The organism is Streptomyces sp. NPDC003635 (assembly GCF_053587635.1).
On the sequence record NZ_JBSFOK010000012.1, the window covers coordinates 1 to 57,030 of the forward strand.

A 57,030-nucleotide genomic window follows, 5' to 3' on the forward strand; every position below is an offset into this window, starting at 1 on the left:
CGGTAACGTGTGGAGTTGACCGGTACTAATAGGCCGAGGGCTTGTCCTCAGTTGCTCGCGTCCACTGTGTTGGTTCTGAAACCACGAACAGCCCCACGTTGCCACAACGTGGTGCGGCTGACAGTTTCATAGTGTTTCGGTGGTCATAGCGTGAGGGAAACGCCCGGTTACATTCCGAACCCGGAAGCTAAGCCTTACAGCGCCGATGGTACTGCAGGGGGGACCCTGTGGGAGAGTAGGACGCCGCCGAACAATTATTGAAAGGGTTGGATCCTGAACTTCGGTTCGGGGTCCAACCCTTTTTTGCTGTGCGTCACTTGAAGTTCACGTTGCGGAACCAACATCCCCCGCATGGGTACTGCTGCAATGCTCAGGGCCGCCGGGGTCGGAGTCGGTGACGAGGTCGTCGTGCCGGCCTTCGGGAACGCCGAGGTCGCCGAGGCCGTGGTCCTGGCCGGGGCGCTTCCGGTGTTCGCCGACATAGATCCGGTGACGTACTGCCTGGACGCCTCCCACGTCGAGGCTGTCGTCACCGCACGGACGGCGGCTGTCGTCGTCGTACATCGCTTCGGTCGGTTCGCCGATGTCGCGCGTTTGCACGGTGTCGGGCAGCGGCACGGGTTGCTCGTGCTGGAGCAGGGTGAGTCCGAGGCGCCGTACGACGAGATCGCTCAGCGGCGGCAGCGGGCCGGCTTTCTCGACGCGAAATTGAAGGGCGTGCGGACGCCCGACGGGGGTGACGGGCACACCTACCAGCAGTACGTCGTGCGCGTGCCCGGCAATGGGCGGCCTGACCGGGACGCCTTCGCCCGTGCCGTGCGGGCCCGCGGTGTCGACTGCAGGGTGCCGGTGAAGACGCCCGTGCACCGGCTGCCGGAGTTCCGTCGGTGTGTGTCCCTGCCGGAGACCGAGCGGGCCGCCGACGAGACGCTCACGCTGCCCGTGGACGCCGGGCTGACCAAGCGGGACATGCAGAGAATCGTCTCCGCGTGCAACGCCCTGGGTGGGCTGCTCCAGCCGGCCGGCTAGCGGTGGTTCGAACCACGCGCGAATTCAGGGTATGATCTACCTCGTTGCCGCGCGGGAAACCCCGCAGGGAACAGGCCCCTATAGCTCAGTCGGTAGAGCGTCTCCATGGTAAGGAGAAGGTCAACGGTTCGATTCCGTTTGGGGGCTCCACAGCACAAAGGCCCTCGCCCTTACGGGCGGGGGCCTTTCGCATGTGCTCGCTCAGTGCATGTGCTCGCTCAGTCCTTGTGGAGGCCGGGCACGCGCATCGCGAGGATCGCCATGTCGTCGGACGGAGCGTCCGAGGCGAAGCGCTCCACGGCACGCATGATGCGGGCGGCGACCGCGCCGGCCGTGAGGCCCGTACAGGTCGTCAGGACGTCGGTGAGGCCGTCGTCGCCCAGCATGCGGGTGCCCTCGCGGCGCTCGGTGACGCCGTCCGTGACGCACAGCAGGACGTCGCCGGGGTCGAGTGTCACCGTCTCCTCGTAGAGCTCCAGATCGTCCATCACGCCGAGCAGCGGCTGGGGTTCGGCGGCCGGTTCGACGGTGCCGTCCTGGCGCAGGCGGAGCGGGAGGGGGTGGCCCGCGCAGACCACCTTCAACTCGGCACTGCCGTCCTCCTGCGGGCGCAGCTCGCCGTAGAGGAGGGTCAGGAAGCGGCTGCGGGCGCCCTCGTCGAGGATCGCGGAGTTGAGGCGCTCGAGGACGGCCGGACCACTGAGGCCCTCGCGGGCGAGCAGGCGCAGGGCGTGCCGGGCGAGGCCTGTGACCGCCGCCGCGTTCGGGCCCGTACCGCAGACGTCGCCGATGGCGAAGCCGTAGGCGCCGTCGCTGATCGGGAACACGTCGTAGAAGTCGCCGCCGACTTCGTTGCCCTCGCCGGCCGCGCGGTAGATGACCTCGACCTCGACGCCGTCGATCTCGGGGAGTTCGGGCGGCAGCAGGCTGCGCTGGAGGGACTGGCTGATGGCCGTGCGCTCGGAGTAGAGGCGGGCGTTGTCGAGGGCGAGAGCGGCCCTTCGGGAGAGGTCCTCCGCCAACTCCAGGATCTCCTGGCGGAAGTGTTCGTCCGTGGGCTTGCCGAGGGTCAGCATGCCGATGACGCGGTTGCGGGCTACCAGGGGCAGTACGACCGTCTCGCCGCCCACCGCCGACGCGGTGGCCAGGGTCGGGCCGATGCCGGAGCTGACCCGGGGGAGCGGCTCGCCGAGGCCCAGGCTGCGCATGGAAGTGCGCAGCGCCGCCTGGTGGGCCGCCTCGGCGGGGGCCGACCAGATGCGGGCGCCCGGGGTGGGGACCGGGTCGGGCGGAGCGATCTTCGAGAGCAACGACTTGAGGCCGTCGATGAGTTCCTCGTCCTCGTGCAGGACGTACGACAGGTAGGGCTCGGAGGCCTGGTCCGCGATCGTGTAGACGGCGCACCAGGTGGCGAGGGTCGGGACCGTCATCTGGGCCATCAGGGCCAGGGTTTGATCGCGGTCCAGGGTGCCGGCGAGCAGGTCGGAGGCCTCGACCAGGAAGCTCAGCGAGCCGCGGCGCAGCCGCTCCAGTTCGCCGAGGCGGGCGGACTCCACGGCCAGCGCGATGCGGTCGGCGGCGAACTGCAGGCGCAGGGCCTCTTCGTTGGAGTATCTGTTCGGGGCCTCGGCGGCCACGCCGAGCGAGCCGGTGAGTCGGCCCTCGACCTTCAGGGGAACCGTGACGACCGAGCGCATGCCCGTGCCGCTCAGCAGCGGTACGGCGCCGGGGACCATGGTCAGGTCCTCGTGGACCGCCGGCATGCGGGCGGAGCCGTAGCGGCCGGGGCCGGCCTCGACGGGCACGCGCGCGAAGCGCTGGCGGGCGGAGGGTAGGCCGGTGGAGGCGCGGACCTCCAACTCGGTCTCGTCGTCGGTCGCGAGGAGCAGGAAGGCGGAGTCGCCGTCGAGCATGTCGCGGGCGCGCTCCACCGTGCGCTGGAGGAGGCCGTCCAGGTCGTCCGGGGCCGGGGAGCCGATGAACACCTCGAAGGGGTCGGTGCTCTGGCCCTCGCCGGAACCGCCGGCGTCGGAGGCCGGCATGCGCATCGGCGTCTGCAGGACCGCGCGCTCGTGGTCCCGGACGAGCAGGCAGACCGTGGACGGTTCGCCGTCGGTGTCACGGACGCGGAGGTGGGAGGCGTACACCGGGGTCACCCGGCCGCTGGCGCCGCGGATGCCGTAGCTGCCCTCCCAGCGGGAGAGCTGGAGGGCCTCCGCGATGCCGGTGCTGGTGCCGGGGGTGTGCGGCCAGGCGGCGAGGTCGGTGAGGGGCTTGCCGGTGACCTGCTCGGCGGGGTAGCCGAAGAGTTCCTCGGCGTCCTCGTTCCACGCCGAGATGGAGCCCGTACGGTCGATCTGGACCACGGCGACGCGGACCCGGCTGTCGGCGAGCGGGAGGAGGTCGGCGGGGAGGGGCGGGCCGGCGGCGCGGGTGCCCACCGGGCGCTCGGGGAGGTCGAGTTGGAACCAGACCTGCTTGTGCGTGGGCGTGTAGTCCACGCCCCAGTGGCCGGCCAGGGCCGCGCACAGCTGGAGGCCGCGGCCGCCTTCGCGGTCGGGGCTGCCCATGTTGACGGCCGTGCCCTGGAGCGGGATCTCGCGCTCCGGATAGCGGTCGGCGACCTCGATCCGTACGCCTTCCTCGGAGCGCAGGCACAGGACGTCGGCGGAGGTGCCGGCGTGGACCACGGCGTTGGTCACCAGCTCGCTGGTGAGGACCACGGCGTCGTCGACGATGTCGGCGAAGCCCCAGCCCTGGAGGGTGTCGCGGACGAAGGAGCGGGCGCTCGCGACCGATCGCCCGACGGGCTCGAAGCTGGCGGCCGCGCGCGCGGTGATCACAGAACTCCTCGACCGGTTGTCGGCGTGCTGGGCTCCCCGGCTGACCGGCTCCTGCCGCTGGTGCGGCAGGCCGTCCGTCGGCCGGGGGTCCGAGGGCTGCTCCCCCGGGATCAGTCCGGTGGTCATGTTGCGGCCGCCCCTCCGATGCCCGCTCGTATCCGTGCCACCGCCCTAGCCGGACGGACCGGTGCGGCTGGACAGCCGCATGCAAGGTTACTTACCTTCGCCGTCCACGAGGATGCCGGTCTGCAGTGTTTCCGCCCGGAGGGTGTGCGGACCGTGTGCGAAGCTGCCGAACTGTTATGGCCGGGTTCAGCCGGGGTGAAACACTGGGCAAGCTTCTTGTGAAGGTGTGGGCAGGCCGAGTGCCCGCCGCTGAGGGCGGGCAGCAGCACCTGATGCGGCCTGTTGCATCCGGCAGAAATACTCGGTGGTAACCGGTACGCCGTTGAGGAGTGCCGGGAGCACGGCAGTGACGGTCGACCCCTGCGGGAGGGACACAGTGGAGTCTGGCGCAGCGACGCGGGGCACGAAGACGCGCGCGAAAGGCGGACAGTCCCTGATGAACCAACGCAAACCGCGTGGCGGGACCACCGCGGTGGACACGGCCGCGCTGAACCGGCTCCTGGCGGCCCTCGTCTCCATGCGGGACGGGAACTTCCGCAAGCGGCTCACGGTCTCCGGCGACGGCGTGATGTCCGAGATCGCGGCCGTGTTCAACGAGGTGGCCGACCGCAATCTGCATCTGACCGGTGAGCTGTCGCGGGTACGGCGCATGGTGGGCCGTGAGGGCAAGCTCACGGAACGGCTGGAAACAGGCGCCTGCGAGGGCTCCTGGGCGGCCGCCGTCGACAACTCCAACGCCCTGGTCGACGACCTCGTACGGCCGGTCTCCGAGGTCGGCCGGGTGCTCTCGGCGGTGGCGGAGGGTGATCTGTCGCCGCGCATGGAGTTGCGGACGCAGGCGCCGGACGGGACCGGGCATCCGCTGCGCGGGGAGTTCCTGAAGGTCGGCCGTACCGTCAACAATCTGGTGGACCAGCTGTCCACCTTCACCGACGAGGTCACGCGCGTGGCCAGCGAGGTGGGTACCGAGGGCAAGCTGGGCGGGCAGGCACGCGTGCGTGGCATGTCGGGTTCGTGGAAGGACCTCACGGACTCCGTCAACACGATGGCGTACCGGCTGACCGCGCAGGTGCGGGACATCGCGCTGGTGACCACGGCGGTCGCCAAGGGGGATCTGTCCCGGAAGGTCACGGTTCATGTGGCCGGCGAGATGCTGGAGCTGAAGAACACCGTCAACACGATGGTGGACCAGCTGTCGTCGTTCTCCTCCGAGGTGACCCGGGTCGCCCGCGAGGTGGGCACCGAGGGAGAGCTGGGCGGTCAGGCGCAGGTGCCCGGTGTGGCGGGTGTGTGGAAGGACCTCACCGATTCGGTGAACCTGATGGCCGGCAACCTCACGGCCCAGGTGCGCGGGATCTCGCAGGTCACCACCGCGGTCGCCAACGGTGATCTGTCGCAGAAGGTGACCGTGTCGGCACGCGGCGAGGTCGCGCAGCTCGCGGACACCATCAACCAGATGACCGAGACGCTGCGGATCTTCGCGGACGAGGTCACGCGCGTGGCCAACGAGGTCGGTGCCGAGGGCCGGCTCGGCGGCCAGGCCAATGTGCCGGGCGCCGCGGGCACGTGGAAGGACCTGACGGACTCCGTCAACACGGTGTTCCGGAATCTGACGATCCAGGTGCGGGACATCGCCGCGGTGACGACTGCGGTGGCCAACGGCGACCTCTCGCAGAAGGTCACCGTCGACGTGGCCGGCGAGATGCTGGAGCTGAAGAACACCGTCAACGGCATGGTGGACCAGTTGTCGTCCTTCGGTTCCGAGGTCACCCGGGTGGCCCGGGAGGTCGGTGTCGAGGGTGAGCTGGGCGGGCAGGCGCAGGTGCCCGGGGCCGCGGGGACCTGGAAGGACCTGACGGACTCCGTCAACACCGCGTTCCGCAACCTCACCGGGCAGGTGCGCAACATCGCCCAGGTGACGACTGCGGTGGCCAACGGTGACCTCTCGCAGAAGGTCACGGTGGACGTCTCCGGCGAGATGCTCCAGCTGAAGAACACCGTGAACACGATGGTCGACCAGCTCTCGGCCTTCGCCGACCAGGTGACCCGGATGGCCCGGGACGTGGGCACGGAGGGCCGCCTCGGCGGGCAGGCGGTCGTCCCGGGGGTGTCGGGGACCTGGAAGGAGCTCACCGACTCCGTCAACTTCATGGCCGGCAACCTGACCTCGCAGGTGCGGCAGATCGCCCAGGTGACCACGGCGGTGGCCCGGGGTGACCTCTCGCAGAAGATCGACGTCGACGCGCGCGGCGAGATCCTGGAGCTGAAGAACACCATCAACACGATGGTCGACCAGCTGTCCGGGTTCGCCGAGCAGGTGACCCGGGTGGCCCGGGAGGTGGGCACCGAGGGGCGCCTCGGCGGGCAGGCGCAGGTGCCCGGCGTGGCCGGTGTGTGGCGCGACCTGACCGACTCCGTGAACGGCATGGCCGGCAACCTCACCGCCCAGGTGCGCAACATCGCGCAGGTCGCCACGGCCGTGGCCCGCGGTGACCTGTCCCAGAAGATCACCGTGGACGCGCGCGGCGAGATCCTGGAGCTGAAGAACACGCTGAACACGATGGTCGACCAGCTCTCCTCCTTCGCGGAGGAGGTCACGAGGGTCGCCCGTGAGGTGGGTACCGAGGGCCAGCTGGGCGGTCAGGCCGAGGTGCAGGGGGTCTCCGGCACCTGGAAGGACCTCACCCAGTCCGTGAACTTCATGGCCAACAACCTGACCATCCAGGTGCGCAACATCGCCGAGGTCACGACCGCGGTGGCCAAGGGTGACCTGTCCAAGAAGATCACCGTCGACGCCAAGGGCGAGATCCTCGAGCTGGTCACCACCGTGAACACGATGGTCGACCAGCTGTCGTCCTTCGCCGAACAGGTGACCCGCGTGGCCCGTGAGGTGGGCACCGAGGGCATCCTGGGCGGCCAGGCACACGTGCCGGGTGTCACCGGCATCTGGAAGGACCTCAGCGACAACGTCAACCTGATGGCCAAGAACCTGACCGTGCAGGTGCGGAACATCTCCCAGGTCGCGGCGGCCGTCGCCAACGGCGACCTGACCCGGACGGTGACGATCGAGGCGCGCGGCGAGGTCGCGCAGCTCGCGGACACCTTCAACACCATGGTGAAGACGCTGAGTTCGTTCGCCGACCAGGTCACCAAGGTGGCCCGTGAGGTGGGCACGGACGGCATCCTGGGCGGCCAGGCGCGGGTGCCGGGCGTGGCCGGTACGTGGAAGGACCTCACCGAGTCGGTGAACCAGATGGCGTCCAACCTGACCGGTCAGGTGCGGAACATCGCCATGGTCACCACCGCCATCGCCAAGGGCGACCTGACCAAGAAGATCGACATCGACGCGCGGGGCGAGATCCTCGAACTGAAGACAACCATCAACACGATGGTCGACCAGCTCTCCTCCTTCGCCGAGGAGGTCACCCGGGTCGCCCGCGAGGTGGGCACCGAGGGCCAGCTCGGCGGCCAGGCACGCGTGCGTGACGTCGACGGCACCTGGCGGGACCTGACCGAGTCCGTGAACGAGATGGCCGGGAACCTCACCCGGCAGGTGCGTGCCATCGCGCGCGTGGCGACCGCGGTGACCCGCGGTGACCTGAACCTGAAGATCGACGTCGACGCGTCCGGCGAGATCTCGGAACTCCAGGACTACATCAACAAGATGATCGCCAACCTGCGCGACACCACGATCGCCAACAAGGAGCAGGACTGGCTCAAGGGCAACCTCGCCCGGATCTCCGCGCTGATGCAGGGCCGCCGGGACCTGCAGGACGTCGCCTCGCTGATCATGAGCGAGCTGACCCCGGTGGTCTCCGCGCAGCACGGCGCGTTCTTCCTGGCGATGCCCGACGCGAGCCATGGCGGCGAGGACCAGTACGAGCTGCGGATGCTGGGCAGTTACGGCTACTCGATGGGCTCCATGCCGACGTCGTTCCGGCCGGGTGAGGCGCTCGTCGGTACGGCCGCGCAGGAGAAGCGCACGATCCTGGTGGAGAACGCGCCCAGCGGCTATCTGAAGATCTCCTCCGGGCTGGGCGAGGCCCCGCCCGCGCAGGTCATCGTGTTGCCGGTGCTCTTCGAGGGCAAGGTGCTCGGCGTGATCGAGCTGGCCTCCTTCACGCCGTTCACGCAGATCCAGAAGGACTTCCTCAACCAGATCGCGGAGATGATCGCGACCAGCGTCAACACCATCTCCGTCAACACCAAGACCGAGGTGCTGCTCAAGCAGTCGCAGGAGCTGACCGAGCAACTCCAGGAGCGTTCGGCCGAGTTGGAGAACCGGCAGAAGGCCCTCCAGGCGTCCAACGCCGAGCTGGAGGAGAAGGCCGAGCTGCTGGCCCAGCAGAACCGCGACATCGAGGTGAAGAACACCGAGATCGAGGAGGCGCGGCAGGTCCTGGAGGAGCGCGCCGAGCAGCTCGCGGTGTCGATGCGCTACAAGAGCGAGTTCCTGGCCAACATGTCGCACGAGCTGCGCACGCCGCTCAACTCGCTGCTGATCCTGGCCAAGTTGCTCGCCGACAACGCCGAGGGCAACCTCTCCCCGAAGCAGGTCGAGTTCGCCGAGACCATCCACGGCGCCGGTTCCGACCTGCTCCAGCTGATCAACGACATCCTCGACCTGTCCAAGGTCGAGGCGGGCAAGATGGACGTCTCCCCGACGCGTATCGCCCTCGTGCAGCTCGTGGACTACGTGGAGGCCACCTTCCGGCCGCTGACCGCGGAGAAGGGCCTGGACCTGTCGGTGCGGGTCTCGCCGGAGCTGCCCGCCACGCTGCACACCGACGAGCAGCGCCTGCTCCAGGTGCTGCGCAACCTGCTGTCCAACGCGGTGAAGTTCACCGACTCCGGCTCGGTGGAGCTGGTGATCCGGCCGGCCGGGGCGGACGTTCCGGTGGCGATCCGGGAGCAGCTGCTGGAGACCGGCTCGCTGCGGGACGCGGACGCCGATCTCATCGCGTTCTCGGTGACCGACACCGGCATCGGCATCGCCGCGAGCAAGATGCGGGTGATCTTCGAGGCGTTCAAACAGGCCGACGGCACGACCAGCCGCAAGTACGGCGGTACGGGACTGGGGTTGTCGATCTCCCGGGAGATCGCGCAGCTGCTGGGCGGCGAGATCCACGCGCAGAGCGAGCCGGGACGCGGCTCGACCTTCACGCTGTATCTGCCGCTGCACCCGAGCGAGCTGCCGCCGCAGGGCTACCACCAGCAGCCCATGCCCGCCCTGGAGGCCGGTGACCTGGTGGCGTCGGCCGTGGAGCTGTCCGAGCTGTCGGACGTGGAGATCGAGACACCGGCCGAGGTGAAGTCGTACCAGGAGACCCAGAACGGTGCCGCCGCGCTCTTCCGGCGCCGCCGCAGGCCCGCGGCCGAGCTGGAGCAGCGGTCGGCGCAGGTGGAGCAGTGGCCGACGGTGGAGCGGGAGCCGGCGCCGCAGGGGCGCCGGGGCATCCGCTTCGGGGGCGAGAAGGTGCTGATCGTCGACGACGACATCCGCAACGTCTTCGCGCTCACCAGCGTCCTGGAGCAGCACGGCCTGTCGGTGCTGTACGCCGAGAACGGGCGTGAGGGCATCGAGGTGCTGGAGCAGCACGACGACGTGGCGGTCGTGCTGATGGACATCATGATGCCCGAGATGGACGGGTACGCGACGACCACGGCGATCCGCCGGATGCCGCAGTTCGCCGGGCTGCCGATCATCGCGCTGACCGCCAAGGCGATGAAGGGCGACCGGGAGAAGGCGATCGAGTCGGGTGCCTCCGACTACGTGACCAAGCCGGTCGACCCCGACCATCTGCTGTCGGTGATGGACCAGTGGATGCGGGAGGAGTGACGGGACCGGCCGGGCGCCGCCCGGCCCCCGTGTGCGGGCTTCGTACGGGGTTCGTACGAGCCTCGTGACCAGGCCCGTACGGGGCCCTGAGGGCACCTACGGTGTTCACGCGGAGTTGCTGACTCAGTGTGCGCGACGCCGTGTAGAAGTACGGGATTCGGGGAACCTTCTGGTCTCCCGCTACGTTTCTGCTACGTGCACAGTGACATCGCGGTGACAGGGTGTGGCGACAGGCGGGGTGCGGCTACCATGACCGGCACGAGGACGGGCGGCGCAAGGGAGTCGTCCCCTGGGGCGGCGCCCGTCGGTGCTTTCCCAAGTCCTGCGGACAGGGGAGGCCCCATGCCGGGGCGAGGAGGGCGGGCCATGGTGCAGAAGGCCAAGATCCTCCTGGTCGATGACCGGCCGGAGAATCTGCTCGCGCTGGAGGCGATCCTCTCTGCGCTCGATCAGACCCTGGTGCGGGCATCGTCCGGGGAGGAAGCGCTCAAAGCGCTGCTCACGGACGACTTCGCGGTCATCCTGCTGGACGTCCAGATGCCGGGCATGGACGGATTCGAAACCGCCGCCCACATCAAGCGGCGGGAGCGGACCCGGGACATCCCGATCATCTTCCTCACCGCGATCAACCACGGTCCGCACCACACCTTCCGCGGGTATGCCGCGGGGGCGGTGGACTACATCTCCAAGCCCTTCGACCCGTGGGTGCTGCGGGCGAAGGTCTCGGTCTTCGTCGAGCTGTACATGAAGAACTGCCAGCTCCGGGAGCAGGCGGCGCTGCTGCGGCTGCAGTTGGAGGGCGGCGGCAAGAGCGCGGGCGCCGAGACGAAGGAACCGGCGGGACTGCTGGCCGAACTCTCCGCGCGGCTCGCGGCGGTCGAGGAGCAGGCCGAGGCGCTGTCCAAGCAGCTCGACGACGAGTCGGCGGACGCGGCGGCGGTCGCCACGGCGGCTCATCTGGAGCGCAAACTCACCGGACTGCGGCGTGCGCTGGACGCGTTGGAGCCGGGCGCCGGCAACCAGTCCTCGGTGTCCTCGCCGAACTGACTCCCGTGTGAGGCGCGTTGGAGATGACCTTTTTGTGAACGCGCGTCAGTTCAGCGCCGCCGTAACGGCGACACGAACGGGTGAAGCGGTGGGCGCGCGTGTCCCCCGTGGCCTCCACCGGTAATCTCACACCCATGGCCTCACGTCCCTCCGCAGCCAAGAAGCAGCCCGCGAAGAAGGCGGCCGCTCCCGCGAAGGGTCCGGTGAAGAAGGCCGCTGCCAAAAAGGCTCCCGCGAAGAAGGCTCCCGCCAGGAAGGCCGTGGCGAAGAAGCCCGCGCCCAAGCCGGCCCCGAGCCCCACCGGGGGTGTCTACCGGCTGGTGCGTGCCGTCTGGCTCGGCCTCGCGCACGCCGTCGGCGCCGTGTTCCGAGGGATAGGGCAGGGCGCCAAGAACCTCGATCCGGCCCACCGCAAGGACGGCATCGCGCTGCTGCTCCTCGGGCTCGGTCTGATCGTCGCCGCGGGCACCTGGTCCAATCTGCGCGGTCCCGTCGGCGATCTGGTCGAGATCATCGTCACCGGCGCCTTCGGGCGGCTCGATCTGCTGGTGCCGATCCTGCTCGGGGTGATCGCGGCCCGGTTCATCCGGCACCCGGAGAAACCGGAAGCCAACGGCCGTATCGTGATCGGCCTGTCCGCGCTCGTCATCGGCGTCCTCGGCCAGGTGCACATCGCCTGCGGCTCGCCCGCCCGCAGCGACGGCATGCAGGCGATAAGGGACGCCGGCGGCCTCATCGGCTGGAGCGCGGCGACGCCTCTGACGTACGCGATGGGCGAGGTTCTCGCCGTACCGATGCTGGTCCTGCTCACGATCTTCGGGCTCCTGGTCGTCACGGCCACCCCGGTCAACGCCATCCCGCAGCGGCTGCGGCTGCTCGGGGTGCGGCTCGGGGTGCTGCACGATCCCGCGGTGGACGAGTTCGCCGAGTTCGGCGACGACGACGAGCGCTACGACGAACAGTGGCGTGAGGCGCTGCCCGCGCGTGGTCGTCGGCGTCGGCCCGAGCCCGAGTCCTACGACCCCGACGGCGCCGAGCAGGAGGCGCTCTCGCGGCGTCGGGGGCGGCCCCGGCGCTCCGCCGTGCCCCAGCCCGACATGAGCCGTCCCATGGACGCCGTGGACGTCGCCGCCGCGGCCGCCGCAGCCCTCGACGGCGCGGTGCTGCACGGCATGCCGCCCTCGCCGATCGTCGCCGACCTCACCCAGGGCGTGAGCGTCGGGGACCGCGAGGAGACCACGCCCACACCGACTCCGACGCCCGTACCGGCCGCGCGGCCGGCTCGGCAGGAGAAGCTGAAGGCCGAGGTCGCCGACCTCACCAAGCCCGCCCCCGAGGCCCCCACGGACCTGCCGCCGCGCGCCGAGCAGCTCCAGCTGTCCGGTGACATCACGTACGCGCTGCCCTCACTGGACCTCCTCACGCGCGGGGGCCCCGGCAAGGCGCGCAGCGCGGCCAACGACGCCGTCGTCGCCTCGCTCACCAACGTCTTCATGGAGTTCAAGGTCGACGCGGCCGTCACGGGCTTCACGCGCGGGCCGACGGTGACGCGCTACGAGGTGGAGCTCGGCCCCGCCGTGAAGGTCGAGCGGATCACCGCGCTGACCAAGAACATCGCGTACGCCGTGGCCAGCCCGGACGTGCGGATCATCTCGCCGATCCCCGGCAAGTCGGCCGTGGGCATCGAGATCCCGAACACCGACCGGGAGATGGTCAACCTCGGTGACGTGCTCCGGCTCGCCGCCGCGGCCGAGGACGACCATCCGATGCTGGTGGCCTTCGGCAAGGACGTCGAGGGCGGCTACGTCATGCACAACCTGGCGAAGATGCCGCACATGCTCGTCGCCGGGGCCACCGGATCGGGTAAGTCGTCCTGCATCAACTGCCTGATCACCTCGATCATGGTCCGCGCCACCCCTGAGGACGTCCGGATGGTCCTCGTCGACCCCAAGCGGGTCGAGCTGACCGCCTACGAGGGCATCCCGCACCTCATCACGCCGATCATCACCAACCCCAAGCGGGCCGCGGAAGCGCTCCAGTGGGTCGTACGGGAGATGGATCTGCGCTACGACGACCTCGCGGCGTACGGCTACCGGCACATCGACGACTTCAACCAGGCGATAAGGGACGGCAAGGTCAAGCCGCCGGAGGGCAGCGAGCGCGAGCTCCAGCCGTATCCCTATCTGCTGGTGATCGTGGACGAGCTCGCCGACCTGATGATGGTGGCGCCGCGCGACGTCGAGGACGCGATCGTGCGCATCACGCAGCTCGCGCGCGCGGCCGGCATCCACCTGGTGCTGGCCACGCAGCGGCCGTCGGTCGACGTCGTCACCGGTCTGATCAAGGCGAACGTGCCCTCCCGGCTCGCCTTCGCCACCTCCTCGCTCGCCGACTCGCGCGTCATCCTCGACCAGCCCGGCGCCGAGAAGCTGATCGGCAAGGGCGACGGGCTGTTCCTGCCGATGGGCGCGAACAAGCCCACCCGAATGCAGGGCGCCTTCGTGACCGAGGAGGAGGTCGCGGCGGTCGTCCAGCACTGCAAGGACCAGATGGCGCCGGTCTTCCGGGACGACGTCACCGTGGGCACCAAGCAGAAGAAGGAGATCGACGAGGACATCGGCGACGACCTGGACCTGCTGTGCCAGGCGGCCGAACTGGTCGTCTCCACCCAGTTCGGCTCCACCTCGATGCTCCAGCGCAAGCTGCGGGTCGGGTTCGCGAAGGCGGGGCGGCTGATGGACCTGATGGAGTCGCGGAACATCGTCGGGCCGAGTGAGGGCTCCAAGGCTCGTGATGTTCTTGTGAAACCTGACGAACTGGACGGAGTGCTCGCCCAGATCCGCGGGGAGGCTTGAGGAAAGTCCCTTGCGGGCGGGCCAGGCGATGCCTGATCGTGACTCACCCGTAAGGGATCATTGAGCAACCGTTTCCCTTCGGCGTACGTCAAGTTGAGGGAAGCGAAAAGCTCCTGCCCCACCATCGGTGTGACCGGCCATACCGATGGCGTACAAAGTCCTACCGCCCGGTTGCCCCACCCTTTCGCACCCCCCCTAGACTGAACCTCCAGCACAGGCGGCTACACGCTCGAAAGGCGCCCCCGTGTCCATCGGCAACTCCCCTGAAGACGAGCGTCCGTTCGAAGACGTTTCCGACGAAGCCCGCCTCTCCGTCGGCCGGGCCCTGCAGCAGGCGCGCGTCGCTGCGGGGCTGACCGTCGACGACGTCAGTAACGCCACCCGGGTCCGCCTGCCCATCGTGCACGCCATCGAGGCGGACGACTTCGGTCCCTGTGGCGGCGACGTGTACGCCCGGGGCCACATCCGAACCCTGGCCAAGGCCGTCGGCATCGATCCGGCGCCGCTGATCGCCCAGTACGACGCGGACCACGGCGGGCGCCCGGCGCCTACCCCCGCGGCCCCGCTGTTCGAGGCGGAGCGCATCCGCCCTGAGCGGCGCGGCCCGAACTGGACCGCGGCGATGGTCGCCGCGATCGTCGCCGTGGTCGGCTTCGTCGGCTTCACCGCGTTCAAGGGTGACGACGAGGGCGGCGCGGCCTCGGTCGCCGAGGGCGCCTCGCCCTCGACCAGCAAGCCCGCCACGTCCAAGCCCAAGAACGAGAAGCCCGAGGACCCGAAGCCGGAACCGTCCGACAGTGCCATCGCCGCGGCGCCCCAGGACAAGGTCACGGTCCGGGTCAGCGCCACGGACGGCAAGAGCTGGATCTCCGCCAAGGACCGGAACGGCCGGCTCCTCTTCGACGGGCTGCTCGAGCAGGGCGACTCCAAGACCTTCCAGGACAGCGAGAAGATCAACCTCATCCTCGGCGACGCCGGCGCGATCCAGCTCTACGTCAACGGCAAGAAGATCGACGACGACTGGCAGCCCGGGGCCGTGGAGCGCCTGACGTACACGAAGGGCGACCCGCAGGTCGGCTGAGACGGGCGCATTACGTGCGGGGTTGGCCGATCATGGCCAACCCCGTCGACGTTGGGTGTCAGTGAGACAAAGTAGTCTTGAGCCCATGCCTGAACGCCGTACCGTCGCACTCGTCACTCTTGGCTGCGCCCGTAACGAGGTGGACTCGGAGGAGCTCGCAGGCCGTTTGGAGGCGGACGGCTGGGACCTCGTCGAGGACGCCTCCGACGCGGATGTCGCCGTCGTCAACACCTGTGGCTTCGTCGACGCCGCCAAGAAGGACTCCGTGGACGCCCTGCTGGAGGCCAATGACCTCAAGGGGCACGGAAGAACCCAGGCGGTGGTGGCGGTCGGCTGCATGGCCGAGCGGTACGGCAAGGAACTCGCCGAGGCCCTTCCCGAGGCCGACGGCGTGCTCGGCTTCGACGACTACTCGAACATCTCCGACCGCCTCCAGACCATCCTGAACGGCGGCATCCACGCCTCGCACACCCCGCGCGACCGGCGCAAGCTGCTGCCGATCAGCCCGGCCGACCGGCAGGAGTCGGCCGCCGAGGTGGCACTGCCCGGGCATGCCCCGGTGGACCTCCCGGATGGCCTCGCGCCCGCCTCGGGGCCCCGTGCGCCCCTGCGCCGACGGCTCGACGGCGCCCCCGTCGCCTCGGTGAAGCTCGCCTCCGGCTGCGACCGGCGCTGCTCCTTCTGCGCCATCCCGTCCTTCCGCGGCTCCTTCATCTCGCGTCGGCCCAGCGATGTGCTGAACGAGACGCGCTGGCTGGCCGAGCAGGGCGTCAAGGAGGTCATGCTGGTCTCCGAGAACAACACCTCCTACGGCAAGGACCTCGGCGACATCCGGCTGCTGGAGTCGCTGCTGCCCGAGCTGGCCGAGGTGGACGGCATCGAGCGGGTGCGCGTCAGCTACCTCCAGCCGGCCGAGATGCGCCCCGGGCTGATCGACGTCCTCACCGGCACGCCCAAGGTCGTGCCCTACTTCGACCTCTCCTTCCAGCACTCCGCCCCCGACGTGCTGCGCGCGATGCGCCGCTTCGGTGACACCGACCGCTTCCTGGAGCTGCTCGACACCATCCGGAGCAAGGCCCCCGAGGCGGGCGTGCGCTCCAACTTCATCGTGGGCTTCCCCGGCGAGTCCGAGGCGGACCTGGCCGAGCTGGAGCGTTTCCTCAACCACGCGCGGCTGGACGCCATCGGCGTCTTCGGCTACTCCGACGAGGAGGGGACCGAAGCGGCGACCTACGAGCACAAGCTCGACGTGGACGTCGTCGCCGAGCGCCTCGCCCGGGTCTCCCGGCTGGCCGAGCAGCTCGTCTCGCAGCGGGCCGAGGAGCGCATGGGCGAGACCGTGCGGGTGCTCGTGGAGTCCATCGACGAGGAGGGCGTGTACGGCCGTGGCGAGCACCAGGCGCCGGAGACGGACGGCCAGGTGCTGCTCACGAGCGGCGCGGGCCTGAGTGTCGGTCGTATCGTCGAGGCGAAGGTGGTCGGCACCGAGGGTGTCGATCTCGTGGCCGAGCCGCTCGAGGGCTCGCTCGTACCTGGTGAGGAGGCGGCCAGATGACGGGAGTCCCGGCGTCCGCCGCGGGCGGCTCCGCCAAGGCGACGCCTGCCGCCTCCGGTGAGACGGGGGGCGCGAAGCCGGTCCGGGGCGGGAAGATCGCGGCGGCGGCCGTCAACCAGGCCAGCGTCTGGAACATCGCCAATCTGCTGACCATGCTCCGGCTGCTGCTCGTGCCGGCCTTCGTCGCGCTGATGCTGGCCGACGGCGGTTATGACCCGGCGTGGCGTTCGCTCGCCTGGGCGGCTTTCGCCATCGCCATGATCACCGACCTGTTCGACGGTCACCTGGCGCGGACGTACAACCTGGTCACCGACTTCGGGAAGATCGCCGACCCCATCGCCGACAAGGCGATCATGGGAGCGGCGCTGATCTGTCTGTCCGCGCTCGGTGATCTGCCGTGGTGGGTGACCGCGGTGATCCTCGGCCGGGAACTCGGCATCACCCTGATGCGTTTTCTCGTCATTCGGTACGGCGTCATCCCGGCGAGCCGGGGCGGCAAGCTCAAGACGCTCACCCAGGGCGTGGCCGTGGGGATGTACATCCTGGCACTGACGGGGTGGCTGGCCACTCTGAGGTGGTGGGTGATGGCTGCGGCGGTGGTTCTGACCGTGGTGACCGGCCTTGACTATGTAAGACAGGCCATTGTGCTGCGCAGACAGGGAATCGCGGAGCGCGCGGCCGCGTCGGAGGAGACGGAAGCGTGAGTTCCCCGGCCGCCGACGTGGTGCGACTACTGACCGTGAGGGGCGAGACCCTCGCCGTGGCGGAGTCGCTCACTGGTGGCCTTGTTGCGGCGGAAATCACAGCGGCCCCTGGGGCGTCCAAGGCCTTCCGGGGTTCGGTGACCGCCTACGCCACCGAGGTCAAGCACCGGATGCTGGGCGTCGACGCCACCTTGCTGGAGCGGCGCGGAGCGGTGGATCCGCAGGTAGCGGCCGAGATGGCGGCCGGCGTACGCAAGGCGCTGGACGCCGACTGGGGGATCGCGACGACCGGCGTCGCGGGGCCCGAGGAGCAGGACGGACAGCCCGTCGGAACCGTTTACGTGGCCGTGGACGGGCCCTCGGAGGCGGATTCCGGATCCGCCGGTGGCGGGAAAGTGGCCTCGCTGCGGTTGAACGGCGACCGGGCGGAAATTCGTATGGAGAGTGTACGGAGCGTACTCGCGTTGCTCCTTCAGCAGCTTGCGAGCGAACAGACCGGGAATGAGCGGGCACAGGATACGGAACAGAACGGGGGGTTTTGATGTTTGCAGCCCTGAGTGAACACGACATCGCTCCCCGCACGGCCGCAGCGCGAGGCGGTACGGTGGGGCGTGAAGGATGCGGCTACGCGGTCCGAGGAGGGAGCCACCGATGATTCTGCTCCGTCGCCTGCTGGGTGACGTGCTGCGTCGGCAGCGCCAGCGCCAGGGCCGTACTCTGCGCGAAGTCTCCTCGTCCGCCCGAGTTTCGCTCGGCTATCTCTCCGAGGTGGAGCGGGGGCAGAAGGAGGCTTCCTCCGAGCTGCTCTCCGCCATCTGCGACGCGCTGGACGTACGGATGTCCGAGCTCATGCGGGAAGTGAGCGACGAGCTCGCCCTCGCCGAGCTGGCCCAGTCTGCTGCGGCCACCCCCAGTGAGCCCGTGCCCACGTCGGTCCGACCGATGCTGGGTTCCGTTTCGGTGACCGGTGTGCCACCGGAACGGGTGACGATCAAGGCGCCCGCGGAAGCTGTGGACGTGGTCGCCGCGTGAGTCCCACCCGTGGGGCTCCCGAGTTGATCATGCGCTGAGGACGTGTGCGAAGCCCCGGCCGGGGTTTCTCCAGATGCTCTGGAGAGGCGACGGCCGGGGCTTTCGTGCATCGTGGAGGGCGTTGGTACTCGGGGCCGGCCCACCGAACGGAGCATGTGGATGTACGTCGTGAAGAGTCCGTTGTCCGACGCCGACCTGAAGACCGTGTCCGAGGCGCTGCAAGGCGCGCTCGTCGACCTCGTGGACCTCGCCCTGGTGGCGAAGCAGATCCACTGGAACGTGGTCGGGCCCCGCTTCCGTACCGTGCATCTTCAGCTCGACGAAGTGGTCGCCCTCGCACGGACGCACGCGGACACCGTGGCCGAGCGCTCCTCGGCGCTGGGGGTCCCGCCCGACGGGCGTGCCGCGACCGTGGCCGCCCAGAGCGGCATCGGAGCCGTGCCCGACGGCTGGGTCAAGGACGGGGACGCGGTCGGCACGCTGGTGGCGGCACTCGGCGCGGTCATCACCCGGATGAGGCAGCGGATCGCCGTGACCGGCGATCCGGACCCGGTGACCCAGGACCTCCTGATCGGGCTCACCGGCGATCTCGAGAAGCACCACTGGATGTTCCAGGCCGAGAACGGCTGATGTGCGCGGTGCTTCCGTGTGCCGTCGGTGCGCCCTCGTGGTGGCCGGGGCGGTGATCTAGCTTCGGCTGCCTCGGCACGCCGCCGCGGGCCGTTTCGGCATCCGGCCGGGGCTGATGTGGCATCCGGCCGGGGTGGCTGCTGCGGCAGCGGGCCGGGGGTGCTGTGGCGTTCGGCCTGGGCTGCTGTGGCATCGGGCCGGGGCTGCTGCGCGTTCGGGCATTCGCGCCTGCGGGCGTTCGGCATTTCGGGCTGGAGGTGGCGCTCATGGTGGGGATAGCGCGCTGGGGGGCTGCGCTCGGGCTCGGGGCGCTGTGGTGGTGGGCCGTGCTGCGGCTCGCCGTCGCGCCGGACGCCGGGATGGTCGAGGGGGCGGTGGCCGCCGGGGGATGGGGGCTGAGCCTGCTTCCCGTGCATTGCGTGCCGAAGGCGCGGGCCGCCGGGGCCCTGGCCGCCGGGCGGTGGGGGCAGGCGTGGCGGACGGCCCGTGTCACCACGGCATCGCCACACCCCCGTTCGGACGCAGAATCTGACCCGTCGTGAAGGACGAGGCGTCCGAGGCCAGATAGAGCACGGCGTGGGCGACGTCCTCCGGTTCGCCTACCCGGCCGAGGGGCGCCATCCGGGTCATGAGCGCCTCGGTGTGCGCCTGTGCCTCGTCGTCGTGACGGTCCGTCATGGGCGTACGGATCCAGCCCGGTGCCACGGCGTTGACGCGGATGCCGTGCCGGCCCACCTCGGTCGCGAGGGTCTTGGTCAGCTGGACCACGGCCGCCTTGGCGGCGCCGTAGCAGAGCAGTCCGGGGCCGCCGGTGTCGACCGCTCCCGAGGCCATGGTGACGATGCTGCCCCTCGTGCGCCGGGCGAGCATCAGGCGGGCGGCCTCCTGGCAGGCGTACAGGACGCCCTTGAAGTTGACGTTCAGGACGCGGTCGAGATCCTCGTCCCTCGTCTCCAGGACCGGGCTGCTGTGCATGATCCCGGCGACCGCGGCCAGCACGTCCAGGCGCTCACAGGACTCCACCGCCTGCTTGAGCTGTGCGCGGTCCGTGACGTCCAGCGGGTGGGTGTGGGCGGTGCCGCCCCGGTCCTTGATCAGGGTCGCCGTCTCGTGCAGGCCCTGCGGGTCGCGGTCCGCGCAGTGCACCGTGGCGCCGGCCCGGGCGAGCAGAACGGCCGAGGCCCTGCCGATGCCGCTCGCGGCGCCGGTGACGAAGGCGGTGCGTCCGGTGAGGTCGTACGCGGGGACGGCCATGGAGGGACCGTACGAGGGTTTCTGACGGATCGTCAATTAGTCGGGCGGTGACGATGTCCCGGTGTGGGGGCCGGGCCGCTCTGGCAGCGGGGGCACCAGTACGTGGGGCGTTCGCGTGAGCCGTCGCCCTGATTGGCCGAGCGGATCGGCGTGCCGCAGCGCAGGCACGGGCGGGGGGCGCGGCCGTAGACGAAGAGGTCCTGGCCGCGGCGGCCGGTGGTGCTGCGGACCGGGCGCTCGCGGTTGGCTTCCAGCAGCATCTGGGCGAGAACGGGGAGCTTCGCCGCGCGCTCCGACGGGAGGGCGCCGACCGGGAGCCAGGGGGTGGCGCCGAGGAGGAAGCAGAGTTCGCTCTTGTAGATGTTGCCGATGCCGGCGAGATTGCGCTGGTCGAGGAGGGCCTCGCCGAGGGAGCGGGCGGGGTCCGCGAGGAGGTTGGCCAGGGCCTGGTCGGGGTTCCAGTCCGGGCCGAGGAGGTCGGGGCCGAGGTGGCCCACGGCCTTCGTCTCGTGGCTGGTGCGGAGGATCTCGAGGACCGGGAGGCGATAGCCGACGGCCGCCAGATCGGCGGTGGCGAGGATCGCGCGGATCTGGTGGGCGGGGCCGCCGGTCCAGCGCTGCCGGTCGGCGTACACCCGCCAGGAGCCTTCCATGCCCAGGTGGGTGTGGAGGGTGAGGCCGCCCTCGACCCGGGTGAGGAGGTGCTTGCCGCGCGGCGTGACGTTCAGGACGGTGCGGTCGGCGAGGTCGACCGTGGCGTACTTGGGCACGCGGAAGTCGCTGCGGGTCAGCCGTTTGCCCGCCAGGGCTGTGTGCAGGCGGCGGGCGGCCTGCCAGACCGTGTCTCCTTCGGGCATGGGTCAAGGGTGGCACGGCCACATCCGAGGCCCGCGTCACGCGCGCAGGCGCAGACCCCGGGGTGTGGCGATGAAACCCGCCCCTTCCAGGAGGGTGCCGAAGGGGGACGTCAGCGCCGAGGCGCCGTTGACGCGCTCCACGGTGACCGTGCCGAGGGAGCCCGCGCGGGCCGCGGCGGCCAGGGCGTCGGCGGCGGACTGCAGGCGGGGGTCCTCCGAGGGGGAGTCGTCGGGGGTGGCGGGCCAGGCGAGCAGGGTCTTGCCGCCGCGTTCCATGTAGAGGGTCAGCTCGCCGTCCACCAGGACCACCAGCGAGCCCGCCTTGCGGCCCGGCTTGTGTCCGGCGCCGGTGGGGGGCTCGGGCCAGGGAAGGGCGGCGCCGTACGCGTTCGCCGGGTCGGCGGCTGCCAGGACCACGGCTCGGGAGTCGGGGGTGGGGCGGTTGTGGCGTCGGTGAGCGGGTGCGGGTGGGGGCGTGGGGAAGTCGCGGGGGGAGACGTACTCGTCGGGCCTGGCGGGGTGGGGTGGGGCGGTTCTGTCGGATCCGGTGTCGAAGGCGCTGTGGAAGTCCGCGTCGCCGCTGCCGAAGTCCCCGTCGAACCGCTCGTCGGGCCCCACCGGGAAGCCGTGGCCGGCGAAACCCGTGGTGGGGAAGTCGGTGCTCGGGAACGCTTCGGCCGGGAAGTCGGGCGACGGGAAGGCTGGTGTCGGCAGGGTCTCGCCCCGGTCGCGGGCGTTCGCCACCGCCCGGAGGCGGTCCACCGCGCCGTCCATCGCGAACTGGGCGGCGCCCAGGCCCTCCACCACATAGCCGCGGCGGGCCTGTCCGCTCTCCTCGAAGGCGGACAGGATGCGGTACGTCGCCGAGAAGCCGCCCTCGACGCCCTCGGCGGAGACCGCGCCCCGGGTCACCACGCCGTGCCGGTCGAGGAGGGTGCGGGCCAGGGCGTGGGCCCGCACGGTGGGGTCGGGTTCGTGGGCGGGGAGCAGGGACCAGCGGCCGGCGACCGTGGGCGGGCCCGAGCGGGACGCGGAGCGGGCGGCGGCGGTGAGCGAGCCGTAGCGTCCGCGCGGGACGGTGCGCTTCGCGCGGTGGGCCGTGGAACCCGCGGTGCGGCCCGAGCCCAGCAGGGAGCGCATCGGCGCCAGGGTGTCGTTCGTCAGACGGCCCGACCAGGCCAGTTCCCACAGGGCGTCGGCGAGTTGGGGTTCGGTGGCGTCGGGGTGGGTGGTGGCGCGGACCTGGTCGGCGATCTGCCGGAAGAACAGGCCGTAGCCCCCGGACAGCGTGCCCAGGACGGACTCGTGGAGCGCGGTCAGCTCAAGAGGGTGGGGCGCCGCCAGCAGCAGGGGCGCCGCGTCCGCCATGTACAGGGAGACCCAGCCGTCCTTGCCGGGCAGGGCACCGGCGCCCGCCCACACCACCTCTCCGGCCGCGGTGAGTTCGTCGAGCATCCCGGGCGTGTAGTTGGCGACGCGGGACGGCAGGACGAGCTTCTCCAGGGCCGAGGCCGGGACCGACGCCCCCTGCAGCTGCTCGATGGCCCGCACCAGCCCGTCGAGCCCGCGCAGCCCGTGGCCCTTGCCGATGTGCTGCCACTGCGGAAGGAACTGGGCGAGCGCCGCCGGGGGGACCGGCTCCAGTTCGTGCCGAAGGGCCGCGAGGGAACGGCGCCGGAGGCGGCGCAGTACCGCCGCGTCGCACCACTCCTGGCCGATCCCGGCCGGATGGAACTCGCCCTGGACGACCCTCCCCGCCGCCGCGAGCCGCTGGAGGGCGCCGTCGGTTACCGCCACGCCCAGGCCGAAGCGGGCCGCCGCGGTGACCGAGGTGAACGGGCCGTGGGTGCGGGCGTAGCGCGCGAGGAGGTCGCCGAGGGGGTCCTTGACCGGTTCCGTGAAGGCCTCGGGCACGCCGACCGGCAGCGCGGTGCCGAGGGCGTCGCGCAGTCGGCCCGCGTCCTCGATCGCCGCCCAGTGGTCGGCTCCGGCGACCCGGACCCGGATGGCGCGGCGGGCGGCCGCCAGCTCCGGGGCCCACCGGGGTTCGGCGCCCCGCTCGGCCAGCTCGGCGTCGGTCAGCGGGCCGAGCAGCCGCAGCAGGTCGGCGACGCCTTCGGCGTCCTTGACGCGGCGGTCCTCGGTGAGCCACTGGAGCTCGCTCTCGAGCTCCGCCAGCACCTCGGCGTCGAGCAGCTCGCGCAGCTCCGCCTGGCCCAACAGCTCGGCCAGCAGCCGGGAGTCCAGCGAGAGGGCGGCCGCGCGGCGCTCGGCGAGCGGGGAGTCGCCCTCGTACAGGAACTGGGCGACGTAACCGAACAGCAGGGAGCGGGCGAAGGGGGAGGGCTCGGGGGTGGTGATCTCGACCAGGCGGACCTTGCGGGACTCCAGGTCGCCCATCAGCTCGGTGAGGCCGGGGACGTCGAAGACGTCCTGGAGGCATTCGCGGACGGCCTCCAGGACGATCGGGAAGGAACCGAACTCGCTCGCCACCTGGAGCAGTTGCGCTGCCCGCTGGCGCTGCTGCCACAGCGGCGTGCGCTTGCCGGGGTTGCGGCGCGGCAGCAGCAGGGCACGCGCGGCGCACTCCCGGAAGCGGGAGGCGAACAAGGCCGAGCCGCCCACCTGGTCGGTGACGATCTGGTCGACGTCCCCCTTGTCGAAGACGACGTCGGCGGCGCCGACCGGGGCCTGGTCGGCGTCGAACTCGGTGCCCGCCTTCATGGGCTCCCGGTCGAGCAGGTCCAGGCCCATCAGGTCGGCGTCCGGCAGGCGCAGCACGATGCCGTCGTCGGCGTGCATCACCTGCGCGTCCATGCCGTACCGCTCGGAGAGCTTCGCGCCGAGGGCGAGAGCCCAGGGGGCGTGCACCTGGGCGCCGAAGGGGGAGTGCACGACGACCCGCCAGTCGCCCAGCTCGTCGCGGAAGCGCTCGACGACGATGGTGCGGTCGTCGGGGATGTGGCCGCAGGCCTCGCGCTGTTCGTCCAGGTACGACAGGACGTTGTCCGCGGCCCAGGCGTCCAGACCCGCGGCCAGGAGGCGCAGCCGGGCGTCCTCCTTGGTGAGCGAGCCGACCTCGCGCAGGAACGCGCCCACCGCGCGCCCCAGTTCGAGCGGGCGGCCCAGCTGGTCGCCCTTCCAGAAGGGGAGCCTGCCGGGGACACCGGGTGCGGGGGAGACCAGGACGCGGTCGCGGGTGATGTCCTCGATGCGCCAGGAGCTGGTGCCGAGCGTGAACACATCGCCCACGCGGGACTCGTAGACCATCTCCTCGTCCAGCTCGCCGACCCGGCCGCCGCCCTTCTTGGGGTCGGAACCGGCGAGGAACACCCCGAACAGGCCGCGGTCGGGGATGGTGCCGCCGGAGGTGACGGCGAGGCGCTGGGCGCCGGGGCGGCCGGTGATGGTCCCCGCGACGCGGTCCCACACCACGCGCGGGCGCAGTTCGGCGAAGGCGTCCGACGGATAGCGCCCGGCGAGCATGTCGAGGACGGCCGTGAACGCGGACTCGGGGAGCGAGGCGAAGGGGGCGGCCCGGCGGACCGTCGTGAGGAGGTCGTCGAACTGCCAGGTGTCCATCGAGGTCATGGCGACGAGTTGCTGGGCCAGGACGTCCAGCGGGTTGGCCGGGACCCGCAGGGACTCGATCGAGCCGGTGCGCATCCGCTCGGTGACCACGGCCGCCTGGACCAGGTCGCCGCGGTACTTCGGGAAGACCACACCGGTGGAGACCGCGCCCACCTGGTGTCCCGCGCGGCCCACGCGCTGAAGCCCGGAGGCCACCGAGGGCGGGGACTCGACCTGGACGACCAGGTCGACCGCGCCCATGTCAATGCCCAGTTCGAGGCTGGAGGTGGCGACGACCGCGGGGAGGCGGCCGGCCTTCAGGTCCTCCTCGACCAGGGCGCGCTGTTCCTTCGAGACCGAGCCGTGGTGCGCGCGGGCGATGACGGGCGGGGCGCCCTGGGCGGCCCCGGAGCCGCCCATCAGCTCGGCGGGGGCGTGGTGCTCGTCCAGGGGTTCGCCGGTGGCCCGCTCGTACGCGATCTCGTTCAGGCGGTTGCACAGGCGCTCCGCCAGGCGGCGGGAGTTGGCGAAGACGATGGTGGAGCGGTGGGACTGGACGAGGTCGGTGATGCGCTCCTCGACATGCGGCCAGATCGACGGCCGTTCCCCGCCCTCGGTGCCCTCGGACACCGGGGAGCCGCCCAGCTCGCCCAGGTCCTCCACCGGGACCACCACCGAGAGGTCGAACTCCTTGCCCGACTTCGGCTGGACGATCTCCACCTTGCGGCGCGGGGAGAGATAGCGGGCGACCTCGTCGACCGGGCGGACCGTGGCGGACAGGCCGATGCGGCGGGCCGGGCGGGGCAGCAGCTCGTCCAGCCGCTCCAGGGAGAGGGCGAGATGGGCGCCGCGCTTGGTACCCGCGACCGCGTGCACCTCGTCCAGGATCACCGTCTCGATGCCGGTCAGCGCCTCGCGGGTGGCCGAGGTCAGCATCAGGAACAGCGACTCGGGCGTGGTGATCAGGATGTCCGGCGGGCGGGTGGACAGGGCGCGGCGCTCGGCGGCGGGGGTGTCGCCGGAGCGGATGCCGACCTTGACCTCCGGCTCGGGCAGGCCCAGGCGCACGGACTCCTGGCGGATGCCGGTCAGCGGGCTGCGGAGGTTGCGCTCGACGTCGACCGCGAGGGCTTTGAGGGGCGAGACGTACAGGACCCGGCAACGCTTCTTCGGGTCGGCGGGCGGGGGCGTCGAGGCCAGCTGGTCCAAGGCGGCGAGGAACGCGGCCAGCGTCTTGCCCGAGCCGGTGGGGGCCACCACCAGGACGTCCGAACCCTCGGCGATGGCCTGCCACGCGCCCGCCTGGGCCGCAGTGGGCGCGGAGAAGGCCCCCGTGAACCAGCCGCGGGTCGCGGGGGAGAAGCCGTCCAGGGCTCGGTGTGCTGAGCTGACCATGCGTCCATCCTGCACCCGGCCACTGACAATCACGCTGACCTGCGCGAACGAGACCGGCCACGGCGTCGGTCCGGTGCGGTGAGAATGGGAGCATGGCGGGTTCGAGCGAGCGGGCGCGGCACTGGCGGTACACGGAGCTTCCCGGTGTCGACCTGCTGCGTGCCCGGTACGTCCACAAGACGTTCGTCCGGCACACCCATGAGAACTTCGTGATCGCCGCCATCGCCGACGGCGTCGAGGTCTTCCACCACCGCGGCTCCGACCAGTACGCGGGCGCCGGAGCCCTCGCGCTGGTCAACCCCGACACCCCGCACACCGGACGGGCCGGGGTGCCGGAGGGCTGGCGGTACGGGGCCGTGTACCCCTCGCCCGAGGTCGTGGCGGAGATCGCGGCCGAGACCACGGCGATCCGCGGTACCCCGGGATTCGTCTCCCCGGTGCTCGATGACCCCTACTCCGTGTCCCTCGTCCACCAGGTGCTGCGTGCCGCCGACGAGGGCAACGCCCTGGCCGCCGACACCCTGCTGCGGGTCGCCGTGACCCGGCTGCTGCGGCTCAACGGCGGGACGCTGCCGCAGCGCGAGGTGCGCACGGCGGGCGCCCGGATCGCGGCACGCGCGCGTGGCGTGCTCCAGGAACGGATGGCCGAACCGCCGACCCTGGAGCAGCTCGCCGGGGAACTGGGGACCAGCCCGTTCGCGCTGCTGCGGGCCTTTCGGGACGCCTATGGGATGCCGCCGCACACCTGGCTCACCGATGCCCGGGTCCGGCGGCGCGCGGGCTGCTGGACGCCGGTGTGACGCCCGCCGAGGCCGCCGTCGCCGTGGGCTTCGCCGACCAGCCTCATCTGAACCGGCACTTCGCCCGGATCGTGGGCGTGCCGCCCGGGGCGTACCAGCGCGAGCGCAAGAACGTACAAGACCCGAAAGGTCGGCTCCTCGTACCGTCCGAGGCGTGGCAGACACAACACTCACAGACATACGGGACGGCGAGGGAAAGCCGGACTCCGCCGTCGTACGGGACGGGCTCGGGGTCGGCGTCGCCGTAGGGCTGTCCGGGTTCGCGTTCGGGGTGACCTCGGCCGGCAGCGGGCTCACGCTGTGGCAGACCTGCGCGCTCAGCCTTCTCGTGTTCACCGGGGCGTCCCAGTTCGCGCTGGTGGGGGCGCTGGCCGCGGGCGGCGGGGCGTTCGCCGCCGCCGCGGGGGCCTTCTTCCTCGGGGTGCGCAACGCCTTCTACGGTTTGCGTCTGTCGCAGCTTCTCGCCCTCCCGCGCGCGGTGCGGCCGTTCGCCGCCCAGTGGGTCATCGACGAGACGACCGCGGTCGCGCTCGCCCAGCCGACCCGGCGCGCCGCGCGCATCGGGTTCGTCGTCACCGGGCTCAGCCTGTACGCCCTGTGGAACCTCACGACCCTGGTCGGGGCACTCGGTGCCGAGGCCATCGGGGACACCGACGCGTGGGGCCTCGACGCGGCCGGGCCCGCGGTGTTCCTGGCGCTGCTGGCGCCGATGCTGAAGAGCACCACCGAGCGGGCCGTCGCCGGGGTGGCCGTCCTGCTGGGGCTCGGGCTGCTGCCCGTGCTGCCCGCCGGTGTGCCGGTGCTGGTGGCCGCGCTCGCGGCGCCGGCCGTGCTGTGGGCCCAGGGGCGGCGCGGGCAGCGGGAGGAGGACCGATGACCATCTGGATCGCCATCGGGCTGACCGTCCTCGGCTGCTACTCCGTCAAGCTCGCCGGGCTCCTGGTGCCCGCCGGGATCCTGGAGCGCCCCCTGGTCCGGCGGCTGGCCGCCCTCCTGCCCGTCGCGCTGCTCGCCGCACTCACGGCCCAGCAGACCTTCGCCGACGGGCGCGCGCTGGTCCTGGACGCCAGGGCGGCGGGTCTGGCGGCGGCCGCGCTGGCGCTGGTACTGCGGGCACCCTTCCTGGTGGTCGTCGCGGCGGCCGTGCTGGTGACGGCGGGGGCGCGGGCGTTGGGCTGACGGCGACGGCGGTGAGCAGCCGGGCGCGCTGGTCGTCGGGTCACCCGATGGCCCGGCCGTGCGCCCTCAGGGTGCGCAGCGCGCCGATCGTCACCATGGGGCGGGCTTCCAGGGCGGGGGCCGGGGACCAGTGGCGCCAGCGGACGGGCCAGCCGCCGTCCTGCTGCTGTTCGGCGGCGAGGAAGTCCAGGGAGCGGGCCATCTCGGCATCGGTGAACCACGCGCGTGCCAAGGAGCTCGGCGTCCGCGCGTAGTCGTGCGGGAAGTGGTGCTCGGTGGGGGCGTAACCGGGCGCGACCGGGTAGGCGTCGAGGTCGTCCGGGTCCAGTGCCACGAGCCGGTGTGCGCGCACCAGACGGCCGAGCCGGTCAGCGGCCGCCTCCGCGCGCGGGCGGTCGGGCGCGGAGTCCAGGAAGGCGACGGCCGCCTCGATCTCGTACGGGTGGGACTTCTCCAGGGAGTCCACCGCCTGCCAGCAGAAGTCCGTGGCCCGGAACAGCCAGGCGTGCCACACCTCGTTGCGGTGCAGCACTCCCACCACCGGGCCGGTGGCCAGCAGCTCGCTCGGCGGGTCGTCCAGCACCGGGAGGAAGGGCGCCGCCGGGTAGCCGCGCTGGCTGGGATGGATCGCCGGAAGGGCGCCGTCCGCGGTGGAGACCGAGGTCAGATAGCGGCACACCCGTTCCACCCGCTGCCCGCCGCAGCGGCCGAGGGCGTCCAGGACGCGCAGTGCGTGCGCGGTGTGCAGCGGCTGACTGACCGGACCGCGCAGATCCGGCTCCAACGCGTGGCCGTAGCCGCCGTCGTCGTTGCGGTAGGCGTCCAGCGCGGTCTCCACCGGGTCGGCGCCGCCGTGCAGGAAGTCGTACGCGAAGAGGCGCTGTTCCAGTACGCGCGCGGTGAGCCACACGAACTGCTCGGCGCGGAAGAGCGGGGAGTGCGCCGGGGGCGTCGGGGGGAGTGGGGAAGCTCCGGTTTCGGCCATGCGTCAGACCGTAGGCCGGAAAGCGGTCTCGGCGAGGGGTCCCGGCTCGGGCCCACCCTCTGGGGCGGGATACTGGTGTCATGAGGTTGACGGTCTTCTGGGAGCGGATGGCGGAGCACTTCGGTACGGCGGGATATGCCGAGACCTTCGCGCGCGATCACGTGATGTCGGAGCTCGGCGGACGCACCGTGCACGAGGCGTTGGACGCCGGCTGGGAGGCCAAGGACGTGTGGCGGGTCGTTTGCCGGGTCATGAACGTGCCACAGGAACAGCGCTGACCGGTCACGAAGATCGCGGGACGGCGTCCGATTGTCGGTGGCGTGGGCGAGACTTGCTCCGTGGCACCCACTGACGACACCGGGCAGCTCGCCCAGCACGACTCTCCGTTCGGTACGACGCCCCCGACCCGGCCCCCGGCCGACGGCGGCGGCGCGCGGTCGGACGCCCGCATGCCGCCCTGGCTGCCGCGCGCCATGGTGCTCGCACTGGCGCTCTTCGGCGCGTTCCAGCTCGGCAGCTGGGCCTTCCATCAGCTCACCGGGCTGCTGATCAACATCCTGATCGCGTTCTTCCTGGCGCTGGCGATAGAGCCCGCGGTGAGCTGGATGGCCGCCCGCGGGATGCGCCGGGGGCTCGCCACCGCGGTGGTCTTCCTTGCCGTGATCGTCATCGCCGCCGGTTTCGTCACCCTGCTCGGCTCGATGCTCGCGGGCCAGATCATCAAGATCGTCGAGGATTTCCCGCAGTACCTCGACTCGGTCATCAACTGGGTCAACACCCACTTCCACACCGATCTGAAGCGGGTGGACATCCAGGAAGGGCTTCTGCGCTCCGACTGGCTGCGCGACTACGTGCAGAACAGCGCGACCGGCGTGCTCGACGTCTCCGCGCGGGTCGTCGGCGGTCTCTTCCAGCTGCTCATGATCACGCTGTTCTCGTTCTACTTCGCCGCGGACGGCCCGCGGCTGCGCCGCTCCCTGTGCTCCGTCCTGCCGCCCGCGAAGCAGACCGAGGTGCTCCGCGCGTGGGAGATCGCGGTGAACAAGACCGGCGGTTATCTGTACTCGCGCGGTCTGATGGCGCTGATCTCCGGGATAGCCCACTACGTTCTCCTGGAGTGGCTGGACGTGCCGTACGCGCCCGTGCTCGCCGTCTGGGTGGGCCTGGTCTCGCAGTTCATCCCCACCATCGGCACCTATCTCGCGGGCGCCCTGCCCATGCTGATCGCGTTCACCGTCGATCCCTGGTACGCGCTCTGGGTGCTGATCTTCGTCGTGATCTACCAGCAGTTCGAGAACTACGTGCTCCAGCCCAAGCTGACCGCGAAGACCGTCGACGTGCACCCCGCGGTCGCGTTCGGCTCGGTCATCGCGGGGACCGCGCTCCTCGGCGCGGTGGGCGCGCTGATCGCCATCCCCGTGGTCGCCACCCTGCAGGCGTTCCTGGGGGCGTACGTGAAGCGGTACGACGTCACCGACGATCCCCGGGTTCACGGGCACCGTGAGCGGCCCGCCGGGTCCGGTCTGCTGACGCGCGCGCGGCGGCTGTTCGCCCCGCGCGAGGACCCCCCTGGACCGTCGAAGCCGGACGAAGAGGGCTGACCCTCAGCGCAGGTCGAGCCGCATCAGGATCCGGGGATGGCCGGCGAGGACCGAGGTCGTGTCGGCGGCATGGACGAACCCGGCACGCTCGAAGTTCTTCCGCAGCCCGGCGTACGCCATGGTCAGATCGACCTTGGCGTCGCCGTTGTCGAGGGGGTACGCCTCCACGACCGCGGCGCCGTGGGCGCGGGCGAACTCCACCGCCCCCGCGATGAGCGCGTGCGAGATTCCCTGCTTGCGGTGGCCGGGGCGGACCCGGACGCACCACAGCGACCAGACCGGCAGATCGTCGACGTGCGGGATCTTGCGGTTGCGGGCGAAGGAGGTGTCCGCGCGCGGGGCCACGGCGGCCCAGCCGACCGGCTCGTCGCCGTCGTAGGCGATCACGCCGGGAGGCGGCTCCGCGCGGCACAGTTCGGCGACGTAGTCGCCGCGGGCCGGGCCGCGGAGCTCGTTGTTGAGCTTGGACCCGATCCGGTAGCTCAGACACCAGCACACGTTCGCCGTGGGCGACTTCGGGCCGAGCACGGCCCGGACGTCCTCGAAGGCCTTTGCCGGGCGAACCTCGATGGTCATGTCTGCACGATAGACGCCGGGGGGTCCGCGATCCCGACGATTTTCCTGCCCGCGGTCGGGGCGCCGGCCGTCATCCCTGTGCCGTGAGGTCCCCGGGCGTCACCGCCGGGCCGGGCCACCAACCCGTCGCTACGCCCGCGTGGTGCGCTTGACACGAAAATCGAACATCCATTCTGATGGAATCTCCGGCGAGGCTCTCGACGGGTGTTTTGCCGCGGTTTTGGTGGGAAAGCGCCTGAGTTATCCACAGGCCGGACGGGCGTCGGGGCGCATTGTCAGTGGCAGGCGTTAGCGTCTTTGACGTGAAGCGATCGACTCAAGCAAATCGGGTGGAACCCATGGCAGGAACCGACCGCGAGAAGGCCCTGGATGCCGCGCTCGCACAGATTGAACGGCAATTCGGCAAGGGCGCGGTCATGCGCATGGGCGAGCGGTCGAGGGAGCCCATCGAGGTCATCCCGACCGGGTCGACCGCGCTCGACGTGGCCCTCGGCGTCGGCGGACTGCCGCGCGGCCGTGTCGTCGAGATCTACGGACCGGAATCCTCCGGTAAGACGACCCTGACCCTGCACGCGGTGGCGAACGCGCAGAAGGCCGGCGGCCAGGTGGCCTTCGTGGACGCGGAGCACGCCCTCGACCCCGAATACGCCAAGAAGCTCGGCGTCGACATCGACAACCTGATCCTGTCCCAGCCGGACAACGGCGAGCAGGCCCTGGAGATCGTGGACATGCTGGTCCGCTCCGGCGCCCTCGACCTCATCGTCATCGACTCCGTGGCCGCGCTCGTCCCGCGCGCGGAGATCGAGGGCGAGATGGGCGACAGCCACGTCGGTCTGCAGGCCCGGCTGATGAGCCAGGCGCTGCGGAAGATCACCAGCGCGCTCAACCAGTCGAAGACCACCGCGATCTTCATCAACCAGCTGCGCGAGAAGATCGGCGTGATGTTCGGCTCCCCGGAGACCACGACCGGTGGCCGGGCGCTGAAGTTCTACGCCTCGGTGCGTATCGACATCCGGCGCATCGAGACCCTGAAGGATGGCACCGAGGCGGTCGGCAACCGCACCCGCTGCAAGGTCGTCAAGAACAAGGTCGCGCCGCCCTTCAAGCAGGCCGAGTTCGACATCCTCTACGGCCAGGGCATCTCCCGTGAGGGCGGCCTGATCGACATGGGCGTGGAGCACGGCTTCGTCCGCAAGGCCGGTGCCTGGTACACGTACGAGGGCGACCAGCTCGGCCAGGGCAAGGAGAACGCGCGCAACTTCCTGAAGGACAACCCCGACCTGGCCAACGAGATCGAGAAGAAGATCAAGGAGAAGCTGGGCGTCGGCGTGCGTCCGGAGGAGCCGGCCGCCGAGCCGGGCGCGGACGCCGCGGGTTCGCCCGCCGCGGACGACGCCGCGAAGTCGGTGCCCGCTCCGGCCGCGGCCAAGGCCGCCAAGACCAAGGCCGCCGCCGCCAAGAGCTGACCCGTGACACGACGAACCGACTGGGCCGAGTACGCCTGTCCGGACCCGCCGGGGGAGCGGGAGGGGAGAGGCGTCGGAGGCCCTAAGGGGACGGGACGTGCCGAGTACGGCGAGGGCGGCGCCCTCGGCGCGGACGGGTCGTACGGCGATGACGGGCTGTACGACGGTGACGGACCGTACGGCGGTGACGGGCCGTACGGCGATGGGCTCGCCGGTGGTGCGCGCCGGAGGGCCGGCGGGGCTCGTGGCGCGGGCGGCGCCCGGGGGCGTCGTCGGCGCGGTCGCGAAGAGCCGTCCGGTGAGGACGGAGGCGCCTCCGACTCGTCGAGGGCCGAGGAGGGGGAGCCCCCGGGGGACCCGGTGGAGCGGGCACGGGCGATCTGCCTGCGCCTGCTCACCGGGACTCCGCGTACGCGCAAGCAGCTCGCGGACGCCCTGCGCAAGCGGGAGATCCCGGACGAGGCCGCGGAGGAGGTGCTGTCGCGGTTCGAGGAGGTCGGACTGATCAACGACAGCGCGTTCGCGGACGCCTGGGTGGAGTCCCGGCACCACGGCCGAGGGCTCGCCCGGCGGGCGCTCGCCCGGGAGTTGCGGACCAAGGGGGTCGACTCCTCGCTGATCGACGCGGCCGTCGGGCAGCTGGACTCCGAGCAGGAGGAGGCGACCGCGCGCGAACTCGTCGACCGCAAGCTCCGGTCGACCCGGGGCCTCGACCGGGACAAGCGTCTGCGCCGCCTCGCCGGGATGCTCGCCCGCAAGGGGTATCCCGAGGGAATGGCGTTGCGGGTGGTCCGGCAGGCGCTGGAGGCGGAGGGGGAGGACGCGGAGTTCCTGGACGAGGGGTACTGACACGGCGCGCGGGGCATCCCGCCGGGTGCACCACTGCGGTCGTCGTGCGCACGCGCTGCGTGCACCCTCTGTGATCGTCCTGCACCCTCGGCGGTCTTCGTGAGCACCCGCAGCCGCGTGCACCCGCCGCAGTCTTACCTTGCGTTCCCGGCAGGGTCGAGTGGGCTCCGGGTGGCTGTACCGTCTGGCGTCGTCGCGCGGACGTTCGAGTCGATGTCGGTTCCCCGGTGAGCCACGGCCGGCTTCAAGTCTGTGGCCCCACCGACGAGTTGACCCTGACGACTCCCGCACGGGCCCGTCTCCCGTGCGCTGCGAAAGGCAGCCCGCCATGCCTTGCTCCGCCCGCCGTCGTGCCCTCCTCCTGGTCGGCGCCCTGATCCTCAGCGGCTGTGGGATTCTGCGGCCGGAGGCCACGGACCCGGACGACGGTCCCCTCACCCTCGGGTTCGTCAACGGCGGCACCTCGCCGTTCCACACCTGTCTGGAGGCCGCCGTCGACGACACGGCCCGGAACAACCTCGCCGAGCTGCACATCGCCAACTCCCGTCAGAACGCGGCGACCGAGCTGGCCAACATCGAGGACATGATCGCCCGCGAGGTGGACGCGATCATCGTGCAGACCGTGGACGTCGACGCGCTCCGCGACGACATCGCCAAGGCGAAGAGCGCCGGTGTCCCCGTCTTCCTCACCTCCGTCGTCCCCGAGGACACCTCGGACGTCCTCGGCGCGGTCGCCGTCGACCTCGACCACGTCGGCCGACTGGACGCCGGCTGGATCGAGAAGGACGCCGCCGGGGAGAAGGTGCAGGTCGGCATCGTCGCGGGGGCGCCCGGGGCGGCCTCGGACATGCTGGTCGGCGGCTTCGAGTCCGCGCTGCCCGCCCAGGCGGAGGTCGTCGCGAAGGAGCCGGGCATGTTCGACCCCGGCAAGGCCGCTGAGGTCGCCGAGGGGATGATCCGCGACCACCCCGGCCTCGACTACGCCTTCGTCGCCAACGAGGAGATGGCCTTCGCCGTTCGGGAGGCCTTCGACGCGGCCGGCGCCGAGGCCGTCAGGATCGTCACGGTCAACGGCACCGACGAGGGTCTTGCCGCCCTCAAGGACGGCCGTATCGCGGCGACCGTCGCCAACTCGGCAGCCGACACCGGAGAGTTGGCGGTGACGAACGCCATCGCCCTGCTCCGCGGCTGGGACGCCGACCGGATCGCCCACACCCCCGTCCGCCTGGTGACCAGACACAACGCGGACACGGCCCCGCTCTACTGCCCACCGAACGCGGGGTGACCGGGCAGCCGGTGTGATCGGCCGCCAGCCGCCAGCCGCCAGCCGCCAGCCGCCAGCCGCCAGCCTCCAAGCCCAGCCATCAGCCGTAACGCCCAGCCGTCAGCGCCCGTCCCAGCCGTCAGCCCCCGCCCCCCTCCACCGGCAGGCCCGCCGCCCGCCAAGCCTGGAAGCCGCCCGTCAGGTCGGTCGCCCGGTGCAGGCCCAGGCGGTGCAGTGACTCGGCCGCGAGGCTGGAGGCGTAGCCCTCGTTGCAGAACACCACCACCCGCAGGTCATGGCTGACGGCCTCCGGGACCCGGTGGCTGCCCCGAGGATCCAGCCGCCACTCCAGTTCGTTCCGCTCGATCACCAGTGCCCCGGGGATCAGGCCGTCCCGCTCCCGCAGGGCCGCGTACCGGATGTCCACCAGGAGCGCCTCGCCGGACTGCGCGGCGGTGTAGGCATCGTGCGGCCCGACGCGTTCGTAGGTCTCGCGCACGCGCTCCAGCAACTCGTCGATGCCCACGGACCGTTCACGCGCGCCGCTCACTGCCAGTCCTCCGGTCGTTCCACCTGCTCCAGGCGCAGGAGGGGCCCGTTTCGGCTGTAGCGGCGGATCCGGGGCAGTGGCGGATAGTAGGCGTGCACGGAGATCGCGTGCCGGTCGGGGGAGTCGTTGAGGACCTCGTGGACGTGGTGGTGGCCGAAGGAGCGGCCCTTGCCGGCCGGCAGCCTGCGCTCACGGTCGACGTCCTCGCTGAGTTCCAGGGTCTTCCAGCCGTCGGTGGGCAGCCGCGCCGCGAGCGAGTTCTCCCTGAGCTCACCGGCCGCCGTCAGGAACGCGCCGACCGAGTCCGCGTGGTCGTGCCAGCCCGTGCCCGAACCGGGCGGCCAGCCGATCAGCCAGGCCTCACTCCCGGCGGGTCCCTCCAGACGCACCCAGGTGCGCCCCTCGGGGTCGAGCGGAAGCGAGGCGATCAACTCGGCGTCGGCTGCGGCCCGCCGTACGAAGTCGAGGAGGTCCGCCTGCGTGGGAGCCACGGGAGCGGGGGCGGAAGGGGACGCGGAAGCAGCGAAAGATGAAGCGGAAGGGGAGACAGACACTTCGACCGTCCTGATGAAGGTTCGCGGGACGCGCGCGGCGGCACAGCGGCGGCGCGCGCGGATGAGAGGAGAGGAGATGCGAATTCAGCAGGACCGGGTACACATGCAGCCCGCGTAGCGGACGAGGTCCACATGGACCTTCCGCCACAGGTGCACACAGGTGTCGGTCATGGTGCGGAGTACACCATGACCGTGCGGGCCGGTCAACTCACCGTCAGTATGTGGACAATGGCCACCTCAGGAGCCCTCGGGGCCGCTCAGCGCGACCCCGCCGTGGCCTCCGCCTCCGAGGTCACGGGGCCGCCGAGCGTCGCCTCGGCGGCCGCGTACAGGTCGGCGGGGCGCACCCCGCCGAGCGCGGTGACGAGATGGCCGTCGGGCCGCACGAGCAGGACCGTGTGCGGGGCGGCGCCCGGATAGCTCTCGGCGACCAGCAGCTCCGCCGGATGCGGCAGCGCCGTCACCGCCGCCGCGAGCCGGGGCATGATCCCGGCGGTCACCCAGTGCTTGCGGTCCCACACCCCGGTGCCCGGCGCGATCAGCAGCACGAGCAGCGCGCCCCGGCCGAGCCGGTCCCGCAGCCGTACGAACGAGCCGTCCTCCGCGGTGACCCGCACATCGGTGACCGGCGCGCCCAGCGCGGTGTCCACGGACACCTCGCCCTCCAGGTGCCGGGGCGCCAGCGGCGAGTCGCCGTACGCCCCCGGCGCACCGAGCGCACCGCGCCCCAGATGGCCCTCGGCGAGCAGCGCGTCATGGCCCCGGGCCGAGCCGGGGACGTACGCGCGCAGTCCGCCGCCGCCGCGCAGCAGCGGCAGCGCCTGGTCGGCGGCGCGCAGCCGGGCGGCGACGACCGCGCGCCGCTCCGTCTGGTAGCTGTCGAGCAGGGCTTCGTGCGGCCCGTGATGCCAGGCCAGCGCCAGCTTCCAGGCGAGGTTGTCGGCGTCCCTGAGCCCCTCGTCGAGCCCCTGGGTGCCGAGCGCCCCGAGCAGATGCGCCGCGTCACCGGCGAGAAACACCCGCCCGGCTCGCCAGCGCCGCGCGAGCCGGTGGTGCACGGTGTGGACTCCGGTGTCGAGGAGTTCGTACGGCGGCGTCGGGCCGCCCGTCCAGCCCGCGAGGGTCTCCCGGACGCGGGACACGAGCAGTTCCGGTGTGACGAGGTCCTTGCCCGGCGGCAGCAGCCAGTCCAGGCGCCAGAGGCCGTCCGGGAGCGGACGTCCCGCGACCTCGCCGGCCGAGGGGCCCGACGTCCGCCACGGCGGCATCCGATGGAGCAACGCCTGGCCCTCCCACGGAAGTTCCGTGCGCAGCGTGGCGACCGCGTACCGCTCGACGGCCGTACGGCCGGGGAAGCGGATGTCCTGGAGTTTGCGCACGGTGGAGCGGGGGCCGTCGCAGCCGACCAGGTAACTGCCGCGCCACCAGGTGCCCTTGGGGCCGCGGGTGTGGGCGGTGACGCCCGAGGTCTCCTGCTCGATGCCGTCGAGGCGGCTGTCCACGACGATCCGCGCCAGCCGCTCACCGGCGAGCGCCGCGCGCAGGGCGCCGGTCAGGACGTGCTGGGCGATGTGCACGGGTGCGGAGGGCACGGTCCGATCGTCCCCGGAGGCAGAGCCGGAGCCCGAGGCGGAGCCGGCGCCCGCCCCGGACCCTTCGAAGGACACCTCGCGCATCACCTGCTTGCGGCGCAGCGACCGCCATCCGGCCCAGCGGCAGCCGGCCTCCGCGACCGGGAGTCCGGTCAGCCGCTCGATCAGGGCGGCCGTGTCCTCGCGCAGCACGACGGTGCGCGCGAGACGGGGTTCGTCCTTGCCGGGCCCTTCGTCGAGTACGACGGACGGCACCTCCTGACGCGCCAGCGCCAGGGCGAGCGTGAGCCCGACGGGCCCCGCTCCGACGATGATCACCGGGTCCACGGAGTGGTGCCCCCTGCCCGCAGTGGTGCCCCGGGGGACGTGTGTGAACAGGAGGTCGGAGCAGGGTGCACGATCACAGAACGTATGCAACCCATTGCCGGTGCTTGCGTCAAGTGACGAAGGCAGTGGCGATCATGCCACTGCCTTCGTGTCGTTCACGCGATGCTTCGCGTGTCGCTCAGATCACTTGACCGTACATCAGACGATCGGACGGTCATCGGGACTTGGGTGGATACGTGAACCCACTGACGCCGCCCGGTCCGCCGCCCTCGCCGCCGGTCCCGAAGGTGCCGCCGACGGCCGCCGGGTTGAGCTCCTCCATGTCCTCGGCGCCGAGCACCGCGCCGGTGCTGCGCTTGCTGCGCCGCAGTCGGCCCTCCAGCCAGCTGGCGAAGCTGGTCAGGATGAAGTTGAGGACGATGTACATGATCGCCACGACGATGAAGCTCGGGATGACGTTGGCGTAGTTGGCCGCGAGGGTGCCGCGCGAGTTCAGCAGCTCGGTGAAGCCGAGCATCACGCCGCCGAGCGCGGTGTCCTTCACGATGACGACCAGCTGGCTGACGATCGCCGGGAGCATCGCGGTGACCGCCTGCGGCAGCAGGATGGTGGTCATCGTCTGGCCCTTGCGCAGGCCGATCGCCTGAGCGGCCTCCGTCTGGCCCCGGGGCAGCGCCAGGATGCCGGCCCGGACCACCTCGGCGAGGACCGAGGCGTTGTACAGCACCAGACCGGTGACGACCGCGTACAGGGGCCGGTCCGCGCTGGAGACGTCTGTCGAGCGGGCGAAGAACTCGTTGGCGAACAGCATCAGCAGCAGCACCGGGATGGCCCGGAAGAACTCGACCACGGCGCCGGCCGGGATGCGGACCCACCGGTGGTCCGACATCCGGGCGATGCCGAAGACGGCGCCCAGGGGCAGCGCGATGACCATGGCCAGGGCGGCGGCCTTGAGGGTGTCGGCGAGACCGGGCAGCAGATACGTCGTCCAGGCCTGGGCCTCGGTGAACGGCTTCCACAGGGACCACTCCAGCTGGCCCTTGTCGTCCATCACCTGCCAGACCCACCACACCAGCAGGGCCAGGAGGACGAAGAAGACGATCGAGAAGATCACATTGCGCCGCTTGGCCTTCGGGCCGGGGGCGTCGTACAGAACCGAGGTCACCGCTTCACCGCCAGTCGCTTGCTCAGCCAGCCGAGGAACAGGCCGGTGGGCAGGGTCAGTACCACGAAACCGAAGGCGAAGATCGCGCCGATGAGCAGCGTCTGGGCCTCGTTCTCGATCATTTCCTTCATCAGCAGCGCCGCCTCGGCCACGCCGATCGTGGCCGCCACCGTGGTGTTCTTGGTGAGCGCGATCAGGACGTTGGCCAGCGGGCCGATGACCGAGCGGAACGCCTGCGGCAGGACGACGTACCAGAGCACCTGGCTGAAGCTCAGGCCGAGGGCGCGTGCCGCCTCCGCCTGTCCCACGGGCACGGTGTTGATGCCGGAGCGCAGGGCCTCGCACACGAAGGCGGCGGTGTAGCCGACGAGACCGAGGATCGCCAGACGGAAGCCCTGGGCCTCGAAGTCGTCCGGCGCGCCCATCGTCATCCCGAAGATGTCGGCGAGGCCGAGCGAGGTGAAGACGATGATGACGGTCAGCGGGATGTTCCGCACGATGTTCACGTAGGCGGTGCCGAAACCGCGCATCAGCGGTACCGGACTGACCCGCATGGCTGCCAGCAGCGTGCCCCAGATCAGGGAGCCGATGCCCGAGAAAATGGTGAGCTGCACCGTCACCCAGAAGGCGCCGAGCAGGCTCGGGTCGTCATAGTCAGAAAGAAAGTCGAACACGATCTCCCGCGCTTCCGGGTGGGTGGCGTACGTGGGGTACGGCGGCGGTCGTGTCAGGCCGCCGCCGTACTGACGTGTTGCGCCGCCGCCGTGAGGAATGGGCCGACGGCGGCGGCGCGGGGGCGGAAGTCCGCGTTACTGAACGATGTTCCCGATCTTCGGGGCGGGCTCGTTCTTGTAGTCGGCCGGGCCGAAGTTGTCGGTCACGGCCTTCTCCCAGGCCTTCTCGCTGACCATCTTCTCCAGCGCGGCGTTGATGTCGTTCACCATCTCGGTGTCGCCCTTCTTGACACCGATGCCGTAGTTCTCGTTGCTGAGCTTCAGGCCCGCGAGCTTGAACTGGCCCTTGTACTGGTCCTGGGCGGCGAAGCCGGCGAGGATCGAGTCGTCGGTGGTGACCGCGTCGACGGCGCCGCTCTGCAGACCGGCGATGCACTCCGAGTACGTGCCGTACTCCTTGAGCTGGGCGTCCGGGGCGATCTCGTCCTTGACGTTCTGCGCCGAGGTCGAGCCGGTGACCGAGCAGAGCTTCTTGCCGTTGAGGTCGGTGCCCTCGGCGATGTCCGAGTCGGCCTTGACCAGCAGGTCCTGGTGGGCGAGCAGGTACGGGCCGGCGAAGTCGACCTTCTCCTTGCGCTCGTCGGTGATGGAGTAGGTGGCGGCGATGAAGTCGACGTCGCCACGGGAGAGCGCGTTCTCGCGGTCGGCGCTCTTGGTCTCGATGAACTCGATCTGGTTCGGCTCGTAGCCGAGCTCGCCCGCCACGTACGTGGCGACGTCCACGTCGAAGCCGGAGAAGGAACCGTCGGGCTCCTTCAGGCCCAGACCGGGCTGGTCGTACTTGATGCCGACCTTGATCTTGTCGCCGCCACCGGAGCCCGTGTCGCCGCTGTCGCTGTCGTCGTCGCCGCCACAGGCGGTCGCGGTCAGCGAGAGGACGAGCGCAGCGGCGGCCGCGGCGGTGACCTTGCGGAGCTTCATGGTGAACATCCTTTGTCTGGTGAAGAGATGCGAGCCGTCAGTGCGGGTGACGCGAGGAACGTCGAGGACGCCGGTTGCGTCTCAGTGGTGCAGGATCTTGGACAGGAAGTCCTTTGCGCGGTCGCTGCGCGGGTTGCTGAAGAACTGGTCCGGCACAGCCTCTTCGACGATCCGGCCGTCCGCCATGAACACCACTCGATTGGCGGCCGAACGGGCGAAGCCCATCTCATGGGTCACGACGATCATGGTCATGCCGTCCCGGGCGAGCTGCTGCATGACCTCCAGCACCTCGTTGATCATCTCCGGGTCCAGGGCCGAGGTCGGCTCGTCGAAGAGCATCACCTTCGGGTCCATTGCCAGGGCGCGTGCGATCGCCACGCGCTGCTGCTGACCGCCGGAGAGCTGGGCGGGGTACTTGTCCGCCTGGCTGGCCACACCCACCCGGTCGAGCAGGGTGCGGGCCTTCTCCTCGGCCTTCTTCTTGTCACTCTTGCGGACCTTGATCTGGCCCAGCATCACGTTCTCGAGCACGGTCTTGTGCGCGAAGAGATTGAACGACTGGAAGACCATGCCGACGTCGGCACGCAGCCGGGCCAGCTCCTTGCCCTCGGCGGGCAGCGGCTTGCCGTCGATGACGATCGTCCCCGAGTCGATCGTCTCCAGGCGGTTGATGGTGCGGCACAGGGTGGACTTCCCGGACCCGGAGGGCCCGATGACCACGACGACCTCGCCGCGGGCGATCGTCAGATCGATGTCCTGGAGCACGTGCAACGCGCCGAAATGCTTGTTGACACTCTTCAGGACGACCAGCTCGCCGGTCGCGGCCACATCTTCCTTGGCCACCGATACTTCGGTCATCGCTCTCAGGCTCCGTCCTCCTCGGTTTCGGAGGACAGTAATAACCGTATCCGACCTGCGTCATTAGTTCTGAGGGGAATCTGAGCATCACGATCCGATAGCAATCGGACACGTGTCGTAGCACTTGTGAGCTGGGCGCGTACCGGGTGGATAACGACAAGCCCCGCGCAACCGGAACCCACTTGACGGCGTCGGCGTCCATCAGCGTGACTGCCATGTGCACGCGCGCGCGTGCCGGATCTTGTCTAGTCGATCAACCCGTACGGCCGATGAACAGGAGGGGGACGGGATGAGACTGCTCCTCGTCGAGGACGACAACCATGTCGCCGCCGCCCTTTCCGCGGTCCTGGCCAGGCACGGCTTCGACGTCACCCACGCCCGCAGCGGCGAGGAGGCGCTCCAGGCGCTGGTCCCCGAGGGGCCCGGCTTCGGCGTCGTCCTGCTCGACCTCGGCCTGCCCGACCAGGACGGCTACGAGGTCTGCGGCAAGATCCGCAAGCGCACCAGCACCCCGGTGATCATGGTGACCGCCCGTTCCGACGTGCGCTCGCGCATCCACGGCCTCAACCTCGGCGCGGACGACTACGTGGTCAAGCCGTACGACACCGGCGAACTGCTGGCCCGGATCCACGCCGTCAGCCGGCGCAGCGTCCACGAGGACCCGGCGTCCGGCGGCGACACCGTGCTGCGGCTCGGCCCGGTCCACATCGAGCTGCCCACCCGCCAGGTCAGCGTGGACGGCTCGGTCGTCCAGCTGACCCGCAAGGAGTTCGACCTGCTGGCCCTGCTCGCCCAGCGGCCCGGGGTGGTCTTCCGCCGCGAGCAGATCATCAGCGAGGTCTGGCGGACCAGCTGGGAGGGGACGGGCCGCACCCTGGAGGTCCACGTTGCTTCCCTGCGCGCCAAGCTGCGGATGCCGGCTCTGATCGAGACCGTGCGCGGGGTCGGCTACCGGCTCGTCGCCCCGGCCGCCTAGCGGGTACGGGTGCGCACTCGACTCCTTCCGCTGCTCATTGTCCTGATGGCGGCCGTCCTGCTGGCGCTCGGTGTCCCGCTCGCCGTCAGCCTGGCTGCCGCCCAGCAGCAGAACGTGGTCGTCGACCGCATCGACGACACGGCGTACTTCGCCGCGATGGCCCGGTCGGTCATGGACACCCCCGAGGGCCCGCGCGACGAGGGCCGCACCCTGAGCCGTGAGCTGGAGAGCTATCACGGTGTCTACGGCATCCGCGCGGGCGTCTTCCTGCCCGGCGACACCCCGCTCGCCAACGCGCCGGAGACCTGGTTCCTGCCCGGGACGGGGGAGGTGCGCGACGCCTTCGAGGAGGCGCTGCTCAGCCGCCGCAGCCACGACCCGGAGCAGGTGTGGCCCTGGCAGCGGGGCCGTCTAGTGGTCGCCTCGCCGGTCGTCCGGGACGGTGACGTCGTCGCGGTCGTCGTCACCGACTCGCCCACCGGGGAGATGCGCTCGCGCATCCTCCAGGGCTGGCTGCTCATCGCCGCGGGCGAGTTCGCCGCGATGCTGCTGGCCGTCGGCGCCGCGCTCCGGCTGACCGGCTGGGTGCTGCGTCCCGTACGCGTCCTGGACACCACCACCCACGCCATCGCCAGCGGCGCCCTGAAGTCCCGGGTCGCCGCGGCCGGTGGGCCGCCGGAACTGAGACGCCTGGCCCGGTCGTTCAACGAGATGGCGGACAACGTCGAGGACGTGCTGGAGCAGCAGCGCGCCTTCGTCGCTGACGCCTCGCACCAGCTGCGCAACCCGCTCTCGGCGCTGCTGCTGCGCATCGAGCTGCTCGCCCTGGAACTGCCGGAGGGCAACGAGGAGATCGCCTCCGTCCAGGCGGAGGGCAAGCGCCTGGCCCAGGTGCTGGACGATCTGCTCGACCTCGCGCTCGCCGAGCACACCGCGGCCGACCTCCGGCTCACCGACATCGGCGCGCTGACCGCCGAGCGGGTCGCCGCCTGGTCGCCGACGGCCGAGGCCAAGGGCGTGACGCTGGTCGGCGACTGCCCGCCCACCACGGCGTGGGTCGACCCGGTGGCGCTCTCCTCGGCGCTGGACGCGGTGATCGACAACGCCGTGAAGTTCACGCCCGAGGACGAGCGGGTCGAGGTGGCGGTCGCCTCCAACGGCGACACCGCGACCGTCGTGGTGGCCGACCTCGGCCCCGGACTGACCGACGAGGAACTCGCCCGCATCGGCGACCGGTTCTGGCGCAGCGGCCGCCATCAGAACGTCAAGGGCTCAGGCCTCGGCCTGTCCATCTCCCGGGCCCTGCTCTCGGCGGGCGGCGGCACGATCTCGTACGACCATCATGAGCCGCACGGTCTGAAGGTCACCGTGCGCGTGCCGCGGAGCGGGGCCTCGGCGCTCACGGCTTGACCGAGCGGTAGTAGCGCCGGGCGCCCGCGTGCAGCGGGAGCGGATCGGTGTAGATCGCGGTGCGTACGTCCACCAGCTGGGCGGAGTGGACGTGCGCGCCGATGCCGTCCCGGCTGTCGAGGACGGTCCGGGTCAGCCACTCGGTGAGCCGGGGGTCGAGGTCCTTGCGGGTCACGAGCAGGTTGGACACGGCCATCGTCGGGACGGTGGAGCCGTTCTGGATGGTCTTGTAGGCCGACTCCGGCATGTTGGTGGCCCGGTAGTAGCGGGTGGCGCCGCCCTGCGCGTGCACCTTCGCGACCAGGCCCTCCTCGATCGGCACGAACCGGAAGGTGGAGGTCTCCGCGATCTCGGTCAGGCCGCGGGTGGGCAGCCCGCCCGACCAGAAGAACGCGTCGAGGTCGCGTCCGAGCAGCCCGGGGCCGGTGTCGATGCCGTCCGAGCGGGGCGTGATGTCCTTCTCCGGGTCGATACCGGCCGCCTCCAGCACCCGGGTGGCGATCAGCCGTACACCCGAGTCGGGCAGCCCTATGGCCACCCGCTTGCCCTTGAGGTCCTTGACGGACCTGATGTCGGAGTCCGGCGGGACGACGAGCTGCACGTAGTCGTCGTACAGCCGCGCGACTCCGCGCAGCCGGCCGGCGCCGGGGCCGTCGCCGAGTTCGTACGTCTCCACGGCGTCGGCGGCGGCGATGGTGATGTCGGCCGAGCCGGTTGCCACCCGCTGTACGTTCTGCTGTGATCCGGCGCTGGTCAGCAGGTCGACTTCCAGGTCCGGCATGTCCTTGGCGAGTTCGGCGCGCAGCCGTTCGCCGTACTCGTGGTAGACGCCGGCCCGGGTGCCCGTGCTGAACGTGATCGTCCCGCTCGGCGGCTTCTCGCCCAGGGGCAGCAGCCACCACAGCAGCAGTCCCAGCGCGACGAACCCGGCGACCGCGCCCTGAAGGGCCCGGCGCCTGCCGATACGGGGGAACTGCGTGGACATGCGGGCGATCCTGCCAGGCGGTGGGCCCTGCTGACCAGGGGCGCCGCCCGAGCGGGACCCCGGGCGGCGCCTGCCCGGCCTAGGTTTCGCTGCCCGCGAGCCGCCACTCCCGGTGCAGCGCTCCCAGCGGGATGTCGTGGCGGATCACGGGTGTGCCGAAGATCGAGAGCTGGATGCGCAGGGTGCCCCTGAGGTCGACTCCGCCGTACACGGCCCAGGCCGCCGGGGTGCCGGAGGTGTCCGCCGAGGCCTCCGCGCGCAGGTACGGCCCGAGGTCGGCGAGGACGCCTACGGTGCCGTAGAGGCCGACGCTCGCCTCGGCGCCGACGGCGGCCCTGACCTGGCCGGCCGCGGTGACCGAGGTCCGTACCGGGGTGCTCGTCAGGTCGGCCGCGCTGACCGGCTTCCAGCCCTGGGCGAGGCCGAAGGTGCCGCCGGCCTCGAAGTCGCCCTGGACGCTCTGCTCCATGCCGACGGTGACGTCACCTTCGCCGCTGACCTCCAGGTAGCAGGTCAGGTCCAGGTTGACGACGACCGGGACCGGGCCGACCTGGAGCACCGGGTCGGCGTGCAGCTTGGCGAAGGGGATCCGCAGCGGGGTCCGCCCGACCGAGGCGCGGCCTTCGAGGGCCCAGCCGGAGCTCCAGTCGCCGGAGACACCGAGGTAGGCCGAGGCGGGCGCGGCCGTGGTGCCCTCGCCGCCGTAGCGGAAGTCGACCTGCGGGGCGATCTGGACGAAGCCGGACACCGAGGCCCTCGCGGACGCCGGTCCCGCCCCGACCGTCGGCACGTCGGCGCGGACGTCGAGGCGCAGGCTGCCCAGCGGCACCTCGGAGCCCTCCGGGCCGACGTGTACATCGCCGGTCTTCGACCAGGAGACGTCGACGTCGGGCAGGAGCTCGTCGATGTCGAAGGCGGCCGGGTCGATGGGCACGGCACCGTTCGCGGTGTCGTCGCCGAGCACCGAGTTGAGCGTGGCGGGCGCGGTCTCGACCTCGGTGCCCTCGGAGGTCTGCGCGACGACCTTCGTCACCCGCGCGAGCAGCCCGTCGGGCGCGCCGGGCGCCGGGGCGCTGGCGATGACGTCCCCCACGGCGGTTCGCCGCGGGGGTGCGCTCTGTCCGGGGTCGGGGGTGGCCGTACCGTCGGCCCCGCCGTTGCCGGGCTTCCGCGTGCTGTCGGCGGCGCCCGGCGCGGCCGTACCGGCGCCCTTCCTCGCGGGGGCGATGACCGCGCGTCGGGTCCTGCTGTCGTACGAGGCCACCTGGAGCGAGCTTGTGCGGGCGGTGGCCGGGGCGCCGGAGCCGCCGGGGCTCGCGGTGGCGGCCGGGGTGCCCGCGGGGGCCGCGGCGACGGTCAGCGACCGGTCCCCGGCCGCGGCCGGCTCGGCCGTCGGGGCCTGCCCGGCCCGGTCGGCGGCGGTGCGGTCGGACTGCGGGGGAGTGGAGCAGCCGGCGGCGAGCAGGAGTCCGGCCAGGGAGACGACGGGGATGAGGGCACGCGAGTGCCACTTGCGTCTGGGCAAGGTCAGTCCTGGGGAGGTGGGGGGTGGAATGAGCCCGGCGCGCATGACGGGGGGAGCCCTTGCGTCCTACTCGCCGGTAACCGTGCATGAGCATGCCATGGGCGGCCCACCGGGACCCCGCATTCCCGCCACATCCTCAAGTGACCTGAGCCACTGGGAAGTTCAGGGTTCTCGGACGGCAGTCGCGGATCCTCAGTCGCTCGCCGTCGCCTGTGCCGGTGCCGTTCCCTCCGCCGCTTCCCGCGGTTCTGTCTTCCGCCGCCGCGCCCACCACATCGCCACCGGCTCCGTGAACCGGGCGGTGAGCGGACCGGCCACGACGAGGATGAGGACGTAGGCCGTGGCCAGGGGGCCCAGGGAGGCCGGTTCGATGCCCGCGCTCACCGCGAGCCCCGCGATGACGATCGAGAACTCGCCGCGGGCCACCAACGCCCCACCCGCGCGCCAGCGGCCCCGCACCGAGATCCCGGCCCGCCGCGCCGCCCAGTACCCGGTGCCGATCTTCGTCGCGGCCGTGATCACGGCGAGCGCCAGCGCGGGCAGCAGGACCGGCGGAATGCTGGCCGGATCCGTGTGCAACCCGAAGAAGACGAAGAACACCGCGGCGAACAGGTCCCGCAGCGGACTGAGCAGCGTGTGCGCCCCCTCGGCGACCTCCCCGGACAGCGCGATGCCCACCAGGAACGCCCCCACCGCCGCCGACACCTGGAGCTCCTGCGCCACGCCCGCCACCAGGATGGTCAGGCCGAGCACGACCAGCAGCAGCTTCTCGGGGTCGTCGCTGGAGACGAACCGGGAGATGACCCGGCCGTAGCGGACCGCGACGAACAGAACGAGGCTCGCCGCCCCCAGCGCGACGGCCAGCGTCACGCTGCCCGCCATCAGGCCCGCCCCGGTCACCAGGGCGGTGACGATGGGCAGGTACACCGCCATGGCCAGGTCCTCCAGGACCAGCACGCTCAGGATCACCGGCGTCTCGCGGTTGCCGATCCGGCCCAGGTTGCCCAGCACCTTCGCGATGACGCCGGACGACGAGATCCAGGTGACGCCCGCCAGCACGACGGCGGCCACCGGGCCCCAGCCCAGCAGCAGCGCCATCGCCGCGCCGGGCAGGGCGTTGAGCGCGGCGTCGACCAGGCCCGCCGGGTAGTGGGCCTTGAGGTTGGTGACGAGATCGCCGGCCGTGTACTCCAGGCCGAGCATCAGCAGCAGCAGGATCACGCCGATCTCCGCGCCCGCCGCGATGAACTCCTCGCTCGCCCCGAGCGGCAGCAGTCCGCCCGTGCCGAAGGCGAGCCCGGCGAGCAGGTACAGCGGGATCGGCGAGAACCGGAAGCGGGCGGCGACCCGGCCCAGCAGCCCCAGGGCGAGGATGATCGCGCCGAACTCGATCAGCAGGATGCCGGAGTGCACCGGTTCACTCCCGCCCGAGTATCGCCGCGGCGGCGTCCACGCCCTCGCGGGTGCCGATGACGATCAGGGTGTCACCGCCGACCAGACGGAAGTCCGGTGCCGGGGAGGGGATGGCCTCGGCCCGGCGCAGCACGGCGACGACGGAGGCGCCGGTCTCGGTGCGCATCCGGGTGTCGCCCAGCAGCCGTCCGTTCCAGCGGGAGGTCGCGGCCACCTCGATCCGCTCGGCGACCAGGCCCAGGTCGGTGGTGTAGAGCAGGCTCGCGCTGTGGTGGGACGGCTTGAGCGCGTCGATCAGCGAGTCCGCCTCGGGCCCGGTCAGCCGCAGGGACTGCAGGCACGAGTCGGGATCGTCCGCCCGGTACACGTTCACCGTGCGGCCCCCGTCGCGGTGCGCCACCACGGACAGATGGCGGTGTTCCCGGGTCACGAGGTCGTACTGGACCCCGATGCCGGGCAGCGGTGTGGCCCTCAGGCGCGGTGCGGACACGGTTCTCTCCCCTTGCTCTTCGTGATCTTGACCGACGCTCGGCATGCTGCCAGCTCCCCGTACGGTGGCGATATGGGTGATGGCACGGATATACGCGACGGCGCTCGAGCGGCGAGGCTGGTGACGGCCGTGCCGCGGCGGAACGAAAGGAGTCGGAACGCGCCCGTGTCCCTGTTCTGGCGGATCTTCTCGCTCAACGCGGCGGGCCTGGTGGTGGCCGCCGCGCTGCTGCTGGGGCCGGTCACCGTGTCGACGCCGATCCTGCCCGTCGAGGCCCTGGTGGTCGTCGTGGGCCTCGCGCTGCTGCTGGTCGGCAACGCGCTCGTGCTGCGCCTCGGCCTCGCCCCGCTGCACCGGCTGGGCCGGGCCATGGCCGACGCGGACCTGCTGCGCCCCGGAGCGCGCGCGGAGGTCGCCGGTCCGGCGGAGGCGGCCGAGCTGATCACGACGTACAACACGATGCTCGACCGGCTGCAGAGCGAGCGGGCCGCCGGGGCCGCCCGGGCGCTGTCCGCGCAGGAAAGGGAGCGCCACCGGATCGCACGCGAGCTGCACGACGAGGTCGGCCAGACCCTGACCGCCGTACTGCTCCAGCTCAAGCGGGTCGCCGACCGCGCGCCCGACGACCTGCGCGAGGAGGTGGGCCAGGCCCAGGAGGCCACCCGCGCCGGACTCGACGAGATCCGGCGCATCGCCCGCCGGCTGCGTCCCGGCGTCCTGGAGGAGCTGGGCCTGGTCAGCGCACTGCGCTCGCTCGCCACCGAGTTCACCGCGCACGGCCTGACCGTCCGCCATCAGTTCCCCGCCGCCCTGCCCCCGCTCACCGAGGAGTCCGAACTCGTGCTCTACCGGGTCGCCCAGGAGGGCCTGACCAACACCGCCCGGCACTCCGGCGCCGACCGCGCGGACATCGTGCTCCGGAACCTCGGCGAGCACGGCGTGGAACTCGTCGTCCGCGACAACGGCAAGGGCATCGGCGACTGCCCGGAGGGCGCCGGACTGCGCGGGATGCGGGAGCGGGCGCTGCTGATCGGGGCGGAGCTGTCCGTCGTGCCCGGCGTCGGCGGGGGCACGGAGATACGGCTGGGGGTGCCGGGATGATCCGGGTGCTCCTCGCCGACGACCACACGCTCGTCCGCCGTGGCGTACGGCTGATCCTCGACGGCGAGCCGGACCTGGAGGTCGTAGCGGAGGCCGCCGACGGCGCCGAGGCGGTGGCGGCGGCCCGGTCCACCGAGGTGGATCTGGCGGTGCTGGACATCGCCATGCCGCGGATGACCGGCCTCCAGGCGGCCAGGGAGCTCTCCCGGCGGCTGCCGGAGCTGCGGATCCTGATCCTCACCATGTACGACAACGAGCAGTACTTCTTCGAGGCGCTGAAGGCGGGCGCGGGCGGCTATGTGCTCAAGTCCGTCGCCGACCGCGATCTGGTCGAGGCCTGCCGGTCGGCCGTTCGGGACGAGCCGTTCATCTATCCCGGCGCCGAACGGGCGCTGGTGCGCTCGTACCTGGAGCGGCTGCACGGTGGCGGGCGGCTCCCGGAGCGGCCGGTGACCGAGCGCGAGGAGGAGATCCTGAAACTGGTCGCCGAGGGGCACACCTCGAAGGAGATCGGCGAACTGCTCTTCATCAGCGCGAAGACGGTCGAGCGGCACCGGGCCAACCTGCTGCAGAAGCTGGGGGTGCGGGACCGGCTGGAACTGACGCGGTACGCCATCCGGGCGGGGCTCATCGAGCCTTGACAGCGCGGGTATGGACGGGCGGCGGGCACGGCGTCATCATGACGCTGTCATGACAATACGGATGCGCTTCCTCAGGGCGGCCCTGGTCGCCGTACTCCTCCTGGTGCCTCTGACGTCGGTGCCGTCCCAGGCCGCTGCGCAGGAGGACTGGACGGGCCCGCTCAGCACCCGGGGCCGCTGGATCGTCGACGCGGGCGGCGACCGCTTCAAGCTGCGCTCGGGCAACTGGCACGGCGCCAGCGGCACCTGGAACGGCTCGGGGAGCACCGAGGAGGACGCCAACCATCACGCGGGCGAGAACTCGGGGCGGATCCCGCTCGGCCTGGACCGCGCGCCCATGGCCGAGATCATCGCCGGTTTCGAGGAGATCGGGATCAACAGCGTCCGGCTGCCCTTCTCCAACGAGATGGTCCACGACCCCCGGCCCGTCACGGACGACGCCGTCGCCGCCAACCCGTCCCTGCGCGGGAGCACCCCGCTCCAGGTGTACGACGCGGTGGTCCGCGAACTCACCGCCGCCGGGCTCGCCGTCATCCTCAACAACCACACCAACACCACCCGCTGGTGCTGCGGCGTCGACGGCAACGAGCGCTGGAACACGAGCCAGTCCGCGGCGGTCTGGGAGAGCGACTGGCTGTTCATGGCGAGCCGCTACAAGGACAACAAGCGCGTTGTCGGCGCCGACCTCTACAACGAGGTCCGCCGGAACATCTGGGACGACCCCAACTGGGGTTGGGGCAACGACCACGACTGGTTCGCGGCCTCGCAGCGGGTCGCCGACCGGCTGCTGCTGGAGGCCAACCCGGACCTCCTGATCATCGTCGAGGGCATCAACTGGACCGGTATCCCGATCGACGGCTTCGCCCACGAGCGCCCCACCCTGGAGCCGGTACGCCGCCTGTCCCACACCCTCGTCGACTCCGGCAAGCTCGTGTACTCCGCCCACTTCTACGACTACACGGGCCCGAACCACTCGGGAGCCACCGGAACCGGCGAGACCACCGACCCGCGCTACCGCGACCTCAGCCCCACCGAACTGATCTCGGTCCTGAACCGCCAGGCGTTCTACGTCGCCGCCGAACCGGACCAGCACTTCACCGCCCCCGTCTGGATCAGCGAGTTCGGCGTCGGGGGCCGCGAGGAGACCGGCACCAGGCAGCGCGCCTGGTTCGAGAACTTCGTCGACCACCTCGTCCGCACCGACGCGGACTTCGCGTACTGGCCGCTCGTCGGCTGGCACGAGAACCGCACGGGCAACGGCTGGGCGCTGCTCCACTGGGACGCGGCGGGCAACCGCATGGGTGTGTACGACGGCGACGACTGGCGGGCCGGGGCCTGGAGCCGGCTCGTCGGGGCGCCGGGCCGGACCGGTCCGGTGGCCCGGGTGGCCGACTGGTCCCAGCTCAGTCCCGACCACGGCGACTTCATCGCCTCCCGAAGGATGCGGGGCCTGGCCGACTGGAACTCCGGTGCCCGCAAGGCGGTCTGCCCGGACGGACAGCGACTGCTGGGTCTGAGCCACACCGGGAACCGGGGGCTGTGCTCGGACGCCGGGCTCACGTGGCAGCCGAGCGGCCACGAGGTGGTCGTCGACGAGCGGCACGTCCGGCAGGACTGGGCCTCCGGCTACACCAAGCTCCAGTGCCCCGACGGCTCTCTCCTCACCGGCTACAGCGTGCGGGGCTCGGCCGTCTCGGCGGCGCTGTGCGCGCCCGCCCCGGTCGGCTCCGGCGGCGGCCGCACGGTCTGGTTCGACCGGGGCGACAACCGGGGGTCCGCGCCCAAGGGCGGTGACTTCGCGTACGGGCACTACAAGGGGCAGTGCGCCGAGGACGAGTACGCGGCCGGGATCGCGTACACGGGCCGGGTGGGCTCGGGTCGAACCCCGGACGCGCTGTACTGCCGGCCCGTCGCACGGCAGTGAGGACCATGACGGGGGCACCGCCGCTCTCGTCGGCCGGGGGTGTCCCGGGCAACGGGTCGGGAGGAGCCGGGAGCGCTCATCGGCGAGCCTCCGGAGCGCGGAGAACCGGCGGCGGGAGGGGCGCTCCCGGCGCGCCCTTACCCTTGTTCCATGAGCAGCATCGACCGGAGCCACGCCGTGGACGTCAAGCGAACGTATGAGGTGCGCACCTACGGGTGCCAGATGAACGTCCACGACTCCGAGCGATTGTCCGGGCTGCTGGAGGACGCCGGTTACGTCCGCGCCCCCGAGGGTGCCGACGGCGACGCCGACGTCGTCGTCTTCAACACCTGCGCCGTCCGCGAGAACGCCGACAACCGGCTCTACGGCAACCTCGGGCGGCTCGCGCCCAGGAAGGCCTCGCGGCCCGGGATGCAGATCGCGGTGGGCGGCTGTCTGGCGCAGAAGGACCGCGACACCATCGTGAAGAAGGCGCCGTGGGTGGACGTCGTCTTCGGCACGCACAACATCGGCAAGCTGCCGGTCCTGCTGGAGCGCGCCCGCGTGCAGGAGGAGGCGCAGGTCGAGATCGCCGAGTCCCTGGAGGCGTTCCCGTCCACGCTGCCGACCCGGCGCGAGAGCGCGTACGCCGCGTGGGTCTCCATCTCCGTCGGCTGCAACAACACCTGCACCTTCTGCATCGTCCCGGCGCTGCGCGGCAAGGAGAAGGACCGCCGGACCGGCGACATCCTCGCCGAGATCGAGGCGCTGGTCGGCGAGGGCGTCTCCGAGATCACGCTGCTCGGTCAGAACGTCAACGCGTACGGCTCCGACATCGGCGACCGCGAGGCGTTCAGCAAGCTGCTGCGGGCCTGCGGGACCATCGAGGGCCTGGAGCGCGTCCGCTTCACCTCCCCGCACCCGCGCGACTTCACGGACGACGTGATCGCGGCGATGGCGGAGACCCCCAACGTGATGCCGCAGCTGCACATGCCGTTGCAGTCCGGCTCGGACACGGTCCTGAAGGCGATGCGCCGCTCGTACCGGCAGGAGCGTTACCTCGGGATCATCGAGAAGGTCCGCGCCGCCATCCCGCACGCGGCCATCACGACCGACATCATCGTGGGCTTCCCCGGCGAGACCGAGGAGGACTTCGAGCAGACGCTGCACGTCGTGCGCGAGGCCCGGTTCGCGCAGGCCTTCACCTTCCAGTACTCCAAGCGGCCCGGGACCCCGGCCGCGACCATGGAGGACCAGATCCCCAAGGAGGTCGTCCAGGCGCGGTACGAGCGTCTCGTCGCCCTTCAGGAGGAGATCTCCTGGGAGGAGAACAAGAAGCAGGTCGGCCGCACCCTGGAGCTGATGGTCGCCGAGGGCGAGGGCCGCAAGGACGGCGCCACCCACCGCCTCTCCGGCCGCGCCCCCGACAACCGCCTGGTCCACTTCACCAAGCCGGACCAGGAGGTCCGCCCCGGCGACGTGGTCACCGTCGAGATCACCTACGCGGCCCCGCACCACCTCCTCGCCGAGGGCGCCGTCCTGGACGTGCGCCGCACCCGCGCGGGCGACGCCTGGGAGAAGCGCAACGCCGCCGAGGTCGCGAAGCCGGCGGGCGTCATGCTGGGCCTGCCGCAGATCGGCGTTCCCGAGCCGCTGCCGGTGGCCACCGGGGGCTGCGCCCTCGACTGAGGTGCGGGGTCACGCGGGTTACCCTGCCGATCATGCTTGTCGCTGCCGCCGTCTGCCCCTGTCCGCCCCTGCTCGTTCCCGAGGTCGCCGCGGGCGCCGCGCCCGAACTGGATGAGGCGCGCGCCGCGTGCGTGGACGCGCTCGGCGTGCTCGCCGCGTCGCGGCCCGACCGGCTGGTGGTCGTCGGGCCCGGCGGGGTGGGGGAGCACGGGGTGTATCCGGAAGGGGCGCGCGGCTCCTTCCGGGGGTTCGGCGTCGACGCCGACGTACGACTGGGCACGGAGAAGGCGGCGGAGTCCGAGCGGGAGCTGCCGCCCTCGCTGGCGGTCGCTGCCTGGCTGCTGGAGCGGACCGGATGGGCCGATGCCCCGGTCGAGGGACTCGGGGTGGGGGAACCTCTGGGCGCCGAGCGGTGTATCGAGACGGGACGGGGGATCGCCGCGGGGCCGGAGCGGACGGCGATGCTGGTGATGGGCGACGCCAGCGCCTGTCGCACGCTGAAGGCACCGGGCTATCTCGACGAGCGCGCCGAGCCCTTCGACGCGGCCGTCGCGCGGGCGCTGGGCACGGTGGACCTCGCCGCGCTCACGGCACTGGACACCGAGCTGGCCCGGGAGTTGAAGGCCTCCGGCCGGGCGCCCTGGCAGGTCCTCGCGGGGGCCGCGGAAGGCGCCGGCCTGGCCGGGACGCTGCTGCACGAGAGCGCGCCGTACGGCGTGGGGTATCTGGTCGCGACCTGGTCCTAGTTCTTCCGGTTCGGGTTTCAGGGCCGTGGTCTGAGTCTGCTCCGTGGTCTGGCGCTGGTCCGGGTCCGGTCCGTGTTCCGGGCGGTCCCTGAGAACGGCGGACGGCCGGGAGCGTGGACGCTCCGCGGCCGTCCGCCGGTGTGCCGTGTTCAGGACGCCGGAGGCGGGCCGCTCGGCGGGGTGGGTCCGGCGCCGGGGCCGGTTCCGCCCGGGCCCATACCGCCCGTTCCCGTGCCGCCCTCGTCCTTGTGCGCGAGTCGGTCCATGGCGCCCTTGGCCTTGCCTGTGCCCGTCTGGATCTTGTCGCTGTACTTGCCCTTGGTCTTCTCGTCGACCACCTTGGCGGCCCGGTCCAGACCGTGCTGGATCTTGCCGCCGTGCTGCTGGGCGAGGTCGGACACCTTGCCCTTGGCAGGGCTGAGCTTGGCCTTCAAATCGTGCAGGAGACCCATCATTCACCTTCCCACGCGGGATCGTCAGGTGCGGGCGCCGTCGCCGGCCTCTCGATCGGCCGCCTCGTCGGCGGACTGCTGCTTGGGGATCTCGACGCCCTCGGGGTCGGCGCTTTCGGAGTCGGCGCGCCGGGAGTCGGGGCCCTCGGTGTCGACGGCCTCCGTCGTCGTCGCCCCGTCCGGAGCCGCGCCATCGGTCCCGGTCTCGGTCTCGGTCTTGGCCTCGGCCTCGTTCGAGCCCTTCGCCTCCGTGGCCGTCGCCCCAGTGACCTCTTCCGCCTGAGCCGCCTCTTCTGTCGCCTTCGACCTCCGGAGAAGCCGTGCCAAAACGCCCATATCAACTCCATACGTTACTCGTGCGGGCGAAATCCCGCGTCGTCCGGTGCGTCCGTTTGCGTCGCCCGGATCGCCGCCTCTCGACATGCGGCAGCGCGTATCTCGCAACTGGCAACGACATCGGTCCCGCGCCGTCACGTAACTCGTTCGAGGCCACCCTCCGGGGTTTGCGAGACTGGGGCGGTGAGCAGCACACCCTCCCCTCCCCGCGTCATCGCCGTCGTCGGTCCTACAGCGGCCGGAAAGTCCGATCTGGGCGTCTTCCTGGCCCAGCGGCTCGGCGGCGAGGTCGTCAACGCCGACTCCATGCAGCTCTACCGAGGGATGGACATCGGCACCGCCAAGCTGACGACCGAGGAGCGGGCCGGCGTCCCGCACCACCTGCTGGACATCTGGGACGTCACCGTCACCGCCTCCGTCGCCGAGTACCAGCGCCTCGCGCGCGAGCGGATCGACGCGCTGCTCGCCGAGGGGCGCTGGCCCGTCCTGGTCGGCGGCTCCGGCCTGTACGTGCGTGGCGCCGTCGACAACCTGGAGTTCCCCGGCACCGACCCGGAGGTCCGCGCCCGGCTCGAGGACGAGCTCACGCTGCGCGGCTCGGGCGCGCTGCACGCCCGGCTGGCCGCCGCCGACCCCGACGCGGCGCACGCGATCCTGCCCAGCAACGGCCGCCGTATCGTCCGCGCCCTCGAGGTGATCGAGATCACCGGCCAGCCCTTCACGGCCAACCTGCCGGGCCACGACTCGGTCTACGACACCGTGCAGATCGGCGTCGACGTCGCCCGCCCCGAACTCGACGAGCGCATCGCCCGCCGCGTCGACCGGATGTGGGACGCGGGGCTCGTCGACGAGGTGCGCGCGCTGGAGGCGCAGGGGTTGCGCGAGGGGCGTACGGCCTCGCGCGCGCTCGGCTACCAGCAGGTGCTCGCGGCGCTCGCCGGGGAGTGCACCATGGACGAGGCCCGCGCCGAGACCGTACGTGCCACCAAACGCTTCGCGCGCCGCCAGGATTCATGGTTCAGACGCGATCCGCGGGTGCACTGGCTGAGTGGGGCTGCGGCGGATCTCACAGAACTTCCGCACCTCGCACTGGCGTTGGTCGAACGACCGGTTACAGCCTGATCACGTCATGGCATCGGGACGCTCCGGCCGTCATCCCGGCCTCCGGCGCCGTGCCATCATCGAGCTTCGATCGACCAAGTGGAGTCCGAGTTGGGAGGGCGCGTGGCGATGGAGGCCGGCCCTCGCGACACCGCACAAGGCACCGAGCCCGTCACCGGTGAACGGGGCGGGGCGGAGCACGACGGTGCCCGGCTGAGCCCGGACGGGCCCGACGAGACCCCGGACGGCGTGACCGAGGACGGTCCCGAGCCCGAGGAGATGTTCGCGGGCGGTCCCGAGGTCGAGGTCGAGCTGCGCCCGCAGCGCCGACTGCGCATCTGGCAGCTCGCGCCCATCGTGTCGCTGGCCGCGGTCGGCTCCCTGATGTTCGCCTTCCCCCTCGCCTTCGACTTCGGCGACAGCGGCGCGGTGATCGCCATGCTGGGCCTGCTGATCTGCTCGTGCGCCGCGGGCTGGGGAATGATGGCGGCGCGCCGCGTGGGTTACACGTGGCCGGGCCTGCCCCCGCGGGGATCGGGCAAGCGGCCCGACTGGCGGGTGGTGATCGCGTACGTGCTGGTGGTGGCCCTGGTGGTCGTGCTGGCGGTGTGGCGCGTGGCCAGACTGCGCTGACCGCGCTTCGGGCGCGGCGCTGTCGGTGGGGCACCGCACCGTACGATCGGTGTATGAGCACGCGGATCGCCTTCCTCAAGGGTCACGGCACCGAGAACGACTTCGTGATCGTCCCGGACCCCGAGAACGCCCTCGACCTGCCCCCGGCCGCCGTCGCCGCGCTGTGCGACCGGCGCGCGGGCATCGGCGGGGACGGTCTGCTGCACGTGGTGCGCTCCGCCGCCCATCCCGAGGCCAAGGACATGGCGGCCGAGGCGGAGTGGTTCATGGACTACCGCAACGGCGACGGCTCGGTCGCGGAGATGTGCGGCAACGGCGTCCGCGTCTTCGCCCGCTACCTCCAGCGCGCCGGACACGTCACCGCGGGGGACCTCGCGGTCGCCACGCGCGG

At 71.4% G+C, this 57,030-nt stretch carries 50 protein-coding genes, 1 tRNA gene and 1 rRNA gene (1 of these 52 only partly in view); 32 read left to right on the top strand and 20 right to left on the bottom strand.

What is annotated here, in order from left to right; all coding sequences use genetic code 11:
- Positions 1-135: 135 nt before the first annotated feature.
- The 3 genes from rrf to ACWDRW_RS13945 all read left to right on the top strand — a co-directional run bounded on the left by rrf (position 136) and on the right by ACWDRW_RS13945 (position 1,179).
- Positions 136-252 (top strand): 5S ribosomal RNA (rrf, locus tag ACWDRW_RS13935).
- A 114-nt stretch (positions 253-366) separates the two neighbouring features.
- Positions 367-1,029 (top strand): DegT/DnrJ/EryC1/StrS family aminotransferase, encoded by a 663-nt coding sequence (locus ACWDRW_RS13940; RefSeq protein WP_451723179.1) that lies wholly within the window; start codon positions 367-369, stop codon positions 1,027-1,029.
- 74 nt (positions 1,030-1,103) lie between these two features.
- Positions 1,104-1,179: transfer RNA gene (locus tag ACWDRW_RS13945), tRNA-Thr, on the top strand.
- Between the two features lie 68 nt (positions 1,180-1,247).
- Here the strand turns inward: ACWDRW_RS13945 and ACWDRW_RS13950 are convergent.
- Positions 1,248-3,998, bottom strand: a complete 2,751-nt coding sequence (locus tag ACWDRW_RS13950; RefSeq protein WP_451722969.1) for a SpoIIE family protein phosphatase — start codon at positions 3,996-3,998, stop codon at positions 1,248-1,250.
- A 376-nt stretch (positions 3,999-4,374) separates the two neighbouring features.
- Here ACWDRW_RS13950 and ACWDRW_RS13955 point away from each other — a divergent pair, with 376 nt between their 5' ends.
- From ACWDRW_RS13955 to ACWDRW_RS14000, 10 genes are all read left to right on the top strand, one after another.
- Positions 4,375-9,837, top strand: a complete 5,463-nt coding sequence (locus ACWDRW_RS13955) for a HAMP domain-containing protein (protein ID WP_451722971.1) — start codon at positions 4,375-4,377, stop codon at positions 9,835-9,837.
- A 366-nt stretch (positions 9,838-10,203) separates the two neighbouring features.
- Positions 10,204-10,884, top strand: a complete 681-nt coding sequence (locus ACWDRW_RS13960) for a response regulator (RefSeq protein WP_451722972.1) — start codon at positions 10,204-10,206, stop codon at positions 10,882-10,884.
- A gap of 134 nt (positions 10,885-11,018) precedes the next feature.
- Positions 11,019-13,739 carry a DNA translocase FtsK gene (locus tag ACWDRW_RS13965; protein ID WP_451722974.1) on the top strand — a complete coding sequence of 907 codons (2,721 nt, stop codon included), beginning with the start codon at positions 11,019-11,021 and terminating at the stop codon, positions 13,737-13,739.
- A gap of 244 nt (positions 13,740-13,983) precedes the next feature.
- Positions 13,984-14,820, top strand: coding sequence for a RodZ domain-containing protein (locus tag ACWDRW_RS13970; protein WP_451722977.1), 837 nt, complete (start codon positions 13,984-13,986; stop codon positions 14,818-14,820).
- Between the two features lie 85 nt (positions 14,821-14,905).
- Positions 14,906-16,375, top strand: a complete 1,470-nt coding sequence (rimO, locus tag ACWDRW_RS13975) for a 30S ribosomal protein S12 methylthiotransferase RimO (protein ID WP_451722979.1) — start codon at positions 14,906-14,908, stop codon at positions 16,373-16,375.
- Positions 16,372-17,079: a CDP-diacylglycerol--glycerol-3-phosphate 3-phosphatidyltransferase gene (pgsA, locus tag ACWDRW_RS13980; protein WP_451722982.1), complete on the top strand. Its 708-nt coding sequence runs from the start codon at positions 16,372-16,374 to the stop codon at positions 17,077-17,079. Before rimO ends, pgsA begins: the two co-directional genes overlap by 4 nt.
- A complete protein-coding gene (locus ACWDRW_RS13985; RefSeq protein ID WP_451722984.1) occupies positions 17,076-17,621 on the top strand; it encodes a CinA family protein in 546 nt (181 codons plus the stop codon). The genes pgsA and ACWDRW_RS13985 overlap by 4 nt, the downstream gene beginning before the upstream one ends.
- Before the next feature lie 109 nt (positions 17,622-17,730).
- Positions 17,731-18,111, top strand: coding sequence for a helix-turn-helix domain-containing protein (locus ACWDRW_RS13990; RefSeq protein ID WP_015657463.1), 381 nt, complete (start codon positions 17,731-17,733; stop codon positions 18,109-18,111).
- A gap of 159 nt (positions 18,112-18,270) precedes the next feature.
- Entirely contained in the window at positions 18,271-18,741 is a 471-nt protein-coding gene (locus ACWDRW_RS13995) for a Dps family protein (protein ID WP_451722986.1), read from the top strand.
- Between the two features lie 266 nt (positions 18,742-19,007).
- Positions 19,008-19,283: a hypothetical protein gene (locus tag ACWDRW_RS14000; RefSeq protein WP_451722988.1), complete on the top strand. Its 276-nt coding sequence runs from the start codon at positions 19,008-19,010 to the stop codon at positions 19,281-19,283.
- On the opposite strand, the gene ACWDRW_RS14005 is transcribed toward ACWDRW_RS14000, so the two are convergent.
- From ACWDRW_RS14005 to ACWDRW_RS14015, 3 genes are read right to left on the bottom strand one after another with little or no spacing between them, the layout of a single operon-like run.
- Entirely contained in the window at positions 19,231-19,995 is a 765-nt protein-coding gene (locus ACWDRW_RS14005; protein ID WP_451722990.1) for an SDR family NAD(P)-dependent oxidoreductase, read from the bottom strand. The genes ACWDRW_RS14000 and ACWDRW_RS14005 overlap by 53 nt on opposite strands.
- Positions 19,996-20,027: 32 nt before the next feature.
- Entirely contained in the window at positions 20,028-20,852 is an 825-nt protein-coding gene (locus ACWDRW_RS14010; RefSeq protein WP_451722992.1) for an Fpg/Nei family DNA glycosylase, read from the bottom strand.
- Positions 20,853-20,888: 36 nt separating this feature from the next.
- Positions 20,889-25,817, bottom strand: a complete 4,929-nt coding sequence (locus ACWDRW_RS14015) for an ATP-dependent helicase (protein WP_451722993.1) — start codon at positions 25,815-25,817, stop codon at positions 20,889-20,891.
- A gap of 92 nt (positions 25,818-25,909) precedes the next feature.
- Here ACWDRW_RS14015 and ACWDRW_RS14020 point away from each other — a divergent pair, with 92 nt between their 5' ends.
- From ACWDRW_RS14020 to ACWDRW_RS14035, 4 genes are read left to right on the top strand one after another with little or no spacing between them, the layout of a single operon-like run.
- The gene (locus ACWDRW_RS14020; protein ID WP_451722995.1) at positions 25,910-26,617 is read left to right on the top strand and encodes an AraC family ligand binding domain-containing protein; all 708 of its coding nucleotides are present in this window, start codon (positions 25,910-25,912) and stop codon (positions 26,615-26,617) included.
- A gap of 23 nt (positions 26,618-26,640) precedes the next feature.
- Entirely contained in the window at positions 26,641-26,865 is a 225-nt protein-coding gene (locus ACWDRW_RS14025; RefSeq protein WP_451723181.1) for a hypothetical protein, read from the top strand.
- On the top strand, positions 26,772-27,494 hold the full coding sequence (locus ACWDRW_RS14030) for an AzlC family ABC transporter permease (RefSeq protein ID WP_451722996.1): 723 nt from the start codon (positions 26,772-26,774) through the stop codon (positions 27,492-27,494). Before ACWDRW_RS14025 ends, ACWDRW_RS14030 begins: the two co-directional genes overlap by 94 nt.
- On the top strand, positions 27,491-27,796 hold the full coding sequence (locus tag ACWDRW_RS14035; protein WP_451722997.1) for an AzlD domain-containing protein: 306 nt from the start codon (positions 27,491-27,493) through the stop codon (positions 27,794-27,796). Before ACWDRW_RS14030 ends, ACWDRW_RS14035 begins: the two co-directional genes overlap by 4 nt.
- A 40-nt stretch (positions 27,797-27,836) precedes the next feature.
- Here ACWDRW_RS14035 and ACWDRW_RS14040 read toward each other — a convergent pair whose 3' ends face one another.
- Positions 27,837-28,781 (bottom strand): hypothetical protein, encoded by a 945-nt coding sequence (locus ACWDRW_RS14040; protein WP_451722998.1) that lies wholly within the window; start codon positions 28,779-28,781, stop codon positions 27,837-27,839.
- Positions 28,782-28,861: 80 nt separating this feature from the next.
- Here ACWDRW_RS14040 and ACWDRW_RS14045 point away from each other — a divergent pair, with 80 nt between their 5' ends.
- Positions 28,862-29,059 (top strand): DUF3046 domain-containing protein, encoded by a 198-nt coding sequence (locus tag ACWDRW_RS14045; RefSeq protein ID WP_451722999.1) that lies wholly within the window; start codon positions 28,862-28,864, stop codon positions 29,057-29,059.
- Between the two features lie 60 nt (positions 29,060-29,119).
- A complete protein-coding gene (locus ACWDRW_RS14050; protein WP_451723000.1) occupies positions 29,120-30,382 on the top strand; it encodes an AI-2E family transporter in 1,263 nt (420 codons plus the stop codon).
- Positions 30,383-30,385: 3 nt separating this feature from the next.
- On the opposite strand, the gene ACWDRW_RS14055 is transcribed toward ACWDRW_RS14050, so the two are convergent.
- The gene (locus ACWDRW_RS14055) at positions 30,386-30,958 is read right to left on the bottom strand and encodes a GNAT family N-acetyltransferase (protein WP_451723002.1); all 573 of its coding nucleotides are present in this window, start codon (positions 30,956-30,958) and stop codon (positions 30,386-30,388) included.
- Between the two features lie 338 nt (positions 30,959-31,296).
- On the opposite strand from ACWDRW_RS14055, the gene recA reads away from it, so the two are divergent.
- The 3 genes from recA to ACWDRW_RS14070 all read left to right on the top strand — a co-directional run bounded on the left by recA (position 31,297) and on the right by ACWDRW_RS14070 (position 34,558).
- On the top strand, positions 31,297-32,424 hold the full coding sequence (recA, locus tag ACWDRW_RS14060; protein ID WP_451723004.1) for a recombinase RecA: 1,128 nt from the start codon (positions 31,297-31,299) through the stop codon (positions 32,422-32,424).
- A 3-nt stretch (positions 32,425-32,427) separates the two neighbouring features.
- Positions 32,428-33,273: a recombination regulator RecX gene (gene recX / locus ACWDRW_RS14065; protein WP_451723006.1), complete on the top strand. Its 846-nt coding sequence runs from the start codon at positions 32,428-32,430 to the stop codon at positions 33,271-33,273.
- Between the two features lie 328 nt (positions 33,274-33,601).
- Positions 33,602-34,558 carry a sugar ABC transporter substrate-binding protein gene (locus tag ACWDRW_RS14070; RefSeq protein ID WP_451723007.1) on the top strand — a complete coding sequence of 319 codons (957 nt, stop codon included), beginning with the start codon at positions 33,602-33,604 and terminating at the stop codon, positions 34,556-34,558.
- Positions 34,559-34,676: 118 nt separating this feature from the next.
- On the opposite strand, the gene ACWDRW_RS14075 is transcribed toward ACWDRW_RS14070, so the two are convergent.
- From ACWDRW_RS14075 to ACWDRW_RS14110, 8 genes are all read right to left on the bottom strand, one after another.
- Positions 34,677-35,087, bottom strand: a complete 411-nt coding sequence (locus tag ACWDRW_RS14075; protein WP_451723008.1) for a rhodanese-like domain-containing protein — start codon at positions 35,085-35,087, stop codon at positions 34,677-34,679.
- Positions 35,084-35,641, bottom strand: coding sequence for a cysteine dioxygenase (locus tag ACWDRW_RS14080; RefSeq protein ID WP_451723009.1), 558 nt, complete (start codon positions 35,639-35,641; stop codon positions 35,084-35,086). Before ACWDRW_RS14080 ends, ACWDRW_RS14075 begins: the two co-directional genes overlap by 4 nt.
- 84 nt (positions 35,642-35,725) lie before the next feature.
- Positions 35,726-35,812, bottom strand: a complete 87-nt coding sequence (locus ACWDRW_RS14085; protein WP_351985706.1) for a putative leader peptide — start codon at positions 35,810-35,812, stop codon at positions 35,726-35,728.
- An 86-nt stretch (positions 35,813-35,898) separates the two neighbouring features.
- Positions 35,899-37,560, bottom strand: coding sequence for an FAD-dependent monooxygenase (locus ACWDRW_RS14090; RefSeq protein WP_451723011.1), 1,662 nt, complete (start codon positions 37,558-37,560; stop codon positions 35,899-35,901).
- A gap of 214 nt (positions 37,561-37,774) precedes the next feature.
- Positions 37,775-38,725: an amino acid ABC transporter permease gene (locus tag ACWDRW_RS14095; protein WP_451723013.1), complete on the bottom strand. Its 951-nt coding sequence runs from the start codon at positions 38,723-38,725 to the stop codon at positions 37,775-37,777.
- A complete protein-coding gene (locus tag ACWDRW_RS14100; RefSeq protein WP_451723015.1) occupies positions 38,722-39,399 on the bottom strand; it encodes an amino acid ABC transporter permease in 678 nt (225 codons plus the stop codon). The genes ACWDRW_RS14095 and ACWDRW_RS14100 overlap by 4 nt, the downstream gene beginning before the upstream one ends.
- A gap of 135 nt (positions 39,400-39,534) precedes the next feature.
- Positions 39,535-40,380 (bottom strand): glutamate ABC transporter substrate-binding protein, encoded by an 846-nt coding sequence (locus tag ACWDRW_RS14105; RefSeq protein WP_451723016.1) that lies wholly within the window; start codon positions 40,378-40,380, stop codon positions 39,535-39,537.
- Positions 40,381-40,461: 81 nt separating this feature from the next.
- Complete coding sequence (locus tag ACWDRW_RS14110) at positions 40,462-41,238, bottom strand: amino acid ABC transporter ATP-binding protein (protein WP_451723017.1); 777 nt, start codon at positions 41,236-41,238, stop codon at positions 40,462-40,464.
- A 289-nt stretch (positions 41,239-41,527) separates the two neighbouring features.
- Between ACWDRW_RS14110 and ACWDRW_RS14115 the strand changes: the two genes are divergently transcribed.
- Positions 41,528-42,214 carry a response regulator transcription factor gene (locus tag ACWDRW_RS14115; RefSeq protein ID WP_451723019.1) on the top strand — a complete coding sequence of 229 codons (687 nt, stop codon included), beginning with the start codon at positions 41,528-41,530 and terminating at the stop codon, positions 42,212-42,214.
- Between the two features lie 9 nt (positions 42,215-42,223).
- Entirely contained in the window at positions 42,224-43,624 is a 1,401-nt protein-coding gene (locus ACWDRW_RS14120; RefSeq protein ID WP_451723020.1) for a sensor histidine kinase, read from the top strand.
- Here ACWDRW_RS14120 and ACWDRW_RS14125 read toward each other — a convergent pair.
- From ACWDRW_RS14125 to ACWDRW_RS14140, 4 genes are all read right to left on the bottom strand, one after another.
- Positions 43,614-44,609 carry a TAXI family TRAP transporter solute-binding subunit gene (locus ACWDRW_RS14125; RefSeq protein ID WP_451723021.1) on the bottom strand — a complete coding sequence of 332 codons (996 nt, stop codon included), beginning with the start codon at positions 44,607-44,609 and terminating at the stop codon, positions 43,614-43,616. The genes ACWDRW_RS14120 and ACWDRW_RS14125 overlap by 11 nt on opposite strands.
- Positions 44,610-44,688: 79 nt before the next feature.
- A complete protein-coding gene (locus tag ACWDRW_RS14130; RefSeq protein ID WP_451723023.1) occupies positions 44,689-46,134 on the bottom strand; it encodes a hypothetical protein in 1,446 nt (481 codons plus the stop codon).
- Between the two features lie 192 nt (positions 46,135-46,326).
- Entirely contained in the window at positions 46,327-47,547 is a 1,221-nt protein-coding gene (locus ACWDRW_RS14135; RefSeq protein ID WP_451723025.1) for a cation:proton antiporter, read from the bottom strand.
- Between the two features lie 4 nt (positions 47,548-47,551).
- Positions 47,552-48,037, bottom strand: a complete 486-nt coding sequence (locus ACWDRW_RS14140) for a cation:proton antiporter regulatory subunit (protein ID WP_451723027.1) — start codon at positions 48,035-48,037, stop codon at positions 47,552-47,554.
- A 165-nt stretch (positions 48,038-48,202) separates the two neighbouring features.
- Between ACWDRW_RS14140 and ACWDRW_RS14145 the strand changes: the two genes are divergently transcribed.
- From ACWDRW_RS14145 to ACWDRW_RS14165, 5 genes are all read left to right on the top strand, one after another.
- Complete coding sequence (locus ACWDRW_RS14145; protein ID WP_451723028.1) at positions 48,203-49,138, top strand: HAMP domain-containing sensor histidine kinase; 936 nt, start codon at positions 48,203-48,205, stop codon at positions 49,136-49,138.
- Positions 49,135-49,779, top strand: coding sequence for a response regulator (locus tag ACWDRW_RS14150; protein WP_451723030.1), 645 nt, complete (start codon positions 49,135-49,137; stop codon positions 49,777-49,779). The genes ACWDRW_RS14145 and ACWDRW_RS14150 overlap by 4 nt, the downstream gene beginning before the upstream one ends.
- A gap of 49 nt (positions 49,780-49,828) precedes the next feature.
- Positions 49,829-51,703, top strand: a complete 1,875-nt coding sequence (locus tag ACWDRW_RS14155; protein WP_451723032.1) for a glycoside hydrolase family 5 protein — start codon at positions 49,829-49,831, stop codon at positions 51,701-51,703.
- Positions 51,704-51,853: 150 nt separating this feature from the next.
- Entirely contained in the window at positions 51,854-53,371 is a 1,518-nt protein-coding gene (gene miaB / locus ACWDRW_RS14160; protein ID WP_451723034.1) for a tRNA (N6-isopentenyl adenosine(37)-C2)-methylthiotransferase MiaB, read from the top strand.
- A 32-nt stretch (positions 53,372-53,403) separates the two neighbouring features.
- Positions 53,404-54,117 carry a class III extradiol dioxygenase subunit B-like domain-containing protein gene (locus ACWDRW_RS14165; protein WP_451723035.1) on the top strand — a complete coding sequence of 238 codons (714 nt, stop codon included), beginning with the start codon at positions 53,404-53,406 and terminating at the stop codon, positions 54,115-54,117.
- A gap of 149 nt (positions 54,118-54,266) precedes the next feature.
- Here ACWDRW_RS14165 and ACWDRW_RS14170 read toward each other — a convergent pair whose 3' ends face one another.
- The gene (locus ACWDRW_RS14170) at positions 54,267-54,569 is read right to left on the bottom strand and encodes an antitoxin (protein ID WP_451723036.1); all 303 of its coding nucleotides are present in this window, start codon (positions 54,567-54,569) and stop codon (positions 54,267-54,269) included.
- Between the two features lie 24 nt (positions 54,570-54,593).
- Positions 54,594-54,905, bottom strand: a complete 312-nt coding sequence (locus ACWDRW_RS14175; protein WP_451723037.1) for a hypothetical protein — start codon at positions 54,903-54,905, stop codon at positions 54,594-54,596.
- 183 nt (positions 54,906-55,088) lie between these two features.
- Here ACWDRW_RS14175 and miaA point away from each other — a divergent pair, with 183 nt between their 5' ends.
- The 3 genes from miaA to dapF form a co-directional block, all read left to right on the top strand.
- On the top strand, positions 55,089-56,027 hold the full coding sequence (gene miaA / locus ACWDRW_RS14180) for a tRNA (adenosine(37)-N6)-dimethylallyltransferase MiaA (RefSeq protein WP_451723038.1): 939 nt from the start codon (positions 55,089-55,091) through the stop codon (positions 56,025-56,027).
- A 108-nt stretch (positions 56,028-56,135) separates the two neighbouring features.
- A complete protein-coding gene (locus ACWDRW_RS14185; protein ID WP_451723183.1) occupies positions 56,136-56,639 on the top strand; it encodes a hypothetical protein in 504 nt (167 codons plus the stop codon).
- A 53-nt stretch (positions 56,640-56,692) separates the two neighbouring features.
- Positions 56,693-57,030, top strand: partial view of a diaminopimelate epimerase gene (gene dapF, locus ACWDRW_RS14190; protein ID WP_451723040.1) — the start only. Its footprint extends 532 nt past the window's final position; 338 of the gene's 870 nt are visible here — the first part of the coding sequence; it begins with the start codon at positions 56,693-56,695; its stop codon lies beyond the right edge, outside the window.

Bases quoted from the DNA above. Each gene is read 5' to 3' on its own strand.
- ACWDRW_RS14165 (WP_451723035.1), top strand. From the start codon at position 53,404: ATGCTTGTCGCTGCCGCCGTCTGCCCCTGTCCGCCCCTGCTCGTTCCC.
- ACWDRW_RS14105 (WP_451723016.1), bottom strand. From the start codon at position 40,380: ATGAAGCTCCGCAAGGTCACCGCCGCGGCCGCCGCTGCGCTCGTCCTC.
- ACWDRW_RS14055 (WP_451723002.1), bottom strand. From the start codon at position 30,958: ATGACCATCGAGGTTCGCCCGGCAAAGGCCTTCGAGGACGTCCGGGCC.
- ACWDRW_RS14040 (WP_451722998.1), bottom strand. From the start codon at position 28,781: ATGGCCGAAACCGGAGCTTCCCCACTCCCCCCGACGCCCCCGGCGCAC.
- ACWDRW_RS14015 (WP_451722993.1), bottom strand. From the start codon at position 25,817: ATGGTCAGCTCAGCACACCGAGCCCTGGACGGCTTCTCCCCCGCGACC.
- ACWDRW_RS14070 (WP_451723007.1), top strand. From the start codon at position 33,602: ATGCCTTGCTCCGCCCGCCGTCGTGCCCTCCTCCTGGTCGGCGCCCTG.
- ACWDRW_RS14035 (WP_451722997.1), top strand. From the start codon at position 27,491: ATGACCATCTGGATCGCCATCGGGCTGACCGTCCTCGGCTGCTACTCC.
- ACWDRW_RS13995 (WP_451722986.1), top strand. From the start codon at position 18,271: ATGTACGTCGTGAAGAGTCCGTTGTCCGACGCCGACCTGAAGACCGTG.
- miaB (WP_451723034.1), top strand. From the start codon at position 51,854: ATGAGCAGCATCGACCGGAGCCACGCCGTGGACGTCAAGCGAACGTAT.
- ACWDRW_RS14010 (WP_451722992.1), bottom strand. From the start codon at position 20,852: ATGCCCGAAGGAGACACGGTCTGGCAGGCCGCCCGCCGCCTGCACACA.
- ACWDRW_RS13965 (WP_451722974.1), top strand. From the start codon at position 11,019: ATGGCCTCACGTCCCTCCGCAGCCAAGAAGCAGCCCGCGAAGAAGGCG.
- ACWDRW_RS14020 (WP_451722995.1), top strand. From the start codon at position 25,910: ATGGCGGGTTCGAGCGAGCGGGCGCGGCACTGGCGGTACACGGAGCTT.
- ACWDRW_RS14170 (WP_451723036.1), bottom strand. From the start codon at position 54,569: ATGGGTCTCCTGCACGATTTGAAGGCCAAGCTCAGCCCTGCCAAGGGC.
- ACWDRW_RS14115 (WP_451723019.1), top strand. From the start codon at position 41,528: ATGAGACTGCTCCTCGTCGAGGACGACAACCATGTCGCCGCCGCCCTT.
- ACWDRW_RS14045 (WP_451722999.1), top strand. From the start codon at position 28,862: ATGAGGTTGACGGTCTTCTGGGAGCGGATGGCGGAGCACTTCGGTACG.
- ACWDRW_RS14125 (WP_451723021.1), bottom strand. From the start codon at position 44,609: ATGTCCACGCAGTTCCCCCGTATCGGCAGGCGCCGGGCCCTTCAGGGC.
- ACWDRW_RS13960 (WP_451722972.1), top strand. From the start codon at position 10,204: ATGGTGCAGAAGGCCAAGATCCTCCTGGTCGATGACCGGCCGGAGAAT.
- ACWDRW_RS14000 (WP_451722988.1), top strand. From the start codon at position 19,008: ATGGTGGGGATAGCGCGCTGGGGGGCTGCGCTCGGGCTCGGGGCGCTG.
- ACWDRW_RS13990 (WP_015657463.1), top strand. From the start codon at position 17,731: ATGATTCTGCTCCGTCGCCTGCTGGGTGACGTGCTGCGTCGGCAGCGC.
- ACWDRW_RS14005 (WP_451722990.1), bottom strand. From the start codon at position 19,995: ATGGCCGTCCCCGCGTACGACCTCACCGGACGCACCGCCTTCGTCACC.
- recA (WP_451723004.1), top strand. From the start codon at position 31,297: ATGGCAGGAACCGACCGCGAGAAGGCCCTGGATGCCGCGCTCGCACAG.
- ACWDRW_RS14150 (WP_451723030.1), top strand. From the start codon at position 49,135: ATGATCCGGGTGCTCCTCGCCGACGACCACACGCTCGTCCGCCGTGGC.
- pgsA (WP_451722982.1), top strand. From the start codon at position 16,372: ATGACGGGAGTCCCGGCGTCCGCCGCGGGCGGCTCCGCCAAGGCGACG.
- ACWDRW_RS14175 (WP_451723037.1), bottom strand. From the start codon at position 54,905: ATGGGCGTTTTGGCACGGCTTCTCCGGAGGTCGAAGGCGACAGAAGAG.
- ACWDRW_RS13950 (WP_451722969.1), bottom strand. From the start codon at position 3,998: ATGACCACCGGACTGATCCCGGGGGAGCAGCCCTCGGACCCCCGGCCG.
- ACWDRW_RS14110 (WP_451723017.1), bottom strand. From the start codon at position 41,238: ATGACCGAAGTATCGGTGGCCAAGGAAGATGTGGCCGCGACCGGCGAG.
- rimO (WP_451722979.1), top strand. From the start codon at position 14,906: ATGCCTGAACGCCGTACCGTCGCACTCGTCACTCTTGGCTGCGCCCGT.
- ACWDRW_RS14185 (WP_451723183.1), top strand. From the start codon at position 56,136: ATGGAGGCCGGCCCTCGCGACACCGCACAAGGCACCGAGCCCGTCACC.
- ACWDRW_RS14155 (WP_451723032.1), top strand. From the start codon at position 49,829: ATGACAATACGGATGCGCTTCCTCAGGGCGGCCCTGGTCGCCGTACTC.
- ACWDRW_RS14085 (WP_351985706.1), bottom strand. From the start codon at position 35,812: ATGACCGACACCTGTGTGCACCTGTGGCGGAAGGTCCATGTGGACCTC.
- ACWDRW_RS13940 (WP_451723179.1), top strand. From the start codon at position 367: ATGCTCAGGGCCGCCGGGGTCGGAGTCGGTGACGAGGTCGTCGTGCCG.